The organism is Saccharibacillus sp. CPCC 101409, from assembly GCF_030518235.1.
Lineage (GTDB): Bacteria > Bacillota > Bacilli > Paenibacillales > Paenibacillaceae > Saccharibacillus.
The window spans coordinates 1-54,804 of the sequence record NZ_JAULSA010000022.1 but is presented as its reverse complement, the minus strand read 5'-3'; the positions used below and the strand labels follow the sequence as shown (position 1 = coordinate 54,804).

51 protein-coding genes are annotated in these 54,804 nt (G+C 59.0%); 19 read left to right on the top strand and 32 right to left on the bottom strand.

Features of this window, described 5'->3' with window-relative positions; all coding sequences use genetic code 11:
• Positions 1-97: 97 nt before the first annotated feature.
• From QWJ34_RS25005 to QWJ34_RS24990, 4 genes are all read right to left on the bottom strand, one after another.
• A complete protein-coding gene (locus tag QWJ34_RS25005) occupies positions 98-649 on the bottom strand; it encodes a helix-turn-helix domain-containing protein (RefSeq protein ID WP_302731822.1) in 552 nt (183 codons plus the stop codon).
• 168 nt (positions 650-817) lie between these two features.
• Positions 818-1,567: a type I methionyl aminopeptidase gene (map, locus tag QWJ34_RS25000; protein WP_302731821.1), complete on the bottom strand. Its 750-nt coding sequence runs from the start codon at positions 1,565-1,567 to the stop codon at positions 818-820.
• 297 nt (positions 1,568-1,864) lie between these two features.
• Positions 1,865-2,788: an arabinan endo-1,5-alpha-L-arabinosidase AbnA gene (abnA, locus tag QWJ34_RS24995; RefSeq protein ID WP_483314302.1), complete on the bottom strand. Its 924-nt coding sequence runs from the start codon at positions 2,786-2,788 to the stop codon at positions 1,865-1,867.
• Positions 2,789-3,091: 303 nt separating this feature from the next.
• Complete coding sequence (locus QWJ34_RS24990; protein WP_302731820.1) at positions 3,092-5,242, bottom strand: elongation factor G; 2,151 nt, start codon at positions 5,240-5,242, stop codon at positions 3,092-3,094.
• Between the two features lie 98 nt (positions 5,243-5,340).
• Between QWJ34_RS24990 and QWJ34_RS24985 the strand changes: the two genes are divergently transcribed.
• Entirely contained in the window at positions 5,341-6,066 is a 726-nt protein-coding gene (locus QWJ34_RS24985; protein WP_302731819.1) for a hypothetical protein, read from the top strand.
• Positions 6,067-6,088: 22 nt separating this feature from the next.
• Here the strand turns inward: QWJ34_RS24985 and melA are convergent, their stop codons facing one another.
• Positions 6,089-7,600 carry an alpha-glucosidase/alpha-galactosidase gene (gene melA / locus QWJ34_RS24980; protein ID WP_302731818.1) on the bottom strand — a complete coding sequence of 504 codons (1,512 nt, stop codon included), beginning with the start codon at positions 7,598-7,600 and terminating at the stop codon, positions 6,089-6,091.
• Positions 7,601-7,723: 123 nt separating this feature from the next.
• Positions 7,724-8,659 carry an AraC family transcriptional regulator gene (locus tag QWJ34_RS24975; RefSeq protein WP_302731817.1) on the bottom strand — a complete coding sequence of 312 codons (936 nt, stop codon included), beginning with the start codon at positions 8,657-8,659 and terminating at the stop codon, positions 7,724-7,726.
• Between the two features lie 248 nt (positions 8,660-8,907).
• Between QWJ34_RS24975 and QWJ34_RS24970 the strand changes: the two genes are divergently transcribed.
• Positions 8,908-9,363 carry a GNAT family N-acetyltransferase gene (locus tag QWJ34_RS24970; protein WP_302731816.1) on the top strand — a complete coding sequence of 152 codons (456 nt, stop codon included), beginning with the start codon at positions 8,908-8,910 and terminating at the stop codon, positions 9,361-9,363.
• Positions 9,364-9,404: 41 nt separating this feature from the next.
• Positions 9,405-10,034: a hypothetical protein gene (locus QWJ34_RS24965; protein ID WP_302731815.1), complete on the top strand. Its 630-nt coding sequence runs from the start codon at positions 9,405-9,407 to the stop codon at positions 10,032-10,034.
• A 30-nt stretch (positions 10,035-10,064) separates the two neighbouring features.
• On the opposite strand, the gene QWJ34_RS24960 is transcribed toward QWJ34_RS24965, so the two are convergent.
• Positions 10,065-10,643: a hypothetical protein gene (locus tag QWJ34_RS24960; protein ID WP_302731814.1), complete on the bottom strand. Its 579-nt coding sequence runs from the start codon at positions 10,641-10,643 to the stop codon at positions 10,065-10,067.
• Between the two features lie 206 nt (positions 10,644-10,849).
• Positions 10,850-11,746, bottom strand: coding sequence for an SDR family oxidoreductase (locus QWJ34_RS24955; protein ID WP_302731813.1), 897 nt, complete (start codon positions 11,744-11,746; stop codon positions 10,850-10,852).
• A gap of 290 nt (positions 11,747-12,036) precedes the next feature.
• Here QWJ34_RS24955 and QWJ34_RS24950 point away from each other — a divergent pair, with 290 nt between their 5' ends.
• The gene (locus tag QWJ34_RS24950) at positions 12,037-12,552 is read left to right on the top strand and encodes a pyridoxamine 5'-phosphate oxidase family protein (protein WP_302731812.1); all 516 of its coding nucleotides are present in this window, start codon (positions 12,037-12,039) and stop codon (positions 12,550-12,552) included.
• Positions 12,553-13,185: 633 nt separating this feature from the next.
• Here the strand turns inward: QWJ34_RS24950 and QWJ34_RS24945 are convergent.
• From QWJ34_RS24945 to QWJ34_RS24935, 3 genes are all read right to left on the bottom strand, one after another.
• Positions 13,186-14,886: a putative bifunctional diguanylate cyclase/phosphodiesterase gene (locus QWJ34_RS24945; protein WP_302731811.1), complete on the bottom strand. Its 1,701-nt coding sequence runs from the start codon at positions 14,884-14,886 to the stop codon at positions 13,186-13,188.
• A gap of 229 nt (positions 14,887-15,115) precedes the next feature.
• Complete coding sequence (locus QWJ34_RS24940; protein WP_302731810.1) at positions 15,116-15,673, bottom strand: GNAT family N-acetyltransferase; 558 nt, start codon at positions 15,671-15,673, stop codon at positions 15,116-15,118.
• 224 nt (positions 15,674-15,897) lie between these two features.
• On the bottom strand, positions 15,898-16,785 hold the full coding sequence (locus QWJ34_RS24935) for a fructose bisphosphate aldolase (RefSeq protein WP_302731809.1): 888 nt from the start codon (positions 16,783-16,785) through the stop codon (positions 15,898-15,900).
• Between the two features lie 185 nt (positions 16,786-16,970).
• Here QWJ34_RS24935 and QWJ34_RS24930 point away from each other — a divergent pair, with 185 nt between their 5' ends.
• Positions 16,971-17,951, top strand: a complete 981-nt coding sequence (locus QWJ34_RS24930) for a DUF4003 family protein (RefSeq protein WP_302731808.1) — start codon at positions 16,971-16,973, stop codon at positions 17,949-17,951.
• Between the two features lie 369 nt (positions 17,952-18,320).
• Here QWJ34_RS24930 and QWJ34_RS24925 read toward each other — a convergent pair whose 3' ends face one another.
• The gene (locus tag QWJ34_RS24925; protein WP_302731807.1) at positions 18,321-19,154 is read right to left on the bottom strand and encodes a hypothetical protein; all 834 of its coding nucleotides are present in this window, start codon (positions 19,152-19,154) and stop codon (positions 18,321-18,323) included.
• On the bottom strand, positions 19,132-20,760 hold the full coding sequence (locus QWJ34_RS24920) for a glycosyltransferase family protein (RefSeq protein ID WP_302731806.1): 1,629 nt from the start codon (positions 20,758-20,760) through the stop codon (positions 19,132-19,134). Before QWJ34_RS24920 ends, QWJ34_RS24925 begins: the two co-directional genes overlap by 23 nt.
• Before the next feature lie 259 nt (positions 20,761-21,019).
• Here QWJ34_RS24920 and QWJ34_RS24915 point away from each other — a divergent pair, with 259 nt between their 5' ends.
• A complete protein-coding gene (locus QWJ34_RS24915) occupies positions 21,020-22,609 on the top strand; it encodes a flavocytochrome c (RefSeq protein ID WP_302731805.1) in 1,590 nt (529 codons plus the stop codon).
• A 126-nt stretch (positions 22,610-22,735) separates the two neighbouring features.
• On the opposite strand, the gene QWJ34_RS24910 is transcribed toward QWJ34_RS24915, so the two are convergent.
• The 8 genes from QWJ34_RS24910 to QWJ34_RS24875 all read right to left on the bottom strand — a co-directional run bounded on the left by QWJ34_RS24910 (position 22,736) and on the right by QWJ34_RS24875 (position 32,509).
• Positions 22,736-24,127: a hypothetical protein gene (locus QWJ34_RS24910; RefSeq protein ID WP_302731804.1), complete on the bottom strand. Its 1,392-nt coding sequence runs from the start codon at positions 24,125-24,127 to the stop codon at positions 22,736-22,738.
• A 150-nt stretch (positions 24,128-24,277) separates the two neighbouring features.
• Positions 24,278-25,522, bottom strand: coding sequence for an amidohydrolase family protein (locus QWJ34_RS24905; RefSeq protein WP_302731803.1), 1,245 nt, complete (start codon positions 25,520-25,522; stop codon positions 24,278-24,280).
• Positions 25,519-26,580, bottom strand: coding sequence for an aminotransferase class V-fold PLP-dependent enzyme (locus tag QWJ34_RS24900; protein WP_302731802.1), 1,062 nt, complete (start codon positions 26,578-26,580; stop codon positions 25,519-25,521). Before QWJ34_RS24900 ends, QWJ34_RS24905 begins: the two co-directional genes overlap by 4 nt.
• 699 nt (positions 26,581-27,279) lie before the next feature.
• The gene (locus QWJ34_RS24895; RefSeq protein ID WP_302731801.1) at positions 27,280-28,044 is read right to left on the bottom strand and encodes an ABC transporter ATP-binding protein; all 765 of its coding nucleotides are present in this window, start codon (positions 28,042-28,044) and stop codon (positions 27,280-27,282) included.
• Positions 28,022-28,975, bottom strand: coding sequence for an ABC transporter ATP-binding protein (locus QWJ34_RS24890; protein ID WP_302731800.1), 954 nt, complete (start codon positions 28,973-28,975; stop codon positions 28,022-28,024). Before QWJ34_RS24890 ends, QWJ34_RS24895 begins: the two co-directional genes overlap by 23 nt.
• Positions 28,972-29,868 carry an ABC transporter permease gene (locus QWJ34_RS24885; RefSeq protein WP_302731799.1) on the bottom strand — a complete coding sequence of 299 codons (897 nt, stop codon included), beginning with the start codon at positions 29,866-29,868 and terminating at the stop codon, positions 28,972-28,974. Before QWJ34_RS24885 ends, QWJ34_RS24890 begins: the two co-directional genes overlap by 4 nt.
• Before the next feature lie 2 nt (positions 29,869-29,870).
• Positions 29,871-30,815, bottom strand: coding sequence for an ABC transporter permease (locus tag QWJ34_RS24880; RefSeq protein WP_302731798.1), 945 nt, complete (start codon positions 30,813-30,815; stop codon positions 29,871-29,873).
• A gap of 44 nt (positions 30,816-30,859) precedes the next feature.
• Positions 30,860-32,509, bottom strand: a complete 1,650-nt coding sequence (locus tag QWJ34_RS24875) for an ABC transporter substrate-binding protein (protein WP_302731797.1) — start codon at positions 32,507-32,509, stop codon at positions 30,860-30,862.
• A 309-nt stretch (positions 32,510-32,818) separates the two neighbouring features.
• Between QWJ34_RS24875 and QWJ34_RS24870 the strand changes: the two genes are divergently transcribed.
• On the top strand, positions 32,819-33,475 hold the full coding sequence (locus QWJ34_RS24870) for a hypothetical protein (protein ID WP_302731796.1): 657 nt from the start codon (positions 32,819-32,821) through the stop codon (positions 33,473-33,475).
• Here the strand turns inward: QWJ34_RS24870 and QWJ34_RS24865 are convergent.
• Positions 33,465-34,229 (bottom strand): SDR family NAD(P)-dependent oxidoreductase, encoded by a 765-nt coding sequence (locus tag QWJ34_RS24865; protein ID WP_302731795.1) that lies wholly within the window; start codon positions 34,227-34,229, stop codon positions 33,465-33,467. The genes QWJ34_RS24870 and QWJ34_RS24865 overlap by 11 nt on opposite strands.
• A 259-nt stretch (positions 34,230-34,488) precedes the next feature.
• On the opposite strand from QWJ34_RS24865, the gene QWJ34_RS24860 reads away from it, so the two are divergent.
• Together QWJ34_RS24860 and QWJ34_RS24855 are read left to right on the top strand one after the other, a co-directional pair.
• Positions 34,489-36,021 (top strand): hypothetical protein, encoded by a 1,533-nt coding sequence (locus QWJ34_RS24860; protein WP_302731794.1) that lies wholly within the window; start codon positions 34,489-34,491, stop codon positions 36,019-36,021.
• Positions 36,005-37,450, top strand: coding sequence for a sensor histidine kinase (locus QWJ34_RS24855; RefSeq protein WP_302731793.1), 1,446 nt, complete (start codon positions 36,005-36,007; stop codon positions 37,448-37,450). The genes QWJ34_RS24860 and QWJ34_RS24855 overlap by 17 nt, the downstream gene beginning before the upstream one ends.
• 122 nt (positions 37,451-37,572) lie before the next feature.
• Here QWJ34_RS24855 and QWJ34_RS24850 read toward each other — a convergent pair whose 3' ends face one another.
• Positions 37,573-39,120: a WD40 repeat domain-containing protein gene (locus tag QWJ34_RS24850; RefSeq protein WP_302731792.1), complete on the bottom strand. Its 1,548-nt coding sequence runs from the start codon at positions 39,118-39,120 to the stop codon at positions 37,573-37,575.
• A 27-nt stretch (positions 39,121-39,147) separates the two neighbouring features.
• Entirely contained in the window at positions 39,148-39,855 is a 708-nt protein-coding gene (locus QWJ34_RS24845; protein ID WP_302731791.1) for a DNA alkylation repair protein, read from the bottom strand.
• A 222-nt stretch (positions 39,856-40,077) separates the two neighbouring features.
• On the opposite strand from QWJ34_RS24845, the gene QWJ34_RS24840 reads away from it, so the two are divergent.
• The 6 genes from QWJ34_RS24840 to QWJ34_RS27145 all read left to right on the top strand — a co-directional run bounded on the left by QWJ34_RS24840 (position 40,078) and on the right by QWJ34_RS27145 (position 43,222).
• Positions 40,078-40,695, top strand: coding sequence for a copper amine oxidase N-terminal domain-containing protein (locus QWJ34_RS24840; protein WP_302731790.1), 618 nt, complete (start codon positions 40,078-40,080; stop codon positions 40,693-40,695).
• Positions 40,696-40,885: 190 nt separating this feature from the next.
• Positions 40,886-41,302, top strand: a complete 417-nt coding sequence (locus QWJ34_RS24835) for a MerR family transcriptional regulator (protein WP_302731789.1) — start codon at positions 40,886-40,888, stop codon at positions 41,300-41,302.
• Positions 41,302-41,808: a hypothetical protein gene (locus tag QWJ34_RS24830; protein WP_302731788.1), complete on the top strand. Its 507-nt coding sequence runs from the start codon at positions 41,302-41,304 to the stop codon at positions 41,806-41,808. The genes QWJ34_RS24835 and QWJ34_RS24830 overlap by 1 nt, the downstream gene beginning before the upstream one ends.
• 43 nt (positions 41,809-41,851) lie before the next feature.
• Positions 41,852-42,088, top strand: coding sequence for a hypothetical protein (locus QWJ34_RS24825; protein ID WP_302731787.1), 237 nt, complete (start codon positions 41,852-41,854; stop codon positions 42,086-42,088).
• The gene (locus tag QWJ34_RS24820) at positions 42,081-42,968 is read left to right on the top strand and encodes a prenyltransferase/squalene oxidase repeat-containing protein (RefSeq protein ID WP_302731786.1); all 888 of its coding nucleotides are present in this window, start codon (positions 42,081-42,083) and stop codon (positions 42,966-42,968) included. The genes QWJ34_RS24825 and QWJ34_RS24820 overlap by 8 nt, the downstream gene beginning before the upstream one ends.
• Positions 42,969-43,138: 170 nt before the next feature.
• On the top strand, positions 43,139-43,222 hold the full coding sequence (locus tag QWJ34_RS27145) for a putative holin-like toxin (RefSeq protein WP_368047151.1): 84 nt from the start codon (positions 43,139-43,141) through the stop codon (positions 43,220-43,222).
• Between the two features lie 211 nt (positions 43,223-43,433).
• Here the strand turns inward: QWJ34_RS27145 and QWJ34_RS24815 are convergent, their stop codons facing one another.
• Positions 43,434-44,906 carry a DEAD/DEAH box helicase gene (locus tag QWJ34_RS24815; RefSeq protein WP_302731785.1) on the bottom strand — a complete coding sequence of 491 codons (1,473 nt, stop codon included), beginning with the start codon at positions 44,904-44,906 and terminating at the stop codon, positions 43,434-43,436.
• 216 nt (positions 44,907-45,122) lie between these two features.
• Here QWJ34_RS24815 and QWJ34_RS27140 point away from each other — a divergent pair, with 216 nt between their 5' ends.
• Positions 45,123-45,215 (top strand): putative holin-like toxin, encoded by a 93-nt coding sequence (locus QWJ34_RS27140; RefSeq protein ID WP_368047141.1) that lies wholly within the window; start codon positions 45,123-45,125, stop codon positions 45,213-45,215.
• Positions 45,216-45,389: 174 nt separating this feature from the next.
• Here the strand turns inward: QWJ34_RS27140 and QWJ34_RS24810 are convergent, their stop codons facing one another.
• Together QWJ34_RS24810 and QWJ34_RS24805 are read right to left on the bottom strand one after the other, a co-directional pair.
• On the bottom strand, positions 45,390-46,394 hold the full coding sequence (locus tag QWJ34_RS24810; protein ID WP_302731784.1) for a tRNA dihydrouridine synthase: 1,005 nt from the start codon (positions 46,392-46,394) through the stop codon (positions 45,390-45,392).
• Between the two features lie 74 nt (positions 46,395-46,468).
• Positions 46,469-47,044, bottom strand: a complete 576-nt coding sequence (locus QWJ34_RS24805; RefSeq protein WP_302731783.1) for a TetR/AcrR family transcriptional regulator — start codon at positions 47,042-47,044, stop codon at positions 46,469-46,471.
• Between the two features lie 200 nt (positions 47,045-47,244).
• Here QWJ34_RS24805 and QWJ34_RS24800 point away from each other — a divergent pair, with 200 nt between their 5' ends.
• Positions 47,245-47,946: an NAD(P)-dependent oxidoreductase gene (locus QWJ34_RS24800; protein ID WP_302731782.1), complete on the top strand. Its 702-nt coding sequence runs from the start codon at positions 47,245-47,247 to the stop codon at positions 47,944-47,946.
• A 37-nt stretch (positions 47,947-47,983) separates the two neighbouring features.
• Positions 47,984-48,907 (top strand): oxidoreductase, encoded by a 924-nt coding sequence (locus QWJ34_RS24795; RefSeq protein WP_302731781.1) that lies wholly within the window; start codon positions 47,984-47,986, stop codon positions 48,905-48,907.
• A 122-nt stretch (positions 48,908-49,029) separates the two neighbouring features.
• On the opposite strand, the gene rlmD is transcribed toward QWJ34_RS24795, so the two are convergent.
• The 3 genes from rlmD to QWJ34_RS24780 all read right to left on the bottom strand — a co-directional run bounded on the left by rlmD (position 49,030) and on the right by QWJ34_RS24780 (position 52,565).
• The gene (gene rlmD / locus QWJ34_RS24790; RefSeq protein WP_302731823.1) at positions 49,030-50,547 is read right to left on the bottom strand and encodes a 23S rRNA (uracil(1939)-C(5))-methyltransferase RlmD; all 1,518 of its coding nucleotides are present in this window, start codon (positions 50,545-50,547) and stop codon (positions 49,030-49,032) included.
• A 728-nt stretch (positions 50,548-51,275) separates the two neighbouring features.
• Positions 51,276-51,554 carry a DUF7660 family protein gene (locus QWJ34_RS24785; RefSeq protein ID WP_302731780.1) on the bottom strand — a complete coding sequence of 93 codons (279 nt, stop codon included), beginning with the start codon at positions 51,552-51,554 and terminating at the stop codon, positions 51,276-51,278.
• A 252-nt stretch (positions 51,555-51,806) separates the two neighbouring features.
• Entirely contained in the window at positions 51,807-52,565 is a 759-nt protein-coding gene (locus QWJ34_RS24780; protein ID WP_302731779.1) for an SDR family oxidoreductase, read from the bottom strand.
• Positions 52,566-52,773: 208 nt separating this feature from the next.
• Between QWJ34_RS24780 and QWJ34_RS24775 the strand changes: the two genes are divergently transcribed.
• Positions 52,774-53,433, top strand: coding sequence for a TetR/AcrR family transcriptional regulator (locus QWJ34_RS24775; RefSeq protein ID WP_302731778.1), 660 nt, complete (start codon positions 52,774-52,776; stop codon positions 53,431-53,433).
• A 103-nt stretch (positions 53,434-53,536) separates the two neighbouring features.
• Here QWJ34_RS24775 and QWJ34_RS24770 read toward each other — a convergent pair whose 3' ends face one another.
• Both QWJ34_RS24770 and QWJ34_RS24765 read right to left on the bottom strand, forming a co-directional pair.
• Positions 53,537-54,223: a hypothetical protein gene (locus tag QWJ34_RS24770; protein WP_302731777.1), complete on the bottom strand. Its 687-nt coding sequence runs from the start codon at positions 54,221-54,223 to the stop codon at positions 53,537-53,539.
• A gap of 272 nt (positions 54,224-54,495) precedes the next feature.
• Positions 54,496-54,804, bottom strand: a 309-nt coding sequence (locus tag QWJ34_RS24765; RefSeq protein WP_302731776.1) for an S-layer homology domain-containing protein, incomplete at its 5' end; no start/stop codon positions are given.

Here is a 54,804-nt window from a genome sequence, read left to right as displayed (position 1 = left end):
AATCCGGCCATGAGCCCTTTTGTATTCAATTCGAGGTGTTGCACTTCATTTTACAATCCGTCATAACGAATAATATTAGTATCCAGAAGATAGCGAGTCATTTCGGCTTATTCATCTTCTTTCTATCTTTCTCTGCTTGCTCGACAGCCTCCAGAAATTCTTTGTTTTCCGTAAAAGCTCCTGCTCCCTGTTCAAGAATAGACCACTTATCTTGTTTATTTCGTGTCCATCGACCGTAAAGCTCACTGTCCATAAACTTCTGTTTATGAATCATCCAACTTCGCTTCTTGCCTCTGACGGCCTCGATTTTCCCCTCTTCGCATGCTCTTCTTACCATTTGCTGAGACACGTTGCTTAGCAGAGCTATTTCCTTTACGGAAAGATACGGATCGCCCTCATTAAAAGGCACAAAAACTTCTTTGGAGTCTTGATTGGATATGATTTCTTCGACGATAGTCTTAACGTTGAGAGCTCCTATTTCGTCCAGGAATTTAAGAAGCGAATTGGCCTTTGCGGTATCCAAAGTCTCTTGCGCGTGTATAAAGGCTTCAAAAGTATTAATGAATAGGCGTACGTCCGGCTCCATCGTTTGATAGGAACGATGCACAAGCTGAAGTTCGCGAGTGACTTCTTCTTTGAATGCAGGCATTTGTACTCCCTCCTTCCTCTTAAAGTATACTATATATTTCCCGTGATAAGAACAAACGAAACTTAAGAAACACATTCAAAACATTAGAAAGATAAAAAAGCCGAATACAGAAGCAGTTTCTGCATTCGACTATTTTTTTGGCGTTTAATGTTTTGACTTCAAGCAATTTCAATCCTGCGCCGTCAAGATTCGCGGACCGTCCTTCGTGATCGCCAGCGTGTGCTCGTACTGCGCGGAGCGTTTGCCGTCCGCGGTGCGGGCAGTCCAGCCGTTGTCGTCGCGCTTGCTCTGCCAGACGCCGACGTTGACCATCGGCTCGATGGTGATGACCATGCCTTCTTTGAGCCGCTGGCCTTTGCCGGGTTCGCCGTAGTGCAGGATCTGCGGTTTCTCGTGGATGGTCGGCCCGATGCCGTGGCCGGTAAATTCGCGCACCACCGAGAAGCCTTCGCTTTCGACGTAGCTCTGGATGGCGTGCCCGATATCGCCCAGACGGCTGCCCGGCTGCGCGGCTTCGATGCCCAGTTCCAGCGCGCGATGCGTCACTTCCATCAGGCGCTTGTCTTCGTCCGAGATGTCGCCGACCGCATACGTCCAGGCCGAATCGGCCAGCGCGCCGTTCAGGTTGACCACCATGTCGATCGTGACGATATCGCCGCTCTTGAGCGGCTGGCGGCGCGGGAAGCCGTGGCAGATCTCGTCGTTGATCGACGCGCAGGTGGCGTATTCGTAACCGTTGAAGCCTTTTTGCTCCGGCGTCGCGCCGTGCTGCTTCAGAAACTTTTCGGCAAACCGGTCGATCTCCATTGTGGTGACGCCCGGTTTAATCATGTTCGCAATTTCCTTGTGACAGGCCGCCAGCACATCCCCGGCCGCGTCCATCAGCTGGATTTCGCGTTCGCTTTTGAGTGTAATCATGGATTGGTCGCTCGATTCCTTGTAAATTTAGGGCGTGTCTCAAAACTCGCTGACGTGCATCTTGAACTGCCTTTTCGCCCTCTCCTACGTCACTTTCCCTTGATGTGCCCCGGCACACCTTCGGAAAAGTTCCTTGTTGAGAACGAAAATTCAGCCCAATCTGCTCCCGTCGGAGTTTCAAGACACGCCCTAGTCTTCTACAAGGATAACGCGCTTTGCTGCGGCTTGCAATGTCCGGCGGGCGGATCGCAATCGGTCAGGCCGCGCCTTATTTAACTTTTTATCGAAAATGAACCCTCAATACGTCGGCCATCCGCTCGAATCCCAATTCAGGTCGCTGATGAGCAGCTTCGGATTCCCGTTGTCGTCGGCGTCGTAGGCGTGGCGCACGATCACGTTGGTGCCGTACACGTCCTGGCCGCCCGGCCCTTTCCAGCGCGCGTTGCCGGAATCGAGAATGGTACCGCCGTTGTTGGTCAGGCTGACGCCGTTCTTGTCCACATAAGGGCCGGTGATGCTTTGTGAACGCCCGTAAATGATCTTGTATGTGCTGTTCACTCCGCTGCAGCAGTTGTCGATGGAAGCGAACAGATAATAGTAACCGTTTCGGTAAGTAATGGACGGCGCTTCGATCGCTCCGCTGTTGACCGTGCGCTGGGCGATCGAATACAGGCTGCCCGTAGGTTTCATCGTATTCTTGTCCAGCTTGGTCAGCTTGATCCCGGTCCAGAACGAGCCGAACGCCAGCCACGGATTGCCGCTTGCGTCGATTACCAGTTCGGGGTCGATCGCGTTGTAGTTCTGCGTGCCGTTGGTCGACAGGACAACGCCTTCGTCTTTCCAGCTTCCCGCGCCGACGCTGCCGGCCGAAGCCAGACCGATCGCCGAAACGTTTTTGCCGAAAGTGGAAATGGAATAGTAGAGCCACACTTTGCCGTTATACGATTTGACGTCGGGCGCCCATACGTCGAGCGGCGTCTGGTTCGGCACGTACGTTTTCCACCAGGACGGCGCGCTCAGGAATATCTGCGGCACCCGGTAAAAGTTCGTCCCGTTGTCCGAGCGCAGCACCTGGATGCCCTGCCCCGTCGAAAAAACGTACCAGCTGCTGCCTTCTTTGATGATCGACGGATCGTGCACCCCGACGTCTCCGGTCAGTCCCCAGTGCGCCGCATAGCTGCGGGCATCGCTAAAAGTCGACGCCATCACGATTAAAGCCATCAGCAGAATCGCAAGTTTACGCTTCATCTTTCTCCCATCCCTTTCTGTGATTATGATTGTCCAGCCATTCGGATAACGCTTTCATTTCGAAGTAAACCTTTAGATTTCGTTTCTTCCCTCCTTCGCAAAGTACATCTTTTAAAGTTAACTTTAATGTAAATTATTAACTCAAACCTTTGCAAAAAGGATTCTAGATTCTTCAGGAGCAAATGTCAACAATATATGCAATAAAATGTAATTTAAATGTGAACAAAAAAAGCTTCACCCCGCTTGGGCCGAAGCTTAATGTTCCTTATCGAACGTTCACAGCAGATGCATCGCCGCCTCCGCTTCGTCCCACGGCATGGAGTACCCCGCTCCTTTGGCGCAAAAAATCGACGAAGACGTATACAGCGGATCGGCGTTCTTGTCGTAGCCGCGCCGGGCGATGACTTCTTCAGCGTTGTGGCACGGACGGTAGCCGCCGTAGCTCAAGCCCAGCATGCCTTTGCCCCGGGTGAAGGAAGCCAGCTCGGTCGCATAGTTCATAAACGTCGCCGCCGGTACGATGCCGGTCAGCAGCAGATGCGTCTCGCCGGTCTCCGGCGGATCGAAGATTCCGTACGCCTGCTGCACATCGGCCATGATGCGGCCCATATGCGCAAGCTCCGCCCGGATGCGGAAACGGTAGCACGGCTCCAGCAGCACATTGTCCGCCTGCTCCAGCCCCTGCCGCAGCGCGCGGAACGCCGCTTCGCGGAAGTCTCCGCCGTGCGTATGCTTGTTGTGCGCGCGTCCGGTCAGCAGCGTGACCCGCACATCGGTCAGCGGCGATCCGGTCAGCAGCCCGTGATGCTCGCGCTCCCCCACATGCTGGCCGATCAGGTTGCGATAGCCGAGCGCCAGATCGTCCGGGTGGCAGGCGTCGGCAAACACCACGCCGCTGCCGCGTTCGCCCGGCTCGATGCGCAGATGCACCTCGGCGTAATGCTTGAGCGGCTCGAAATGTCCGTAACCCGTCACCGGCGCGGAGACGGTTTCCCGGTACAGAATCTCCGGCTCGCCGAAAACGACGTCCAATCCGAAGCGCCCCTGCAGCACGCTGTGCAGCACTTCAAGCTGGATCGCGCCCATGACGCGGATCTGGAGCTCCTGAAGCTCTTCTTCCCAGAGCACACCGAGCGCCGGGTCTTCCGCTTCCAGCATGCGGAAGACGCGCAGCACGTCCCGGACCGGCCGGTCTTGCGGAAAGTCCACGCCCGCCGTCAGCGTCGGCGCCATCTCGAACGGCACGCGTTCATGCAGCAGTTCGCCGAGCCCGCCGCCGGCCTGCGCTTCGGTCAGGCCGGTCACGGCGAACAGCTCGCCGGCGTATACCCGGTCGGCCCGGGTGTAGCGGTCGCCGCTGTAGACGCGGATGCCGGTGACTTTCTCTTCGAGCACGCGCAGCGGAGACTGCGGCTCGGCCGAAGCGTCCGCGTCCGGCGTTGCGGCGCCGCTTCCGGGCGGCCGGACAGAGCCGGCGGCCGCCCGATCCGGCGAAGCGGCTTCGCTCGCCGGCGGCGGTTCAATCGCTCCCGAACTGCCGCCGGCATTCGCGCCGTCCGCCGCCGCGTAGCGAACGAATTCGCGCACGCCGAGCGAGCCGCGCAGCGCTTTGATATACGTCAGCCTCGTGCCGGCTTCGTCGTGCCCGATCTTGTACACCCGGCCGGCGAACGGCTCGGCGGCCGCTTCTTCCGCCGGCGCGTAGTCCGTCGCCGTCAGCCGATCGAACTTCGCCAGAAAGTCCGTCACGCCGACGTCCAGCAGCGCCGAGCCGTGCAGGCACGGATAGATCCGGCAGTCCCGGATCGCGGCGATCAGGGCGTCGGTCCACCGCTCCGGGGTCAGCCGGTCTTCGAGATGATCTTCCAGCAGCGCTTCGTCGCGCTCGGCCAGAAAGTCTTTGAGCGAGTCGGCCATCCGGACAGGCTCGACGCCGTTCCCTTCGCCAACCTCGACCGTATCCGTCAATTCCACCGCATTCCCGGTCAGTAGACCGCGGATTTCGCCCAGCACCCGCTCGGCGTCCGCTCCGGCCCGGTCCGTTTTATTGATAAAAAAGAACGCCGGAATGCGGTAGCGCCGCAGCAGCTGCCACACCGTCTCGGTATGCCCTTCGACGCCTTCGACCGCGCTGAGCAGAACGACCGCGTAGTCCATCGTGCGCAGCGCGCGCTCCATCTCGGCCGAGAAGTCAGCGTGCCCCGGCGTGTCGAGCAGATAGTATGTCGAATCGCGATAGCGCATCACCGCCTGGCCCGCGAACACCGTAATGCCGCGCGCCCGCTCGATCTCGTGGCTGTCCATAAACGCGTCCTTGTGATCCACCCTTCCGCGGCTGCGGATACTGTTCGTATGATAAAGCAGCTGCTCGGCGAACGTCGTTTTGCCCGCGTCCACATGAGCCAGCATGCCGATCGTTTTGTTCATGGGAAGGCTCCTTTTATCGAAATCGTCTTCCCTATAACCGTACTAAGGAAACAAAAGGCGGGTCAAGTGCGTTTATAGAGAAAAAGGAGGGGGACTCCATGAATGGACGACTTTTCAATCGCTCTATCGTGATTCGTATCGGATCGCTGTGCGTTCTGCTGACCGTTCTGCTCTCAAGCACCGCCTGTTCGACTTTGCAGCACCGTTCCACGATTATCGACTGGATCGATTTTGTGAAGATCGGAGACGACACCTATACCGGTCTATGGGACGGCGTGCTGCGCGATTCGGATACGGTAACGGACGAGGCGGTCGGAACGGTCAAGAAAAAGCTCGAAGGCAGGGTGAACAGCCCGAATTACCGAAGCCGGTCCGGCGACGCCGCTTTTCTGGAAAAAGGCACGAAGCTGTATCGGGTGGAGGGATTCGAACCGGAGGAAGCGGTGGCTGTTCGTTCGGACGAACAGATCGGCGGCTATAAATTGTACGTCAGAGACGGATTTAAGGAACTTCCTTCCTCGCAGTTCGGTCCGATTACGGAAACGAAGCTCGCCTCGGCGGCGATCTATCGCATTGGCGAAACGCAGCCGCTGCGCGAACTGTCTGGCGACGAGCTGGAACGTTTCGTGAAACTGCTGCGAAGCGGCACGGACGCGTCCGATTATGCCTGGAACAGTCCGAACGATCCGCAGTATTACAGCGTCGTATTCGATACCGGCGAACCGATTCTTTACACGCTCCCGATTTGGGACGACGGGAAAAAGGTCATTTTTCAGGAAACCCGGGAATTGGAAGCGGAGGTCCGGGAGCTGCTGGCGCCTTGATCGGCCCGGCAGCCCGGCTTATTCAAGCCTGTCCAGTTTTCTCCCGGTCCTTCCCTTTATCCGACTCGCCTGCGTTCTTGTTCGCCGCTTCGCGGTCCTGTTTCATTTCGTCCACCGTTTTGACTTTCAGCCGCGCCGCGCCCTCGTTGCCTTCGCGCGTTGGGATCAAGTCCTCTGAAGCCAGCCGCTGTTTCGCTTCCGCGATCGCGCCGCCGTACTGCGGCAGCCATTTCTCTCCGGCCACCAGCATTTCGTCGACCATCTGCCAGATTTCCTTTGGATTGCAGACAGCGCCGACGAGCGGGTCCATCATAAACGCCTGCCGCAGCAGCTTGTCGTCGCCGCTCACCGCCGCTTCCACCGCCAGGCGCTGCACGGAAATGCTCACATTGCAGACGGCGGCCGCCCCGAGCGGGAGTTCGCCGACGACGGGCATCGAGATGCCGCTGCGGTCCACGTAACCCGGCGCTTCGATAATGGCGTCGTCCGGCAGATTGGAGATAATGCCGTTATTGACCGTGTTGAAATGCCCCCGGTACACCCGCCCCGTCTCCAATCCTTCGACGATATACGAACCGTGTTCTTCGCCGCGGTGCTCCGCATCGTATACGAACGCCGGGTCTTTGAGCCAGTTCGGAAAATCGGTCTCGAACCAGCTGCGCCCTTCCGTGCACACCCGCAGATAGCCGCCCGTTTCCCCGTTGATCCAGCTGCCGAGATCGATCCAGTCGTTGATTTCATCCTGGCGTTTGCGGTACCACGGCACATATTCGCTCAGATGGCCGTTCGATTCCGTGCTGTAATAGCCGAAGCGCCGGAGCATATCGATGCGCACTTTCTCGGTCCGGCTGTATTCGGGATGGCGCTCGAACGCTTCCAGCAGCCCTTCCGTCAGATCGCGCCCTTCGTGCTTCGCGGAGATGTACCAGGTCTGGTGATTGATACCCGCGCAGATGATATCGACGTCGTTCTTCTCCAGGCCGTACACTTCCGCGATCTGACGATGCCCGTGCTGCACGCCGTGACACAGCCCGATGGTCCGCACGCCGCCGTACTTGTTGCACGCCCAGGTCAGCATCGCCATCGGATTGGAGTAGTTGAGCAGCAGGACGTCCGGAGCCGCCTGCTCACGAATATCGCGGCAGATCTCCAGCATCTCGGCGACTCCCCGCTGTCCGTACATGATGCCGCCCGCGCACAGCGTATCGCCGACGCACTGGTCCACGCCGTACTTGAGAGGGATGTCCACATCCGCCCCGAATGCTTCGAGCCCGCCGACGCGAATTGTGCAAAATACGTACTTCGCGCCTTCCAGCGCCTGCCTGCGGTCCGTCGTCGGAGCGATCGAAATCTTGAGCCCGTTCTCGTCGATGTCCCGCTGGCACAGCTCCGTGACCATATCCAGATTCCGCCGGTCGATATCCATAAACGCAACTTCGATATCTGCAAATTCCGGCACGCTGAGCAGATCCCGCAGCAGCCCGCGCGTGAATCCGATACTCCCCGCCCCGATAAAAGCCACTTTGAACGACATATGTTTTTCCCCTTCCGTTTGTTGGAGTTTGAGCCTTTCGTTAATCGTTAACGGTCAGGTTCATCTTAGCAGGGAGAAGGAGGTAAGCGTTATCAATATTGTGACCCGTTAAAGCCGGAAGTGTCAAAAATACTCACTTTCCGCTTTGGACGAGCCGGCGCGGGAATCGCGTTCGGCCTGTTCCCGGTACTGCGTCGGCGTGCAGCCTCCGTATTTGCGGAACAGCAGGTGAAAATACTGCCGGCTGGCGATGCCCACATAATCGGCGATATCGGCGATAGGGACGGCGCTTGCGGACAGCAGCATTTTGGCTTTGTCCATGCGCAGGCCGTTCAGGTAGTCGGTCAGCGTGCGCCCCGTATGCTGCTTGAACAGGCGGTGCAGATAGCCGGGATGCAGATTGACGGCGGCGGCGATCTCGCGGACCTGAATGCCGCGGTCGTAGTTCTGGTGCAGATATTCGATCGTGCGGCGGATATACTGGTGCGCGTGCTGACGGCTCGATTGAAGCTGCTCCCGTCTCAGCCGGGCCAGCCGCAGCAGCAGTTCGGCAAACAGCAGGCGCGCCATCACGCCTTCGCCGCCCGCGCGGTCCAGCTCCAGCACCAGCGATTTGAGCGTATGCGGCACTTCTTCGGGATCGGGCAGCACCGCGCTGGCAAAAGGATTCCGCAGCAGCTCGGCCAGCGCCGGTTCTTCCCGGGCCAGCGCGCCGACGCTGAGAGCCGCAAGGTCGCCCTCGGCCGCCGGCGCAAACGCGAACTCCACATTCAGCATCCGGCACGATACGCCTTCCTCGACGATCAGGCGGTGCGGCACATTCGCGTCCAGCAGGATCAGCTCGCCTTTTTTCAAAGCAAAGCGCTCTTCCCGCGCCTCCTCCGCCTTCACGTCCACGATGCAGCTCCCCGTCATCAGGTACATGATCTCCGTGGAGTCGTGGCTATGGTAATCCATGCGGTAAGAGCTCCACTGCTTGTAATAATAGGCGTGAAAACGGGGCCCGAATCTTCCTTCCGGCAGCGACGGTTGAAACAGGCTTCCTCCGAGTTCCGGCACGGCGGTTCCTCCTTAAAGTTCGTTGGGTTTACCGTATATCGGGGCGGCGGTTCGGTCAAGCGCGGCGGGAGGTGTACAGCGGCTGCTCGGATTGAAACGTAATCTTTTATACCATCTTTTTAAAAATCACGTTATCAACGACGAACTTTTTTGCAGCGGTGTCAGGTTACCTCTTTCTTTCCTTGAAACGATTCGATTATGATAAAAGAAAAGCGGTCACCGACAGAAGACGAAGGAGCGAATATCCCATGGAAATTAAAGTTGACGATCTCAGAGGCCCGGAAGTCGCCGCGCTGTTGCAAGATCATCTGCACAGTATGACGCTGCACTCGCCGCCGGAGAGCGTCCACGCGCTGGACCTGGACAAGCTGCGCAGGCCGGAAATCACATTCTGGAGCGCCTGGGAGAACGGCGAGCTGCTCGGCTGCGGCGCGATCAAGGAACTGGACCCGGGTCACGGCGAACTGAAATCGATGAAGACGGACACCCGGCATCTGCGCAAAGGCGTCGCGGAGAAACTGCTGGTGCATATTATCGAAGAAGCGCGCGGGCGCGGGTACCAGCGGATCAGCCTGGAAACGGGTTCGATGGACGCTTTTCTGCCTGCGAGAAAGCTGTACGAGAAGCACGGGTTTGCGGAATGCGGACCGTTCGGGGATTATGCGCTTGATCCGTATAGTGCGTTTATGACGAAGGAGCTGTAAATTTAATTTTCAACCAAACAGCCGAAAGGAAAAGATAGCCAATGCGAATTACCTGCTACGAAGAAGACGGTCTGGGAATGGGCTATATTTACCTGATGCCGCATTCTTACAAAAACGGCGCAGACGATCCGGATAACGAGATCGGAGAGCGGGTGGCGGCCGAGCGGATGGTTATTCCTTATATCGACGATACGGCTGCCGGTACGGACGCTGCGGCCGGATTGGATCGTATGATTGTCGCCGAGCCCACGCTGCTTAATGACTACGGAATCGGATACGATACCGACTTCGGGAACGATCTGGATGCAAACGGCTATATGATCGGAATCGAACTTCGCCTCGACCCCGACCGCTTTGTAAAGCTGATCGAAGAAAAAGCTTTTCGGGTTATTCGTACAACCTGGCACGGACGAGCGTTTAATCTGGTCGCACTCGGTCTGCCGGAGGACGTGTTCGACGAGCGAAACGTCCTCTACAAAATGACGGAGGCCGAAGATGTCTTCGTAATCGTACGGCTGATGACGCCCGCGGAATTTGGAGTCGTTTACGAACCTGCGCCGGCCCCCTCTTACCGTCTGGCCGAATTCCGCGGACTGCTGTCCGCCCGCGACGATCTGTATCCGCCGGCGTATTTGCTGGAACCGGAGTTCATTCTGAGAACACGGTTCTAAACGATCCGGCTTGAAGCGGGATTGTCCCTGCTATTCCAAATAAATCGCCATCTTCTGATCGATAATCCCGATTTGTTTGGAGCTGCCGTCTTTTTCGAGCATGGAGGAGACGATCCTCACTTTTCCCGCTTCGTCCCTGTCGTTTTGAAGCGCTTCGACCACGTCCGTAAGCAGTTTCTTATTCTCCGTATCGTAATAATAATTCACGGCGAGTTGATCCTGGTTCGGCACTTTCAGATATTGATCGCCGTAAAGCCCGATCAGCTCGTCCCGGCTCATCCCGACTTTCGCGCCTCTGGCTGTCTGGTAAACGCCGATCGACTCTTCTCTCAGGTCGATCCCGACAACCCGGTCTTCGCGATAGAACAGCGCGAGTCCGTCCGCGTAGCCGCTGCTGGTATCATACGTTTCCTGCGCTTCGCCCGCCGTCTTCTCCGCTTCCTCGCGGCTCGTCCCGTAGCAAATTCGCGACTTCGCGTCCTCCGTTTTTACCACGCACATATCCCGGTCGGTCAACACATTCGGCTCGAATTCCAGCTCGCCGCTGCCGCAGCCTGCGGTAAACGCTATCGCGATCCCCGCCAATACGCCTATCATTTTTCTGATCAAGCGATCTCCCCCATCTCTGCTTGTATGGATGCTTTGCATCGTCGTCGACTTTTTCTTTTGTACGTATGTATAGCAAATATCGATGCGGATTTATATAAAAAAGTTAACAAACCAAAAACCGAAAGACTCCGGCCGGTTAACCGGTTCGGAATCTTTCGGCAAATTGCGGTTAAAAATTTCGCAGCTTCGCAGCCGGTTTATACGGCTTACGGCGAAACCATACCGCCGTTGGCGTTCAGCGTCTCGCCGCTGACGTAGCTGGATTCCTGGCTCGCCAGGAACACGTAAGCCGGAGCCATTTCTACCGGTTGTCCGGGACGGCCGAGCGGCGTCTGTTCGCCGAATTCCGGCAGTTTCTCCGGCGGCTGTCCGCCCGCTACTTGCAGCGGCGTCCAGACCGGACCCGGCGCGACCACGTTCACGCGGATGCCTTTCGGGCCGACCTGCTGCGCCAGCGCTTTGCTGAACGTGTTGATCGCGGCTTTGGTCGTCGCGTAATCCAGCAGGATCTCCGACGGGCTGTACGCCTGGATCGACGACGTATTGATGATCGAGCTGCCCGGCTTCATGTGCTTGATCGCTTCTTTGCACAGCCAGAACATCGCGTACACGTTCGTTTTGAACGTTTCGTCGAACTGCTCCGTCGTGATCTCGTCGATGCTTTCGCGGAACTGCTGCTTGCCCGCCACGATCGCGAGCACGTCGAGGCCGCCCAGTTCTTTGACCGCCGTTTCGATCAGGTTCACGCAGTAGCTCTCGTCTTTCACGTCGCCCGGAACGGCTACCGCTTTGCGGCCTTCCGCTTCGATCAGCTTGACCACTTCCTGCGCGTCCGACTCTTCTTCCGGCAGGTACGACAGCACGACGTCGGCGCCTTCTCTGGCGTAGGCGATCGCCGCCGCGCGGCCGATACCGCTGTCCGCTCCGGTCACGACGGCTTTGCGGCCGGTTAGACGCCCCGTGCCGCGGTATGATTGCTCGCCCGAGTCGGGGATCGGATTCATCTCGGACTGGATGCCCGGTCCTTTCTGCTCCTGTTCGAATTCCGGTCCGGCTTTGGTAAACTGGGTTGTCGGGTCCTGAAAAGTGTACTGATCGGTCATGATGTATTCCTCCTCGTGTCGAATGTACGATCTCGTGTCGAATGTACGATTTTTCCTGCCTGGTTTCGATGTTCCGCAGTTGAATTCTCTTTGTGTATGTAACCTTCGCGCTTACGGTTTAAACGAGCGCTTTTCGGGTAGGAATCGAAAATTTTATTTGTTGTTTTTTTATTAAACAAACAGCGTTTATCTGGCGGAGTTCACGTTTATAGGGTTAGCAAAGGACTTCTCGATTGTATTTATTTGCGCTTAATTCCGGAACTCTATTATCCCGCAAAGGAGCGAATATCATGCCGAAAGAAACGACGGCCAACAAGGAAGCCATCGAGACCGTCCGCGGTCTGATCGACGATATCGAAACGGCGATGCTGACGACGATTTCGGACAGCGGGCTGGTCTCCCGGCCCATGAGAACGCAGCATATCGAATTCGACGGCGATCTGTGGTTTTTGACCAAAAAAGATACGAGCAAATATACCGAGATTCTCGAAGACCCCCGCGTCAATGTCGCTTATGCGGGCAAGTCGTATGTGTCCATCAGCGGCACCGCGGAATTCGTCGAAGACGACGCCCGCAAAAAAGTGCTGTGGAACAAGGTGTACGAGAAGATTCTCGATACGCCTTACGACGATCCCAATCTGGTGCTGATTCGCGTCAAGACGGAAACGGCCGAATACTGGGAAAGCGGCAGCGCGATCAAGATGGTCACCCATCTGCTCAAAAAAGCGGTCGGCAAAGGCTCGGACCCCAAGTCCGAACCCGGCATCAACGAAACGGTCGACCTGACGGAAACGCCGAAGAATTGAAGACGATCGGCTTTGCTTTATGCGGCTGAACGGATTCTGCAATCAGCCGGATACAACCTCCTGATCGTCTCCCCCGGCGCAAACCAAAAAGACCCCGCTCTCGCCTTTTGGGCGGGAGCGGGGTCTTAGGCCGTGTACGCAAACTCAGTTAAATCTGCTTCCTTCGGAGTTTGAAGATACGCCCTATAACGATTTGATGTAAACATAATGAGAAAAAGGCTGGAGAAATAAAGCAAGCGGCAGGACGAATTTAAAATAACTGCGTATAGCCCCTTATTCAGGCTTAATCTTACGTTTTCGAGAAAATAACTGCGCTCATACCACTATTTCGAGCTTTTTCGCTTCGATTCGGCCTTTGGCTCTCGAATAGCTGCACCTGCGTCGCTATTTGAAAAAATCGAAGGGTTTCGCCCCAAATAAGTGTACCTGTGCCGCTATTTTCCGCTTGGAACCCTGCACGGCTTTCTCGACACCCTGAGCCCCCGCGCTCGCCTTCGGGCAGGAGCAGGGGCTTTTTCAAATTCTCTTCTATTTCGTGCGCTTTATTTCGTGCGCTTTATTTCGTTCGCTTTGTTTCACTCGTTCCAATCCCGTTCATTCTACTCCATCGCGCCGATCGTCCGATTCCGAAGCTCAGCAGCTCAGCATTCTTCTACGCAGTTCTTCGCTGCGAAGCAGTTCCGCAAGCGGCATCGGCCGGAAAAAGTAGTAGCCCTGCAGCAGATCGCAGCCGAGCGAGACGAGCAGCCGGCGCTGTTCTTCGTTCTCGATGCCTTCCGCGACTACCGACATGCCCAGCTCCCGTCCCATTTCCACTACGCCGCGAATCAGCGCGCGGCCGATCCGGTCGGTACGGGCACCGCGGCACAGCGCCCCGTCCAGCTTCAGCGTGGAGACCGCCAGATCGCGCAGCAGGCCGATTCCCGCAGACTGCTGGCTGCCGAGATCGTCCAGCGAGAAAGTCACGCCCCACTGCCGCAGCTGATCGACCTGCTGCACGATATGCCGGCTTTCGCAGCGCTGCAGCGTCTCATTGAGTTCGATCTCGATCTTCGACGGCGGACAGTTCGTTTCCATAAAGATCTCCGCCGCATAGTCGGCGAAGTGCGGATCACGCAGCGACTTGGCCGTGATATTCACATGGATTCGCCCGGCCGGCCGGATAAGTCCCGCCGCCAGGCAGGCTTCCCTCAACACCCACAGATCCACCTGCTCGATCAGGCCGGCCGCTTCGGCCATCTCGATCGCTTCGATCGGCGGGATCATGCCGCGCAGCGGATGGCGCCAGCGCAGCAGCGCTTCGTAGGAATCCGCCGCGCCGCTTTCCGCGCCGACGATCGGCTGGAAGTACAGCTCGAACTCGTTCTTGCGCAGCGCTTCCCGCACGTCGAGCTCCTGCTGCTGGTCTTCGATCTGGAAAATGCCGATTCCGTCTTTGCCGTCTTTCTTGATCCGGTACATGGCGGTATCCGCCCGCTCGATATACTGACGCAGCGAATCGGCCTGCAGACAGGCGCCGATCGAAAGCGTCAGCGATTCTTCCGGATCGGTCAGCGGCAGTTCCTCCTTCTGGAACGCTTCGACCAGCCGCTCCACCGCCTGCTGGACAAGCGCCTCGCTGTCGGTCGGCAGCACGACCACGAATTCGTCGCCGCCGTACCGGCACAGCAGCCAGTCGTCGTCGGCCGCTCTGCGGATCGCCCGGGCCAGCGATTGCAGCACCCGGTCTCCCATCGCGTGTCCGTAGCGGTCGTTCACTTCTTTGAAATTGTCCAGATCCATAAAAATAACCGACTTCGGCGAATCTTCCAGGTCGCGTTGGCAGAAGCTCTCCAGCGCGCTGTGGCGCAGAAATCCGGTCAAGTCGTCGTAATGCGTGGACTGTTCGAGATCGAGCAGCCCGGAGATAACCGAAGCGGTCTGTTCCAACTGCTCGATGTCTTCGCCGGTAAACACCCGTTCCCGGTCCAGGCCGCAGATGGTGCCGTACAGTTCGCCGCCCTGCAGCCGAATCGGCACGCCGACAAAGCTGGCTTTGCCGATATCGGCGGTTACGGGCAGATCGCGGGTCAGCGAAGAAAGCGTCGTATCTTCGATAATGATCGGGCCTTCGACGTCTCCGACGAGTCGGCAGTAGGTTATATGATAAGGAAGGACTGCGCCTTCCTCGATAAGCGTTTCCCCGGCGTTCCAGGCGCTCACGATGGTGTTGGTTCTTCCGTTGTTATGAGCCATAAAAAAAGTATTTGCGTCGATGACGGAGTGCAAGAGTGAGAACAGCGTTTTGGACATAGCTCGGATGAGTTCCTCACGCTGCTCCTTCATCGGTTTCATAATGAGCCTCCCTGGGTCTCAAGATACAATCCTTTTAGGTACTTATTCCTATTATATAACATAAGCTACCAACCATCGACTGAAACATTTTTTGGTTTCCAATTCCAGAACTGTACGCGAACGCAAAAAGCCCCGATCCGGGACGCGCAGAAAGACCCGAAGCTCCATAAAGAACTCCGGGTCTTGGTCGCTGTTTTTGCTTACATGCGGACATGCTTCCGTTTATCGCTTACCGGCCGGCTTCGTATTCTTCTTTCAAAATCGAATAGTAGGCGCTGTCCACCAGTTTGCCGTTCGATAAATGGTCTTTGCGCCGCGTTCCTTCATGCGTCATGCCGAGCCGAAGCATCATCCGGCCGGAATTGACGTTGCCCGTCTCGTGCGCCGCGTGCACCCGTTCCAGGCCCAGCACGTCGAAAGCCAGTCCGAGAATCAGCAGGCCCGCTTCGGTCATGTAGCCGTTTCCCCAGTAGTGCCGGCTCAGCGTGAAACCCAGATCGGCGCTGCGCGTCGAATCGTCCACCCGAAACTCGATCGAACCGATCAGTTTTTGTTCGCTTTTCAGCACCAGGGCGAACTTGCCGATCGGCTCGCGCAGATAATAATTGGCGATCAGCCGCTCGGTCTGCTCGAAATTCTTGGGTTCGGCAAAAATAAAGCGCGTCGTTTCTTCGTCGGACGTGTATTCGGTCATATCGGCGGCGTCGTCCAATCGGATCGGGCGCAGCAGAAGGCGTTCTCCTTCAAGGGTGCGGTGTTCGGCCAGCCTTACAGCAGTCGTTTTCATCGTTCACGCTCCGTTTCGTCGTGCTATTGCCTTGTCGCCGATGTCCCGTGCGGTTTATCGGGGCGGCGGTTCAAAAGCCCTTTCACTTAATCACGCTTCGACCGCTTTGTCCAGTGCCGATTAAGCATCGCGAACAGTCTTTGGGCGAAAACACGAACAAGCCGCTCCCGCTCCCCGCGCTGCGGAGAACGGAAGCGACGGTCGACTCGCGCCGCTGGTTCGGTTTACTTGATCGACGCCGCGTAAATCGCCTGGATCGAGCGCGACAGCGTCTCGTCGAATTCTTCGCCGGTCTGGCCGAAGCTTACGCCTTCCGCCAGCGCGCGGGAGAAGCTCGCGATCAGCCCCGGATTGCGCGTCAGGCGCTCGTTGGCTTCGCTCTGCGTATAGCCGCCGGACAGCGCCACGACGCGCACCACATGCGGATCGTCCATCAGGTCGCTGTAGAAGCCGTCCGCCGCCGGAATCGACAGCTTGAGCATAATGCGGACCGAATCGTCCAGCTGCGACAGCTGCCGCTTGATCTCATCCTTCAGGATGCGTTCCGATTCTTCCCGGTCGGAACTGCGGATATCGACTTCCGGTTCGATGATCGGAACCAGCCCCGCCGCGAAGATCCGCTTGCCCAGTTCGAACTGCTGCTCCACGGCCTGCTTGATGCCGCCTTCGTTCGCTTCGTGGATCACCGAGCGCATTTTCGTCCCGAAAATATGCTTGTCCGCCGCGCGTTCGAGCAGATCGTCCAGGTCCGGCATCGGCTTCATCAGCTGCACGCCGTTTTCCTGTTCGGCCAGGCCTTTGTCCACTTTCAGAAAAGGAACGATGCCTTTCTCTTCCCACAGATAGTCCGCCGTCGACTTCCCGTCGATCTCGCGGTCCATCGTATTCTCGAACAAGATCGCCCCCAGAATATATTTCGAGTCGAACGCCGGGCTCTTGATGATCCGCGTCCGCATCGTATGCACCGCCAGGAACATTTCGTCGTCGTTCGAATACGTATCTTCCTTGACTCCGTAATGCAGCAGCGCCGTCGGCGTACTTCCCCCGCTCTGATCGAGCGCCGCCACAAACCCTTTTCCCGTCCGCATCCGTTCAAGCTGTTTGTCGTTCATCTGTCGCCCTGCCCCTTCCTTGATTGGATTTCCATTTATTATTACCCTTGTCCGCCGCGCCAAACCCGGGCTTTGAAACGTTTGCTCGGCGGCCGCGTATTGTATATGGTAAAATCAAACAAGAAAGCGATCTAATATGAAACAGGTTCCAGAGAACCGCCAATCGGAGAAAGAGAGGCTCGACTATGAATGAACAAACGATCGCTCGCGCAGCGCTGCTGGCCGAGAACGCACTGGAGATCAAACGCGAATTCAAATGGAAAAATGCAATGACCGGCCGTCTGGCCGCTCTGCTGTACGCGGCTCAGGACCGGCCGGCGGACATCGAAGCCATTCGGGCGCAGTACGAGCAAATCAAGCAAAACACAAGCGGTTTCTCGCCTTTCCGCAGCACGATGGCGCTATCGATCTCGGCTTTCCTGTCGATGTCGGACGACCCCGCCGCGCTGCTGTCCGATATGCTGGAGGTATACGAGCTGCTCAAAGAAGACGGATTCAAAACTTCCGACTTTCTCGCAATGGCCGCCTACCTGATCGCCGCCGCCGGACCGGAAATGCGGATTACCGCCCTGGATCGGACCAAAGCCTTCTACCATGCGATGAAAAAAGAGCACCGCTTCCTTACGGGGCGCGACGATTACATCTTCGCGGCCATGCTCGGCCTGTCCGACCTGGACGTCGAAACCGGCGTGACGCAGATGGAACGTGCTTATGCCGCCCTGCGCGGCGAGCTGCGCGCCGGAAACGGTCTCCAGTCGCTGACCCAGGTGATGACGCTGGCCGGCGGCGGGGAAGCCGTGGACCGCGTGCTGGGCATGCGCGAAGCGTTCCGCGCCCGCGGCATCCGTCTCGACCAGCAGTATCTGCTGCCGGTTCTCGGCGTGCTGGCGCTGCTGCCGATCGAAGCGCCGGCGGTCGCGGAAGAAGTATCGAAGATGTTCGATTTCCTGCGCGAGCAGCAGGGCTTCGGCCGCTGGTCGGCGACCAAGCAGGAAGTGATGATGCTGGCCGCCGCTCTCGTGTCGCAGGAGCATGCCGACGAAGTCGGCCGCGGCGAGCTGCCGGCCGCTCCTTCGACCAGCCTGGCGAACGTCATGCTGGCGCAGCATGCGGCATTGGCGGCCGCGGCAGCGGCTGCGGCCAGCGCCGCCGCGGCTTCCAGCTAAAGAGGCTGGCGGATCGCAAGATCCGCAGCCTCAGGCTGTCGAGAAAGCCGGGTATTGTTCCAAACGGAAAATAGCGGCACAGGTACACTTATTTTGAGCGAAACCCTTCGATTTCTTCAAATAGCGACGCAGGTGCAGCTATTCGGGAGCCAAAGGCCGAATCAAAGCGGAAAAGATCGAAATAGATGTATGAGTGCAGTTATTTGCTCGAAAACGTAAGAATAAGCCGGAATAACGGCTTATACGCAGCTATTTGGATTCTTCTTGCCGCTGGCTTTATTTCTCCAGCCCTTTCCCGACCTTTCCTTCCAATCGAACCCGCCTAAATTAGGTTTACATCCAATCGTTTCTCGACAATCCGGCTGCGGATCACAAGATCCGCAGTCTTTTTACCTGCTCTGTGTTTTCCTGGTACCAAACCATGACGATGTCGCCGGCTTTCAGATCGGCGGCGGTCAAAGCAGGCGACGAGTTCGTGTCGGGGCTCTCGCCGGTTTCGGACGAGGGTTCTACGTCGTCGCCGGTACCCGGCGTTTGCGTCTCGCCGGTTCCGGACGAGGTTCCCACGTCGTCGCCATTATCTGGCGTTCGCGTCTCGCCGGTTTCGGACGAGGGTCCCACGTCGCCGCCGGTACCCGGCGTTTGCGTCTCGCCGGTATCGGACGAGATCTCCGCGTCGGAGCCGAGGCTCAGCGTAACCGTCTCGCCGGTGGCGGTCCAGCCCGTCGCGTCGGCCGAAGCGCCGCCGGGCGAGCGTTCGGCGCGGTCGCCCGCGTCGGAAGCCTGTTCGACAAGCTCCAGCGTGACGGCGCCTTCGTCGGCGCTGACGACGCGGCCGATCAGGTCCGCGTCCATCGCTTCGCGCATGGCGCTTCCGCCGTCCGCGGAAGCGTCGCCGCCGCGGCCTCCGAAGTTTCGGCCGCCGGTTCCGCCGAAACCGCCGTCTCCGCCGGCCGGACCGTCCGCTCCGCCGCGGTCCGAATTCCTTCCCGGCCCGGCGTTCATGCCGCCGAAGCCGCCTCCGTTCGCGCCGCCGCCCATGCCGGCTCCGAGACCGGCCGAACCGCTGCCGGCGCTCGGGATATTCTGCGCGGCGATCGCGCTGCACGAAGCGAGGAGCAGAGACGCGCCGAACACTCCCGCCGCGAGCGCGGTTTTCCTTTTGCCGAATACGGTTCGCTTAGATTCCGCTCTTCTGCGCATGATGCAATTCCTCCTTCTCCGTCTCCGGCAGCAGCCGGCGGCCCAGGCTCGTCTTCGCAAGCAGGACAAGCCCGTCGCGGAACCCCAGGTAAGACAGCACGATCAGCAGCGGATAGACCGGGTACAGGTATCTCGATTTGATTTCCCACAGGATATAGAAACCGATAAAACCGAGCAGGATCAGCACAGGGAACACCTCGCCGTACCTTTTGGCCTGGATGCCCAGGAACAGTCTCAGCCCGATGCACGCGTACATGAGAATATTCATCGTGTACAGTACCCACAGCAGCCCGCCGCGCGCGGCGGAATCGCCTTCGAACAAGTCGGTGGCCCACGTCGTATAGCTGTAGCTGCCGGAGATCGTCGAACCGCCGAACCCGCCCTCCGAAGAGCTGCCGTTGCCGATACCGTACCGGTCGATCTGATACGTGCCTTCCGTCCAGATCCACACGATCTTTTTGACATACATCCCCAGCAGCTCGCCCGGCGAAGCGTCCGACAGCTTCTCGCGGATCGACTGCTTGTACAGCTCCGTGCTCGCCGCTTTGTCGTAATCCGCTTCGCGCTGGTAGATCCGGTAGCTCTGCATATTGTCCCAGAAGCCGATCCGGTCCAGGTTGATGCCCATGTTCAGCCACATATAGACGGGCGCGGAATTGGCGGTGACGGACGATTCGACTTTGCCGGATGCCTGAAGCGCCGCGTTCTGCGTCCAGGAAGGAACGTTGAACAGGGCGGCGAGCAGAGCGATCGACAGCAGACTTTTGCGCACCCCGATCCGGCGTATGCCGAGCAGAATCGTAATCGCCGCCGCGATCAGCACGATCACGCCGACGCCGCGGAAATAGTTGCCCAGCGCCAGCAGCACAGCGGCGAACGCGATAAACTTGAACGACTTCGTCCGCATAAAGCGCAGAATGAAATAGATCGCCGATGTCAGCAGCCCCGTGCCCACCACGTCGTTGTAGATCAGGTTGGACATCAGCAGCGCAGGCGCGTAAGTCGCGGCGAACAGCAGCGGACCGTAGTCGTTTCCTTTTGCCGCATTCCCCGCTTGATAACCGCGCAGTTCGCCGTAGATCAGATGCACCATCAGCGTCGTAAGCACCGCGAACAGGATATTGAAGATCTTGATGACCAGGTAATTGTCGGGAAAGATCGCCAGCAGGCTTTTCAGATACAGCACGACCGAGAAATTGAACGGAAACATATGCAGGTACCCGCCGGGCTCGAACGTCGAATAATCGCCCCGGTACAGCATATCGAGCGCCAGCGACAGCACGGTCTGCGAGTCGTCCGTGGGCAGGCGCGGAAACAGGAAGATCAGCGCGATCTGGATCGCGAACGAACCGGCCAGCACCGACGGAATCACGATTCGCGCACGATAGCGGTTCAGCCTTCGGCACAGCCGGTGCAGCATCAGGGCCGCGAACGCCAGTACGACAAGCAGCCCGATAAACAGCAGCGGCTTCTGCGTACTCAGCATCGGATTGTCGTTATAAGCGGCATAGTTGTATTCGGCGCGAACGAAGAACGAAGACACGACGAACAGGCCGATAAAAAAAGTAAGAATCAGATACAAAATCTTTTTGACGGCTTCCGGCATGATGCAGCTCCTTTACGGCAAAATAACCCCTGTTCGAAAAAGGAGTCCTCCCGAAGCGTATTATAAGCGCCCACCCTGAAAATTAGCTGAAAAAGCGCAAAAGGAATTACACGCGATTTTCACTTTAAATAGTTTAAAAAGTCCGATTGGCTCCAATTTCGATTATTCATGTGAAAAACTTCACAATTTGATTCAATTCGCAATGCTAGACTAATCCCGAAGAAAGTCGAAAAAACACGCACTAACAGGGGGTTACACAATGAAACGCAACAAAACATGGATCGTGCTGCTGATGCTCGCGCTGTCGGCCGTGCTGGTGATCGCAGGCTGCGGGAACGCAAGCACGTCCAAAACGGCAAACACGGAAAGCGCGGCGGAACAAACGGAAACGGCCGCAGGCACGGACAAAGACGCCCAGGCAAGCACCGATACGGACAAAGAAGAAACCGAAGCGACTTCGGGCGCCTCGGAGATCAGCTACACGCCGCTCGACCAGCTTCAGGACCAGTACGACATTATCGTGATCGGCGGCGGCGGCGCGGGCATGACGGCGGCGCTCGAAGCCAAAGCGGCGGGCATGAACCCGGTCATTTTCGAGAAAATGCCGACAGCCGGAGGCAACACGCTCAAATCGTCTTCGGGCATGAACGCTTCGGAAACGAAATTCCAGAAAGAACAGGGCATCGAAGACAGCAACGACAAGTTCTACGAAGAAACGCTCAAAGGCGGACACGACACCAACGATAAAGAAATGCTGCGCTACTTCGTCGACAATTCGGCGGGCGCGATCGACTGGCTGGACGCTCACGGCATCACGCTCGACAACCTGACCATTACCGGCGGCATGAGCGAGAAACGCACGCACCGTCCGACGGACGGATCGGCGGTCGGCCAGTACCTGGTCGCCGGCCTGGTGAAAAATGTGCAGGAGCAGGAGATTCCGCTGTTCGTGAACGCCAATGTTAAAGAAATTACGCAGGAGAACGATACGGTCAGCGGTGTAAAAGTTACTTTTAACGGCACCGACGACAAGAATATCTCCGCCAAAGCGGTGATCGTGGCGACCGGCGGCTTCGGCGCGAACAAAGAAATGATCAAGGAAGTTCGTCCGGACCTCGACGGCTACGTAACGACCAACCAGGAAGGCAGCACCGGCGACGGCATCAAAATGATCGAAGCGCTCGGCGGCACGACGGTCGATATGGATCAGATCCAAGTCCACCCGACCGTCCAGCAGGAAAATTCGTACCTGATCGGCGAAGCGGTGCGCGGCGAAGGCGCGATCCTGGTCAACGCCGACGGACAGCGGTTCGTCAACGAAATGGACACCCGCGACAACGTAACGGCGGCGATCACCAAGCTGGACGGCCGCGCCGCTTACCTCATTTTCGATTCCGGCGTGAAATCGCGCGCCAAAGCGGTCGAGCAGTACGAGAAAATGGGCTTTGTGAAAACGGGCGACTCCATCGAAGCGCTCGCCGACGAAATGAATCTTCCGGCCGAGCAGCTGCAAACGACGCTGGGTGCGTGGAACGAAGCCGTGAAGAATAAAAAGGACGCCGATTTCAACCGCGAAACCGGCATGGACAACGATCTGTCGGCCGGTCCGTACTACGCGATCAAGATCGGCCCGGGAATCCACTACACGATGGGCGGCGTCAAGATCAACACCGACACCGAAGTCGTAACCAAAGACGGCAAAGCCATTCCGGGACTGTTCGCCGCGGGCGAAGTCACCGGCGGGCTGCACGGCCAGAACCGCATCGGCGGCAACTCCGTGGCCGAGATCGTCATCTTCGGCCGCGAAGCCGGCGTGAAAGCGTCGGAGTTCGCCAAAGCGAATCAGTAAGCGGCATCGTGCGGCAGGTAATCGGTAAGCGATGAACGTTAAAAGACTGGATAAACAAAACCCCGGCTCCCTCTCACGGGAGACCGGGGTTTTTGCTGCTGTTCGGCCGCTTAATCGAAGCACAGATTATCGTATGCGGCTTAATTCATCCATCATCGCCGGACGGCTCGCATAACGTTCGGTCAGCAGGCCGACCAGTTCATCCCGGCTTTCACGTCCCGCCGTTTTCGCATACCGCTCGATCATCCGGCAGACGACCCAGTACTTTTTGCGATTGGAAGCTTCCGACGCCTTTTGTACAATATGATTTTTGAAGATCGTATGGACTTCATCCCGGTAAGCGCTTAGCAGAACGCCGATATAATCTTCGATACGCTCGGGATTGGCCTGAACGTACTCCAGTTGGGCCGGAAGATCCCGATGATCCTCGATGAGCCGTTCATACAGATCTCCCATGCGCCAGCTGTCCATTTCTTTCAGTTTGCTTTTAACGTGTTCGTACAGCTCCGCTTTATCCGTTTCGCCCCATTCTTCCAACTCGGCATAATACTCGTACTCGCCGTCAAGCAGCAGTTCTTCGGCCAACTGCAAACAGTCGGCTTTGCGATTGAGTTTTTTGTAAGCGGCATAGCGGGCTTTTTTCCACTGCGTCACCAATCCCGGCAGCTTTCGATCCAGGCGTTCGCCTTCTTCGGCCAGCCGCAGCGCCTCCTTGGCGTCTCCCTCCTGCATTTTCCGATCGATCTGAGCCTGTCGAAAAGAAGGGAGTTCCAGCCGGGATTCCAGAAAACGCTGCGCCTCCTCTGCTTCTCCGTATTCCTCGATCAGCTTCAGCAGCATGCCGTTTAAAGACTCCACTTCATAACCGCTGTAATCGCGTCCTTCCTGTTTGACCCGGGCGATCGATTTTTCGATCTCGGCTATCAGCCGCTTTCTCGGACCTTTCAAGCCCGCGAAGTCTTCACAGCACCGCAAAACGACCAGACGCCAATCGCTCCATTCTTCGAATATATCGCTTCGGCTCAATTCAAGCAGCCGTTCGAATAACCGCTCACGCATATCGCTTTCTTCAAGCTCGGCGTTCTTCGTAATCCAGCCTATTTTCGACAGGGCTTCGTCAACCACGTAACCGATATCCCCATTGGAATCGTCCGCGTAATCGAACGACCGTATCGCTTCTTCCAGAACGGTGATCGCAAGCTCAAGCTCAAGAAAAAGATCTTCGTCCTCGGTATTGGCGTCCAGAATCGCTGCGACTTCTTCCGCAAACTGCCGAGTATCGCGCACAGTAATAAAACCGTGTCGATCTCCACAGCGTTTGGCAATCGCCTTGATCAGCTTGCGGTATTCTTCGGACTGCCGCTTAGGATTCTTTTGGCCGCGACTCTTCTTGCTATCCTGCATCAGCAGGCGCTGCGCCAGCACTTCGTCCCGTTCCGCCGCCTGCAGGACGATCCCGATCAGCTCCTGCTTGTCCAAAGCGGAAACCGCTTGTTGAAGCTTCTTTTGCTGCGTCATTTTGTTTGGTCCTCCTCTTCTTCAATCCGCGCTCCCCGTTTAAGCACAGTTCGTTTTGGCTTTATGATACACGTTTAGACCCGGACGAAGCAAAAAGGAAGCGGCTGATTCGCCGCTTCCTTACGCTCTGTCGAGCCGTCACTTTCTTCTCTAAGCCAATTCGGACTCGTCCGTGCCGGTAATCACCGCCGCGATGCTGCCGCGCAGCTCCGCTTCGCTGCGCGCCGCATACGGGTCCGAGCCGAAGATTACGGCGTCGGACAGATAGCCTTCAGCGATAGAGCCCAGCTCGCCGGATCGGCCGAGAATGCGGGCCGCGTCCGAGGTGGCCGCGATCCAGGCTTCTTCGCGATTCAGGCCGTAGTCCAGAAGCGTATACAGCTCCTGCAAATTGCGTCCGTGCAGATGCGGCGTGGCATAATCCGTGCCGAAGCCGATACGCACACCGGCGCGCTTGGCGTAAGCGACCGCGTTCGCATGGGCTTCCACCGCCCGGGCGGCCCGGTCGCGGATCACGGGCGGCAGGCCCAGCACACCCTGCGGATCGGCGGCGATCCGGTAGATCGAGGCCGTCGGCACAAACGCGACATTCGCTTCGGCCAGGCGAGCCGCCTGATCGGCGGTCAGGAACATGCCGTGTTCGATCGACTGCACGCCCGCGCGGGCGGACCAGTCGATGGCGGCGCCGCCCCAGGCGTGGACGAATACTTTGCGTCCGTTCTCGTGCGCATAGCGAACCAGGAAAGCGAATTCGTCTTCGGTGAAGACGGGATCGGTTACGCTCTCCGTCGGCGCGCCGAGCCCGCCCGTCGCCATGATCTTGATCCAGTTGGCGCCGGAAGCGAATACTTCGTCCGCTTTGCGCTTCAGATAATCGGCGCCCCGCGCGTCGGCCGCGCCGAACATATGGCTGCCGTTGTCGATCCGCAGCGGCTGACGATACTCCCGGACCAGATGCGCCGCCGCGGCCGGCGTCAAACCGCCCGCGTCCCGCACGGTCGTGACGCCGGTGCGCAGCGTCGCTTCGAAAGCCCGCGCCTGCATCGCTTCGACTTCGGCCGGGTCGCGCTTGTCCTGATCGGCATGGTCGAAATCCGTCCATGCCATATGCGTATGCAGGTCGATCAGACCGGGCGTTATCCACAGCTCGGAGCCGTCCACGATCTCCGCGGCCGGATCGGAAGATCCGGCCGACTCGGCTTCTTCACCCTGCGCGGCTGCTCCGGCCTGCGTGGCTGCTCCGGCCTGTGCAGCCGCCCCGGCCGCGGCGGCTGCATCCGCTTCCCGAACCGACACGAATCGGCCGCTCCGGATCTCCACATCGAACCGCTTATCCGGGATACCCGCGATCGCGATCCCTTTGAAGCTTTTGCGTTCCGGCTTTGCGAGGATCATCGCGCGGCCTCCCATACGCTTCGCACGGCGGCAAGCGCCGCCGCTTCGTCCGTTTCCAGCAGTCCGGCCAGCGTCCGGACCGCTTTCTCCACGCTTTCCTGCGAAGCATTCGCGCCGAAATGATTGATGCGCAGCAGCCGTCCGCGCAGCTCGCCGTCTCCGGGCGCCACGATGCCGACAGGCTGCCCGATCCGCAGCCGGTCTTCCCCGCCGATCCGTACGGTCGTCGTCAAGGTGGAACGCCGCGACGCGTCCCGCTGCCAGCCTTCAAGCCCCAGGGCTTGCAGTCCGGCAGCCGCCGATTCCGCCGCAAGCTCGTGCCGGCGAATCACCCGATCCAATCCTTCCGCTTCCGTATCGGCCAGCGCCGCGATCAAAGCGCGGGCTTCGAGCGTCGGAATGCTCGGCGGCACGCGGAATGCTTGACCTTCGCCCGGAGGGCGCAGGTCGAGCAGCGACAGAATCGAATTGCGCGGCGCGCGCGCATTCGATTCGATATACGCCCAGCCGCGCGGCGAGACCGATACGGCGCTGACGCCGTTGGGTCCGCCGAGCGCTTTCTGCGCGCCGATCGCGACCAGGTCCGCGCCCCATGCGTCGATCGGCAGCTCCTCGCCGCCGACCGCCGATACGGAATCGATCACGCTGATCAGCTCGTGCCGGCGAGCCAGTTCCAGTATGGATTTTGCCGGATTGGAACCGCCCGTTACGACCTCGGCGTGCACAAACGAGATCGCCTGCGGCTGCGAGCTTGCAATCGCCGCTTCCACTGCTTCGGCGGTCACCACTTCGTCGAACGGGACGCGCAGCTCGACGACCTCGGCGCCTCCGCGCTCCAGCCATTCGCCGAACAGCGTTCCGTAAGGACCCGTCACAATATTCAAGAAGCGTCTGCCCGGCGCGGCAATCCCCGCCGCAATCGCTTCGATTCCGATAATTGCTTCGCCCGGTATAATCACCGGCGCATGCTGCGTTTGCAGCAGCTCCCCGAGCAGCTTCGTCAGCGTATCGTATTCGGCGCGCGTCAGCGGCACAAAGCCGGATTGTACAGTGTTCATGGGTTTCCTCCGTTCTTCTATTGTTCTGTCGTTCTATCGTTCTATCGTTCTATCGTTCTATCGTTCTATCGTTCTGTCGTGCGGCGAGTATTCCATCGTGCTGCGAGATGCGAGAAACCGGACCGGCGCTGCATCGATTTCGCTGCTTTCTCGTTCCATACTCCAAAATGCTGACCTAACGATCACATTTTTGTCCAAATCGATGCGGCTTGATAAAAATGCTGACCAAATGTGCGAATTTTTCCTCGTTCGCTGCATTTTAGTCGTCCAATGTTGAAAAATGCTGACTAAATGCTCACTTTTCTTGATTTCCGGCTCGGTTCGGGCCAAAAAATGATCAAAAAGTCAACATTTCCACCTTAGCCAAGCCCAACCAGCAGTTCAGGCGCTTGGCGATCCAGCTTTTTAACCCTGGTTTTGTCCTGCCGTATTTTGCTTTGTATTGCTTTGTATTGCTTTGTATTGCTTTGTATTGCTTTGTCCTGCTCTGGCCTACTTTGCTTTATCCTAGCCTGTTTTGTTCTATTCTATTCCGTTCTATATCTGTTCTGTTTTTTTCTGTCTTATCGTAGCTTGCTTTGACTTGTCCTGCCTTTTCCTGCCTTGCCTTGCTTTGCACTCTCTCGCCCTGCTTGGCTTGACTCGGCTAGGTCTTACTTGACCCTGCTCGCCTGCGCTTCGCTCCCGTCAGCTCCGCGCTCAATTCGGCGCGGCCGCCGGCATCCTCGGCACGGCGGCCAGCAGTTCGCGGCCGTAAGCCGTATCCGGTCCGGCGAAGAACTCGCCGTTCGGCTTCGTTTCGACCAGCACGCCCTGCCGCATCACGGCGACCGTATCGCTGACCGCGTGAATCACGCCCAGATCGTGCGAGATAAACAGCACGGTCAGGTTCAGTTGGGCTTTGATATTCCCCAGCAGGTCGAGCACGCTGCGCTGCACCGATACGTCGAGCGCGCTGGTCGGCTCGTCGGCGATCAGCAGCTCCGGCTCCACGCTGAGCGCGCGGGCGATGGCGATCCGCTGCCGCTGGCCGCCGGAGAATTCGCGCGGATACCGGTCCAGCGCGCCTCCGTCCAGCCGCACCAGCTCCAGCAGTTCGCGGCAGCGCCGTTCGGTCGACGCCCGGTCCGTCGTGACGCGATGGAACCTCAGCGCTTCGGACAGGATGCGCCGCACGGAATGCCGCGGATTCAGCGAAGCGTCCGGGTTCTGGAACACCATCTGGATCTGTTTGCGCTGGGCGCGCGTTCGGCGCGCCGCAAGCGGCTGTCCGCCGAGCGCAAGCACGCCTGCGTCCGGGACGATCAGCCCGGCGACGGTGCGGGCCAACGTCGACTTGCCCGAGCCGGATTCGCCGACCAGGCCGAGCGTCGAGCCCGCGGGCACTTCCAGGCTCACCCCGCCGAGCGCCGTAAAGCCGCCGTAGCGCACCGTCAGGTTCTCAATCGATAAATTGGTGCTCATCTCGCGCCTCCTTTTCCCGATCGGAAGACGCGCCGCCGGACTCGCCGGCCGAAGCCGGAAGCGGCAGCACGGCGTCGACCAGCATCTGCGTATACGGATTGCGCGGCCGGGTCAGCACATCTTCCGCCGGCCCTTCTTCCACGATCCGCCCCCGCTGCATCACCGCGATGCGCGAGCACATCTCCGCGGCTACCGCCAGATTGTGCGTAACGAATACGAGCGCAAAGCCCAGCTCTGCTTGAAGCCGGCTCAGCAGATCCACGATCTGCCGCTGGACCGTGACGTCGAGCGCCGTGGTCGGCTCGTCGCACAGCAGCACGTCCGGCCGGCACGCCAGCGCCAGCGCGATCACGATCCGCTGGCACTGTCCGCCAGAAAGCTGATGCGGATAGCGGTCTTCTTGGCCGAGCGAATCCGGCAGGCCGAGCTGATCCAGCAGATGCAGCGCTTCGGCGCGCGCGGCTTTGCGGTTCTTTTTCTGCCGGTAGCGCACGACTTCCGCCACCTGCTTGACGACGGGGCACAGCGGATCGAGCGCGCTCCTGGGGTCCTGGAACACCATCGCGGCGCGGCCCGACTGCCGGATCTCGCCGCCCGCGCGGCGCACGCCGGGAGGCAGCAGGCCGAGCACCGCGCGCAGCGTCAGCGACTTGCCCGAACCGGATTCGCCGACCAGGCCGAGACTTTCGCCGCGGCCCAGCGAGAAGCGAACGCCGTCGACCAGCGGCGCGCCGGAATCGGCGGCCTCCAGCGACAGATTGTCGACCTCCAGAATCGGCGCGGCGCGGCCCGAGTCCGCCGCTTGCCGCCCGGCGGGATCGCCCGCGGCCGCCCCGCGGTATTCGCCGACACGTTCGCCGCGCTTCCGTTCGTCCGCCTCTTGTCCGCGTTCGTGTTCTTTTTTCCAAAAATCCGTCCGCCGCTTGTTCATGACGTTCTCCTCCACAGATCGGCCAGCCCGTCGCCCAGCAGCGACAGCGCAATGCCCATATACACGACGGCGAAGCCGGGAACCGCGGACAGCCACCAGGCGGTCGTCATAAACGACTGCCCGTCGGCGATCATCGTGCCCCAGTCCGGCGTCGGCGGCGCGATCCCGATGCCGAGATAGCCCAGCGTCACGATCGCGACCAGCACGCCGACCATATCGGTCATCAGCACAACGATCGCCTGCGGCAGGATGTTCGGCAGCAGATGGCCCAGCAGAATCCGGTAGCCCGGCAGCCCGAGCGTCTGCGCCGACGCCACCCATTCCCGCTGCCGGAGCGAAGCCGTCAAGCCCCGGCTGACGCGCGCGAACACGATCCAACCGACCAGAATAAAGGTGATATAGATGCCCTGCGCGCCCGCTCCGCTGGCAAACGCGACGATAATCACGATCAGGTAAAACGGAAACGCGATAAACGTATCCGTCAGCAGCGACACGACCGTGTTGATCCAGCCGCCGTAATAGCCCGCCAGCATGCCGAGCAGAATCCCCGTGCAAAAAGGAACGATCTCCGCCAGCACCATGATCGCAAGATCGGTGCGCGCGGCGTAAATCAAACGGGTGAGCAGATCGCGTCCGAGCTGGTCCGTGCCCAGCCAGTGGCTGCCCGACGGCGCCTGGAGAAACGAAGCCAGGTCCTGCGTCGTCGGATCGTACGGGCTGAGCCACGGAATCAACAGCGCCAGCGCGGCGATCAGCAGCAGCATCAAGCTTCCCGCCACCAATGACGGAATGCGCGCGGCCCGGCGGAAACCGGAGCGCCCGCCCGCGATCGGACCGGCGGTCCAGGCGGCGTTGTCCGCCCCGCCCGCCGGCTCCGGCGTTACGGAATTCATATTCATGGTTTCTCCTTCGTTCTCGGGTCCAGCCAGCGCGCCGAGATCTCGATCAGCAGGCCGATCACGACGACGGCGACCGCGCAGTAGAGCGCGATGCCCTGGATCACCGGGAAGTCCCTTTTCGAAATGGATGTAAACAGCAGGCTGCCGATGCCCCGGATGCCGAAGACCTGCTCCACCACCAGCGTTCCGCCGATCAGGTACGACAGATTGACGCCGAACAGCATCAGGGTCGGAAGCGCGGCGTTCCTCAGCACGTGCTTGAACAGAATCACGGAACCCGGAATGCCGGACGCGCGCAGCGTCACCACGAAGTCCGATTCCAGCACTTCGAGCATCTGCGCCCGCAGCGAACGGACAAGCGTCGGAATCTGCGAAAAAGCGACCGTTACCGCCGGCAGCGCCAGGCTGTACAGCATGCCGGTCCAGCCTTTGCCTACCCCGCCGACGGGAAACCAGTGCAGGCGGACGCCGAACAGCAGAATCAGCAGCAGGCCGACCCAGAACACCGGCATGCCCAGCGTGATCGCGGGGAAGATGCGGATCAGGTGATCCGGCAGCCTGTCCTTGTTGGTCGCCGCGATGCCCGCGAGCACGAGCGAGATAAGCACGGCCAGCACGCAGGACAGCGCAATCAGCAGCAGCGTAACGGGCGCGCGCTCGGCGATCAGCTGCCGCGACGAGACGCCCGAAACGATCGAACCGCCGGTATCGCCCTGCGTCAGCAGCGTGCGCGCGAAGCGGAGGAACTGCTCCCACAGCGACAGGTCCAGCCCCAGCGTATGCCGCATCGCCGCCAGCGCTTCGGGCGTGCCGTACTCGCCCAGAACCATCTTGGCCGGATCGCCCGGTACGATCCGGATCAGGAAGAACACGGCGACGGTCACGCACAGAATCACGATCAGCGCCCGCAGCAGCGCGCGGCCGATCCCTTTAAACGGCAAAGGAAGGCCCGCCGATCGGCGGACGCTTCCATTGTGGGTTGGGGTCATTGGGCGATCCGGACGTCTTCGAAGCGCACGCTGCCGTTCGGCAGCACGACGAGGCCTTCGGCCGACGAGCTTACGCCTTTCAGAATATCCGGGTAATATAAAGGAATGTAAGGCACGTCGTCGGCCAGGATTTGCAGCAGGTCGGTGTAGACCGTTTGACGCTCTTCGCCGTCCGCCGTTTGCTGGCCTTTATGCAGCAGCTCGGTGACTTTGTCGTTCGTGTAATGCGTCCAGTACGATTTGCTGAATCCGTCCGGGTCGGTCTGGAACGCGATAATCGAGTTCGCTTCCGGCGAATCCGCCTGGCCGCTGTTCAGCATGGCCGAGAAGTCGTAAGCGAAGAAGCGCTCGCGGAACGCGGCCAGTTCGACCGATTCGATCTTCAATTGGATGCCGATCGACTGCGCCGCCGCCTGGATGATCTGCGCTTCCTGCGCCCGGGTGTCGTTGCCCGACGCGACGAGCAGCGTGGACGAGAAGCCGTCCGGGAACTTGGACTGCGCCAGCTCCTTCTTCGCTTCCTCCAGATTGAAGTTCAGCGGCTTGATCGTATCGTTGGCGTTGTACGGAATGGTGGTCGGCAGCAGCGAGTTCGCCGTCTGCGCGTATCCGAACGTCAGCGCCTTCGTCAGTCCTTCGCGGTCGATCGCCAGCGCCAGCGCGCGGCGGACGTGCGTGTCGGAGAAATGCTCGTCCAGCGTATTGAAGAAGAGCTGTTCCGTCACCCAGCTTCCGTTCGTCAGCACGCCGGTGTCGGCGCCCTGCTTCAGCTCGTCCGCGTTCTGGAGCGCCAGCGATTCGATCGCGTCCACTTCGCCCGCTTTGAGCTGGTTGAGAGCCTGGCTGTCGTCTTCGACCAGCTTATAAACCAGCTTGTCGATATGCGGCTTGCCTTCCTGCCAGTAGTTCGTATTCTTCGCAAAAGTCAGGTCGCCCGCCGGGTCCCAGCTTTCGACGGTGAACGGCCCCGTGCCGACCGGCTTTTTGAAAAATTCTTCTTCCGTTTTGCCGCCGAAGTCGTCCGGGATGATCCCGTTCGAGAAATTGGACATTTCGGACAGGAACGGCGTGTACGGTTCTTCGAGCTTCACGACCAGCGTATGGTCGTCCTGCGCTTTGACCGAAGAGACTTTGGCCGAAATCTCCAGCGGACCGCCGACTTTGAGATGGCGCTCCAGCGAGAACACGGCGTCTTTTGCCGTAACGTCCGAGCCATCGGAGAACTTGAGGCCGCTTTTCAGCACAAACGTATACGTCAGGCCGTCTTCGCTGACGTTGTGCGATTCGGTCAGCCAGTCGACGATATTGCCTTCGCTGTCGAACGACAGCAGCGGCTCGAATACTTTGTCGATCGCAAACGCGTTGTTCGCGGTAATCTCGTTATGCAGATCGAACGATGTGACCGCCGCGGGACGCGCATAGGTAAACGTGCCTCCGTCCGCGGGCTGCGCGGTTTCTTCCGCGGCCGCGCCGCCGGACGCTTCCGTATCCGACGCGTCCGTTTTCTGCTCCGACGCCGGCTGCTTGCCGCTTTGCGCCGAAGAGCTGTCGCCCGCGCCCGAGCATCCGGCGATCACCGTCAGCACAAGTACGAGCAGAACCGCCAAGCCGAATCCTTTTCCAGTGAACGCTTTGAAGCGAGCCATCGTGAATCCCCCTTTTTCTCAAAAACTAATAATGTAGATGAATTTAGTATGGATTGATTATGGGCCAAACCGAACAGCCTGTCAAACAAAATTCGCTTGCCCAGGCAAATAAAAATTCTTTCATTATATATGTACAATCCAGCATATGGAATACGTATCGCAAGGCTGGAAATGTGACAAAGATTCTAGGCCGTTCCCGAAGATTCCGCTATGATTCGGTGCAGCGGAAACCCGACGTCCGGAACTGCCAGACATGCGGATCGCCGGCGATTCCCATCCTATTCCCAATCAAGAAAGGCGCTGAGTGTTATGAGATCCAGACCCCTATCCAGTATCGCCGTTTTCGGTGGAAGCGCGCTGATTCTGTCGGCTGTTTTGTTTTTTGCGCAGTACCTTTTTCTCGCTCCCGTGCCTCCCGCGCCGGCGGCCGCCGAATACGCGTCCTGGCTGTCTCAATGGCGGTTTCGCCTGTCGATGGCCGACGAAGTGCTGTTCTTCGCATCGGTCGGCCTGATTCCCGCCGCGTTCGGCCTGTACCGAGCGCTGATCAAGCATTCCCCCGTCTGCGCGCCGCTGGGCTGCGGCCTGCTTGGCGCCGCCGCGTCGGTGGAGCTGCTGCTGGTCGTCGTGCTCGGCAGGCTGGTCTATCCGGTATACGGCATCGAGCCGACGCCCGATACGGGAAGGCTGATGTACATCCTGTACGTCGGCGGCGAGCACACCGCTTTGCTGCTGTTCGGACTCGCGACGCTGTCGCTGAGCCTGGCGGCGCGCCGCAGCGGGATCGGCCGGCTTACGGTTTACTCGGGCTATGCGATCGCCGCGCTGGACTGGGTCGCTTCCTTCCCGTGGCTGCTCGGCGATCCGGTCTTGTTCGTGCTGCGGCTTGCATTTGCGGCCTGGCTCGCGCTGCTGGGCGCTAGGCTGATCGCCATCTCCCGCCGGAGCGGCCGCCTTAATCCATAATCGAGCCGCAGGTCAGGTTCAGGACGGCGCCGGTCATCGCCGCCGACCGGCCGGAAGCGGCGAACACCGCCGCGTCGGCAATCTGCGCCAGCGTCGGCAGGCGGTTCAGCGCGGTGCCGTCCGTCATGTATTTCCGCACGTCCGAACTCGGGCCGCCCCACGTTTCCGGAATCGCGTCGGAGCGCAAGCAAAGCACGCGCACGCCTTCCGGGCCGAGTTCGCCCGCCAGGCTGCGCGTCAGCGATTCGATCGCCGAGCAGGCGACGGAGAAACCGCCCATCCGGTGAAAGCGCCGATCGCGGCCCGGCAGCGTACCCGAAGAAGCCGACAGCGTCAGAATCACGCCCGAACCCCGCTTGGCCATATACCGTCCCGCGGCGGACGCGGTCAGAAAATGCGTCTTCACTCCCGCCAGGACGGGCGCCGTAAAGTCTTCTTCGCTCATCTCCAGCAGCGGCGTTCCCTGCAGATCGCCGCGAATCCAGATCGCGTTGAACGAGATATCGATCCGCCCGGTCTCCGCTTCGACCTGCGCGATATGTTCTTCGACCGCTTCCCGGTCCAGCGCGTCCACCCGCGCGGTTTCCGCTTTCCCGCCCAGCGCGCGAATCTCCGACGCCGCTTCTTCCAAAGTCTCCGGCGTGCGGCCCGCCAGATACACTTTCGCCCCTTCGACCGCAAAAGCGGTAGCGACCGCGCGGCCGATCGCCCCGCCCGCTCCGTAAACGATCGCGGTTTTTCCTTTGAGCATCATTTCTTTCTCCTCCTTTTTACGGCTCCGCCGCTTGTCTCGATCCGGAACCTTTTCAATACGGAATTTTTACCCGAAGCGGCGGCAGCTCTACCGTTCGCCCGGGAAAAAACGCGGAAATCGCGGCGTATTCGCCGTTTTGCGCGATCGGCGCAGCTTCGGGGTTCGAGCGCCGATAAAAAGAGTACGGTTTATGCGCAAAATCGATATAATAAGAAAGTAAACGCCGTCCCCTTGAAAACAAGCCCCGAAGGAGAAAGTCATGAAATCATTGAAAATCGCCGGTCTGCTGCTTACTTTGTCGATCGCCGGCGGATGCGGACGAATCGCTTCGCCGGGCGACCTGCTGCACGCGCCCAATCTCGCCAACGAAGAGCAGTCGCTGTACAACGCCGTCCAGCCTTTTTTGCCGGCCGGTTATCAGCTCACCACCCCCGACCAGTCCGACCAGGGCGGCGCGATCCGCGCGGCCGATCTCGACGGGGACGGCGAGAAAGAACTGATCGTCTCGTATAAGAAACCCGATACCGATTATCAGGTCAACGTCCTGATTTTGAATAAACAAAACGGCGCCTGGCACAAAGCCGACCAGATCACCGGCAGCGGAACGAACCTCGATTATCTCGCGATCAAACCGCTGACGGACACTTCTTCTTCCGAACTGCTGCTCGGTTACGGCGGAGGCGGATACGGACTGCCCAAAGAGCTGTACGTCTACTCGTTCTCCGGGCAAAAAGCCGAACAGATCTTTCACCGTTCGTACGACCAGATCGCGGTAGGCGATCTGATCGGCGGCGGATTGAGCCAGATCGCGCTCGTTCCCCCCGTCACGGACAACGACGATACCCGCTCGCAGATCCAGCTGATCGGCGCGGAAAAAAGCAAATTGTCCGAGCTTGCGGTGCGCCGTACCGACGGCTCCGTGCTGAATATGCAGATCCGGCAGGCGGCGTCCGATCGCAGCGGCCTGTTCGCACAGGTGCTGGGCACGACCCGCTCCGGCTACGCGATGCTGCTCGCCTGGTCGGACGGACGGCTGGCGAATATCCTGTCCCTGCCGCAGTCCGCTTACGATTCGCGTTCGTCCAGAGGGGAACTGAAACTCGGCGCGCCCGACTATTCTTCGGATCTGGCTTCGACCGAACAAAAGTGGTGGATCGATTATCCGGCGGACAACCGGGACGTCGACGGAGACGGAATCATGGAAGTGGCGCTGCCCAACCCGATGCCGGGCACGGAAAATTCGTCCGGCGCGCCGCAGCTGTGGAGCGATTCGTATTACCGGTGGGACGGAGCGCGCGGAATGAAATTCGTCGAAGACCGGTTCTGGCAGTGGGGCTACGACCTGCGCATCCCCGACCGCTGGCTGGGGAACTACAAAGTCGAGCTGTCCGCGGAAGACGAAGACGCCGCCAGCGAAATTCGCTTTGTCTACTCCGGAGAAGACGGCGGGCAGGCGGACGCGAACGGCGGGAACGAGGATGCCAAGAGCGAAGCCGGGAAAGCTCCCGTGCTGCTGACGCTGCGGCAGATGCCGGCGGAGCAGTGGAACCGGCTGCAAGCCGAGCTGCAAAGCGCCGGCAGCGATTACGTCGTGCTGAGCGGATCGGGCAAAGTCGTCCCCGGCCAGTCTTCGCAGGTCACGGCCGCCCTGCTGCCGGGCCAAGGCGGCGGACTCTCCGGCGAACAGGCGGAGCGCTACGACAAACTTCGGCCGACCAGGGCCGAAGTGCGGGCGATGGCCGACATGAGCAGCGACGAAGAGGAGGCGGAGAGCGATGTTGAAGGGCATTAGAGGCCGTCTGCTGCTCCAGATCGGCATGGTGCTGCTCACGATCGTGCTGCTGCTCGAAGCGATCTTCGCCACGGCCGTCTACACCTACTACTTCGACAGCGCCCGCCAGATCGTCCAGTCCCGCGCCGTGACGGCGGCCAAGCTGTCCAATCAATTCATGGAAGGCTATACGCTGCCCGAACGGGCGCGCTACATCCTGGAGAATCTCGTCCCGGGCGAAAGCAGCCGGGTCGAAGTGCTGGATCTCCAGGGCCGCACGGTCGTCGATTCGTACGGCTTCTCTTCTTCCCGCCCGATTCGCACGGCGGACGTGCGCGCCGCGCAGCAGGGCGGAATCGGCAGCTACGCCGGTTATTCGGACGCGTTCAAACAGCGCATCATGGCCGTGTCCAGTCCGCTCGTCAGCTACGGCGAAGTCATCGGCACGCTGCGGTTCTCCGTCTCGACCGAGCCTCTGTATCTGGAGGTCGCCAAGCTGATCGGCTGGTCGATCGGCATCGGCGCGGCGGTGCTGCTGCTCGGCTTCGCGCTCAGTCTGATTATCGCCCGCCGCATCGTCGGCCCGGTCAAGGAACTGACGGCCATCTCGCATAAGATGGCGACGGGCGACTTCACCGCGCGGGTCGTGCGCAAATACAACGACGAAGTCGGCACGCTCGCGGAATCGCTCAACCATATGAACGAAGAGCTGTCCAAAAGCGAAAAAATGAAAAACGACTTTATCTCCACCGTTTCCCACGAGCTGCGCACGCCGCTGACTTCGATCAAAGGCTGGGGCGAAACTCTGATCGTCGGCGGGCTGGAAGACGAGGAGACCGCAATGCTCGGGCTCGGCGTAATCTCGATCGAAACGGACCGGCTGATCGGACTGGTCGAAGATCTGCTGGACTTCTCCAAATACCAGGCCGGCGAGATCCGGATGCGGTCCGTTCCCGTCGATCTGAGCAGCCTGCTGCGGCAGCTCGATCTCCAGTACAGTCTCTCGGGCAACAAACGCGGCGTCAAACTGCGCACGCAGCTGCCCGCCGGACCGCTGCCGATGCACGCCGACCTGAACCGGCTCAAGCAGGTGTTCGTCAACCTGCTCGACAACGCGATCAAGTTCTCGGACCTGAGCGGCGAGATCCGCCTGATCGCGGCCTCCGAGAATCTGGAGGTGCACGTCTCGGTGCAGGACGACGGCGAAGGCATCCCGGCCGAAGACCTGGAGAAGATCGGCCTGCGCTTCTACAAAGGCAGCTCGAAGATGTCCGGCAGCGGCCTGGGCCTTGCAATCAGCAAGGAGATCGTCCGCCTGCACGGCGGCCGGATCAAGATCGAGAGCGAATACGGCGTCGGCACGACCGTGACCGTCACGCTGCCGCTGGCGGTGGAAGACCCGGCGGAGCAGCCGGACTCCCCGGGACAAAATACGGTGCTGGATATGTAAAAAAAAGACGAATCCGCGATCGCGGATTGGTCTTTTTGCTTGGGAAGCGCGGGTTCGTCCGGAGCCCGCGGCCGCCCGGGCCGCCGTTTCGAATCTCGATGACGGTTCCCGCACGCATCCGCTTACGACTCCGCGTACCACAAGCGGACATTCTTCTCCGCCCCGGTCACGTACATCCAGTCGCCGTGATAACAAATACTGCGAATGCCGCCTTTGAGCCCGCGAAAATGCCGGGCCTGCGCGTCCAATCCCAGCTCGATCAGCGTTCCGTTGGCCAGTCCCAGCGCGAGGTAACCGGACGGATGCCACGCGATCTCGTACACGGCGCTGACGAACATCCCGCCGACCGGCAGCCGGTACACATACCGGCCGGAGTCCGCATGCAGCAGCGAAAACGACTGCGGCGCTTCCCGGTCGTCCGCGAGTCCGCCGGCGGCCAGGTAGCGCCCGCACGGGCTCAGGCTCAGCGCATACAGATGGACTCCGCCGCCCGCCTTCGCCGTCCAAAGGAATTCGCCGCGCTCGCGGTCGAAGCAGCCGATCGTCTGTCCGCAGGCCGTATACAGCAGCCGGCCGTCCAAAGAGACTTGAAGCTGTTCGATCCGCGCCCCTTCGTACGCATCGAAATGCTCGGCAAACTGCGATTGAAGCAGCAGCGGTTTCCAGGTTCGGCTGTCGGGATCGGCTTCCACCAGATGATGAAGGCGGGGATCGAGCGCCGCCCGCAGCCACGGATGACCGGCGGCGGACTGTTCGGAGATCAGCAGCCGTTCGCCGTGGACGACGGCGGAAGCCGCTCCCATCTCGTAATCCCGCGTTGACGTATTGATCCTCGGCACCGCCGCGATCAGGCGCTCCGTGCCGGGTACCCAGGCAAACGGCGGAGACAGCGGGAGAGCCGTCCGGTCGATTACCCTCAGCGGCTCCGAACCGCAGCGCACGATATGGGCGGCGTGCCCCTGGACCAGTTCGCCCTGGGCCAGCAGCATCCGCCCGTCTTCACGCAGCGCGATCCGGCGGCCGACGCCTTCGATCTCCTCCGTACACTCCAGCTCCAGCTCCCGCCCCCGGCGAACCTGGATGCCCGGGATGCTCGATGCCAGCGAGCCCCCGCTGTATGCATGCAGCAGCCGATCGTCGTCCAGCGCGGCAAGCTGCGTATAGCCGGAACGGGGTTCGGACTTTGCGGTCGGCGAAGATTTCCAGCGATATGCCGCGGCGGAACTTCCCGCCATCCGGCCGATCGGCTGAACGGGGACCGCCGCTTTGTGCGCCGAGGTCCTCAGCGCCGGCAGCGCCCCGCTTCGCGAAGCGTCCGCCGCCAGATGCCTCTCTCCGTTCCCGTAGTCCAGCACGCGCCAGCCGAACGCCGCCGCCAGCGCCAGCCTGAGCTGCGTATACGTCCAGAGCGCTTCCGGCGTATGCGGTTTGTCTCCGCAGATCCGCGTATCCAGCGTATCGATCCAGGCTTCCTCGTCGCCTTTCGCGCTCCCGCCCGGATCGGCGCGCAGCGCGTCGATCGTCATCAGGCACTCTGCCTGCCCGTATACCCATCGACGCGGCGAACGCCGTTCCAGACCCGGTATTCCGCCTAGAAGCCGCGCGCACTCTTCCGGCGTTTTCTTGTTCGCGTCATTCGATTCTCTGCCGATCTTCGCATCCAGGTTCATCCGGCCGCTCACTCCGTTTCGAAAAATCTAACACCGCACATATTTCCGTTTGAAGCCGATCCGTCCTTTTTCCTCGTCTTTACGGATCGTTTCCGACGCGTTCAGGTATTTGACGTTCGCGCCGTCCGCATGCACTTCGACCGACCCGACCGCTTCGGCGGTTTGCGCGGCCCGGCCGTGCAGGGCGGCATAAGATACCGCGACGGTATAAATAAACTGGTTCATCGCATATTTGGCCCTCTCCGGCGCGGTATGGATACTTTGCTCGACCCGCTTGAGCAGCCCGTCCAGCTTGTCCGCCGAAAACTCGCTGTCTTTCCGGCTGCCGAGCAGCCAGCAGTAACAGTTCCACCCCGCCGACATCCGCAGTTCGTCTCCGCTGTCGATCCATTTGTCCGCCACCTGCTGGGCGATATCCGTTTCCGCCAGCGTAACGGCCACGATATAATCGGAGATCATGTAGAAGTAAGCGGCGTCGATCCAGCGTTCGAAGTCTTCTTCCGTCATCGCTTTGGGATCGGCAATGATTCCCGCAACGTACATCGCGTCGTAATTGCCGGTGCCGTACAGCTTTTCCGCCAGTTCCCGATCTTTTTTAATCGCTTTGACCATCGGCTTCATCGCCCCGGTCGCCACCCCGAACAGCGGCTCGCGCGCCCCGCTCGACACATACCTTTTCTTGATTGCTTCTTTGCCCAGGGATTCGAGTTCGCTCATGACTTCTTCCAGCTTCATGACGCAGCTCTCCTTTGTCCGCTTGATTTGTATTCATTTTACAATGGATGTTCCGGGATTTGAATTGGATGTTCGAAGAATATATCAAAGAACCGGGAATACGGTCTTTTTTCCGTTTCATCCCATCCAGGTGGGGTTAAATGTGGTTAATGAAAGGAGTGGGTCAATCCGATGAATGTTTATTCGTTCAGCCGATTATCCAGCCCCTGGATAGTCCGCACAATGCTCGCTGTTTTGCTGTTTCTCTCGCTGCCCCTGACGGCTCTCGCCGAAACGAAAAGCAGTTCCAAGATCGGCATCATTTACAACGACAAGCCTCTCCAGCTCGGCGCCGCGCCGTACAGCAAGAACGGCACGACGCTGGTTCCCATGCGGCCTTTGTTCGAATCGCTCGGCATTAAGATCACGTGGAACGAAGCGGCGCAGACGATTCGCGGCACCAAAGGATCGCTCGATTTCACGCTCAAGGTCGGCAGCAAACAGGCAACCGTGAACGGAAAGTCCGTGCAGCTGTCCGAAGCGGCCGTAACCCGCGGCGGCTACACGTTCGTCCCTCTGCGATTTATCGGGGAAGCCAGCGGCGCGCTCGTGCTGTGGAACCCTTACCTCCAGGAAGTCAGCATCTACGACGACGCCTTTTTGAAACAGTACAACCTCACCCAGAAACAAGTCCAGGACGACTTTGCCAAATACCTCAAAGAACTGGCCGACAATCGCAAAAAAGACGACCAGAAAACGACCAAACCCGACAAAAAAGATTCGGGCAGCGAGCAGATGTGCACAAGATGGCGGTACGATCCTATTCTCGGCAGCATCTTGGACTGGTATCCTTGTCCGTAAAGTTTTAAATCGCAGCGTTTCGCTTTCCTTAAAACAGGCCGTCCTCGCCGAGGCAGCGGTCTGTTTGCCTGTGCGCATCCCCGGCTTCAAAAGAACGAATTTTAATTTTGACAATTCGCAATCGTTACAGTAAACTGTATAACAAACACTAAAGTGTAACACTATCCTTTTCATCATACGGAGGTGTGCGGTGAACGGTTATACGGCAAGGCAAATAGCGGAACTGCTGCAAAAAGACGACCCGCGCATGAATCTGCGAACGATCCGTTATTATACACAGATCGGCATGGTGCCTCCTCTCGAACTTTCGGGCAACAAGCGGGTGTACGGCGAGCGGCATCTGCACTGGTTTCGCGCAATCCTCACCCTGTCGCGCACAGGCGAAACGCTGTCCGCGATTCAAGACAAGCTGCGGCACCTGACGCCGGAAGAGATCGAGAAGATCGGCAGCCAGCTTCCGCTCTACGAGTCCAGCCGCATTCTCGAGAACGAAACGCTGCGCATCACCGACGACGTCGCAATGACGATCAGTCCCCGAATCTCCGCCGAGACGAAGCAGAAAATGATCGAGTCGGTGTCGCGGCTGCTGGAAGAAGGCGATCGGTAATGCTCGAGCTGAGATGGGCCAAATCCAAAATGGAAAACGAAGAAGGACTGAACTATTTGTGGATTCGCTGGGACGCGGAAGACACGGCGCGAGACCGAAGCTGCGAACTGCGGATCGACCTGCCGGACGGCCTGTTCCGCTCGCCGAGCCGGAATCCTTTTGCCGGAAACTCGCATGGATATCTCAAGGCGGACGCCCCGGCACGGGACGCGGTGCTGGAAGTATTCACCCGGCACGCGATCTCCTGCGGCGAACGGATGGTTACGGTCAGCTTGATCTCCGAAACGCGCACGCTAAGCCGAAACATCCCGATCGAGTTCGTCGGCGAAGACGATATGGACGGCGCCGCAATCGACGAAGAGGCAGTCGAACGGGCCGAAGAATGGAGCCGGGCTTCCTCTCTCCCGCCCGAAGCGGACCGAAGCGTTTGCGTGCTGCCGCAGTTTCCGGAAGACCGGCCGAACCAATACGCGTATCTGGAAAAAGAATACCGGATCGACGGATAAGATTCGGGAGCGTTGTCAAAAACAAACTCAGGCGGTGAAAAGCATGGAAACGAAGCAGCGGGAACACAAACCTGTGGAGTATACGGTCGAGTATCAGGACGTTTACGGCGTGCTGTATTTTACCAACGTTTATGCTTCCGATACGACCGATGCCAAAAGTCAGGTGCTGCGGCAGATCGCCGACGCAAAGATCAGAGCCGTGACGATCGTTGAGCGCGAAGCGGACGGCTCGACGGCCCAGACCGAACCGGACGCGGCGGAGGAAACTCCGAATGGGTAATGCATCGAACGTACCGGCGGCGCTGGAAGCTTCCGTACGCCGGCTGGAGAACGGCTCGCCATTCGCTCAGGGCGAGGGCAGCCGCGACAAATGGACCGGCGCCTGGTGGCATATGGCGGCGCTGCGCGAGATGGGCAAAGTGCGGCGCATTCCCGAGCCGGCGATTCTGGAAGCGAAAAAGCTGCTGCAAACCCGCGTATGGCCGGTGTTTGTGATCGCGGAGCAGGACGCTCCCGCGCATGAATCCGATCTGGATAAATGGGACTGCTGCCACTGCGAGCTCGCGGTGTTCTATATGATCCTGCAGGATTACGGCTGCGATCTGGACCGCGAGCTGCCGTGGATTCGCGAATGGCTGCTGGATCATCAGCTGCCCGACGGCGGACTCAACTGCGACCCGGACGCGTACCTGCATTCGCATAAAAGCTCGATCGTCTCCACCCTCCCGCCGCTCGAAGCGATCCTGCGCTGTACGAAGCGGGAATTTACGCAGCGGGAAAAAGACTTCCTGGACGAAGGCGCACGGTATCTGATCGAGCATAAGCTGGTGTGTTCGAAGTCGAGCGGGCAGGTGATTAACGAAGATTGGCTGAAACCGTGCTTTCCGAGGTTTTTCGAATACGATATCCTGCGCGGGCTGTCGTTTGTGACCGAATGGTCGAGGAAACGAGGCAAGCCGCTGCCGGACGGATTCGTCGAAGAAGCGCTGGAACGGGCGAAGCCTTATATCGGCAAGGACGGCGTGCGGATCGGCAGACAGGTCTGGGACCCGGACGGCGAATGGGGCGGCGGGACGTTTGCGCTGCTGGAGGCGCTGGCCGGGGTTGGGGAAGTATCGGAGTTTCTTTCTTTGGAGAAGAAAGAAATAGACCGCCCTTAAAGCGGCCATTGCATTGGGAGTCGTATTAGTGTTAACTCGTCTCAAATAGACGGGATAGCGTAAAACAGTAATTGTTATACTCGTTTATACGCGTACATGTTATACTATTCAAGCAGTAGAAAGGCTTATATGGGCGGTCGGCTAATCTCCCGGAAGGGAGGTGATGCTTCGTGGAAATCTATCAAACGCTAATGTTGATGATCTCGTTTGCGACGTTGGTGATTCTGATTCTTTCTTTCCACAACAAGAAATAGACCGCCCTCTCCAAAGGTAGCGGTCTATTTATAGAGCAACCTTCCAAAGCCAACCGCCCTTAAAAGCGGCTATTGCATCGGGAGTCGTGTTAGCGCACGGCTCCTCTTTCTTTGCTTATTTATAGTTCGATTATAACAGTAGCAGTTGAAAAGTTCAATTTGGAGATTGGGTAGTTGGTTTCACTTAGCTTGAATAACCACGTCACCCCTGCTACGTTCTCGCTTTCTGCACCTTCAGCAGCTTCCCTTTCACCGTCGTCTCCTGCATCGCTTTCAGCACTTTCGCGCCTTTGCCGTTCAGGATGTCCACATAGGTCACGGTCTCCTGCACGCTGATGATCCCGATATCTTCGGCCGTGATGCCTTCGATTCGTGCGATCGTACCGACGAAGTCGACCGGACGCAGCTTTTTCTTTTTGCCGCCGTTAAAATACAGCTTCATAATGTCCGCGTTCAGTTCTTCGCCTTTGACCTTCTTCGCTGCCGGACGGTCGCGCAGCTTGCGGTCGAACGCGCTCTGCGCTTCGGATACCGCGTAAGCGGAAGGTTCTTCGGCGCGCGGAAGTTCGAAGCCGATATAGTTTTCGATCGCACCGAGGAATTTGTCTTCGAACGGCGTCGCGAACGTGATCGCAATCCCGCTTTGTCCCGCGCGTCCGGTCCGGCCTGTGCGGTGGACGTAGCTTTCTTTTTCCATCGGCAGATCGTAGTTGATGACATGCGTGATCCGGTCGATGTCGATGCCGCGCGCCGCCACGTCGGTCGCGACCAGGTAACGGAACTTCCCGCTGCGGAACTCGTTCATCACGCGGTTGCGGTCGTCCTGTTCCATGCCGCCGTGGATCTTGTTGACCGGGTAGCCGAAGCGTTCCAGATGAAGCGCCGCCGCGTCCACATTATCCTTCGTCCGGCAGAAAATCATGCAGCTGTCCGGATTCTCGACTACCGTGACTTTTTGCAGCAGTGCCGGTTTGGACTTTTCGCCGACTCTGTACAGTCTATGCTGAATCTGCGTCTGCCGCTTATCCGCCGCCGAACCGATCTCGATATCGACCGGGTCGTTCATATAGCGGTGGCAGAGGCGTTCAACGTCCTGCGGAAGCGTCGCGGAGAACAGCATCGTGACCCGTTTCTTCGGCAGCTCGCGGATAATCTTCTCCAACTGCTCGATAAAGCCCATGCTCAGCATCTCGTCGGCTTCGTCGATCACCAGGTATTGAATGCGCTCCAGGTCGATGGTGTCTTTCTCGATATGATCCATCACGCGTCCGGGCGTACCGACGATCACGTGATTGCGCTGCATCAGCTCGCGCTTCTGCCGGTCGAACGGCTGCTTGCCGTAGATTGCCGCCGCTTTGATGCGCTTGAAACGCCCGATGTTCATGATGTCTTCTTTGACCTGGTCGGCCAGCTCGCGCGTCGGGGTCAGGATCAGCGCCTGCGGGCGGCTTTCTTCCCAGTCTAGCAGTTGGCACAGCGGAATGCCGTAGGCGGCCGTTTTGCCGCTGCCGGTGCGCGATTTGACGGTCACGTCGCGGCCTGCGAGAGCCTGCGGGATGACCTGCTGCTGGACGGAAGTCGGGGATGTGTAACCTAAAGTGTCGAGCGCGCGGGCGATTTCGGGGCTGAGGTTGTAGTCGGAAAAAGAAGCTTGGGAAGCTTCGATCGGTTGATTCTCGTTCATGGTTGTTTGGACTCCTTCGGTCTCGCCTGGTGCTTGGTGCGGATATCGGATAAGCGTAACACAGATCGGGGGAAAAGAGGACGGGTGTTTTGCTGTTTATTGCATTGAAATAACGCAAACAAGTAATTAAAATATCTCTTATTTGCGCATACGTGATATACTAATCAAGCAATAGAAAGGCTTATATGGGCGGTCGGCTAATCTCCTGTAAAGGAGGTGAAGCCTGTGGAAACTTATCAAACGCTGATGTTGATGATCTCGTTCGCAACGTTAGTGATCTTGATTCTTTCGTTCCACAATAAGAAATAGACCGCCCTCACCAAAGGTAGCGGTCTATTAACGATAGATCTCACCTAAAGCCAACCGCCCTTAAAAGCGGCTATTGCATCAGGAGTCGTGTTGACGCACGGCTCCTTTTGCTTTGCGTTCTTTGTTCTTCGATTATAGCAGGGTAGCCCGTAAAATTCAATTTGGAAAGCAAGCTCAACCTTTGCTCTCCGTATGAATCTCCGCTGTTCGATCGTCTGCCCGGCTCGCGAACTCCGCCAACCCCGACCGCACTTCCTCCGTCGACTTCGCCTCCATCAACTTTACTCTCAGCTCGCTCGCTCCGCGGAAACCGCGAACGTAAATCTTGAAGAATCGGGACAGCGCTTTGAAAGGACGCCGTTCCAGCTCCGAGGAATACCGGTCGTGCAGATCCAGATGAAGCTTCAGCAGATTCAGCAGTTCCTCGCTTCCGTGCTCTTTCGGCTCTTTCTCGAACGCAAACGGATTGTGAAAAATACCGCGCCCGATCATAATCCCGTCCACGCCATACTTCTCCGCCAGCTCCAACCCTTTTTGCCGATCCGGGATATCGCCGTTGATGGTCAGCAGCGTCTGCGGCGATATCTCGTCGCGCAGCTGCTTGATCGCCGGAATCAGCTCCCAGTGCGCGTCGGCTTTGCTCATTTCTTCGCGCGTCCGCAGGTGAATCGACAGATTGGCGATATCCTGCTTCAAGACATGGGTCAGCCAATCCCGCCATTCGTCGATCTCGGTGAAGCCGAGCCGAGTCTTGACGCTGACCGGCAGACCGCCGGCTTTGGCCGCCTGAATAATCTCCGCCGCGAGCTCGGGACGAAGAATCAGGCCGCTTCCTTTCCCGTTCTCCGCCACATTGTCCACCGGGCAGCCCATGTTGAGATCGATGCCTTTGAAGCCCTGCTGCGCCATGCCGATACTCATTTGACGAAAATAGTCCGGTTTGTCTCCCCAGATATGGGCCACCATCGGCTGCTCGTCTTCGGTAAACGTCAACCGCCCGCGCACGCTTTGATGCCCTTCCGGATGACAGAAGCTTTCGGTATTGGCGAACTCCGTAAAAAAGACGTCCGGTCTGGCCGCCGCGCTCACCACATGGCGAAATACGACGTCCGTAACGTCTTCCATCGGGGCCAGTATGAAAAAAGGACGGGGTAAGTCCTGCCAAAAGTTTGATGTCATGTTTAAAACCTCTCTATCTGATATTCGTGTCGGGATATTCTATTTCAAGCCGGTCTATTTAAGACACGCCCTGGTCAAACAGGCGACAAAATCGCTTCGAGATTCCGGTCAAGCAGCGTTCCCAACCGCATCGCCATAAAGTCGGGAGAATAAGGCTTTCCATTCTTGAACCACCACTCCACGATCCCTACGATCGCCGCCCCCAGGAACTGGATATCGATATCGACACCGTCTGCCGCATCCCGGCCGCTTTGTTGGGAACTCCGCTTCCCTTTCTCCAACTCCCGAAGGAAAAATTCCAGGAACCGATTGCGAAAAAAGAGGCTCCCTTTACTGGCAAGCAGTGCGGAAAAGAATAACGAATGGCGCTCGAAATACTCGAACCACAATACTCCGGCTTCCCGATAATCGGCGGCGTCGTCCGTCGAATCGCAAATCTTCCGCAAATCGTCGATATGCTCTTCGATCAGTTTATCCAAAAGATCGAATTTGTCCAGATAATGCAGATAAATTGTTTTGCGGCTGACGTCCGCCCGCTCCGAGATGTCCTGGATCGTGATCTGATCGAATTCCTGTTCGTTCATTAATTCAATTACGGCCCGTTTGATCGCTTCCCGGGATTTACGTATTCGCCGATCCACTTTGACCACTTAAACGGCACCCGCCTTTCGCATCGTAAAGACACAATTTCAGGGGAGGTGTGTACTAATACACGAAACTCCCCTTTTTACAAATTGCATCCCTTTTATTTCCGTCTACAATTATACATAATCGTTTCTTAGTACACTAGTGTGTATTTATCGTTTCGAAACGAAGCTGTTAAAGATCCCTGTTGAAGGAGAATTCATGAATGAAAATTGCGGTTATCGGAGCGACCGGAGGAACCGGAAGTCAAGTGGTGAAGCAGGCGCTTGAGCAGGGACATGAGGTGATCGCCGTGGCGCGGCGGCCGGAAGCCGTCGTTCCCGCGCAGCGGCTCATCGTGCGGCGGGGAGATGTATTCGACGAATCGGATATAGTCAACGCCATCGCCGGCGCGGATGCGGTCATCAGCTGTATCGGTCCGCCGAGCGGCGTTTCGACGAACGGTGCGCAGGGCAAATTTTTCAATTTCAAGGCGGGTATGCGCGTAATGGCGGCCAACTACACACCGGGCACGATCATGTCGGAAGGCATGGCGAATATCCTGACCGCCAGCCGGCGCGGCGGAGTAAAACGGCTGGTGATGCAAAGCGGCATTAATTTGAGCGAGGGCACAGAACTATCCGCCTTTAATCGTCGGGCGGTCCGCATCATGCGCCGGATCTACCGGAAAGCCATCGAAGATAAAGCGATTGCCGAACAAGCTGTAAGGCAAAGTAATCTGGACTGGGTCATTGTTCGGGCGTCGCTCCTTCGATATGCCGACGGCACGCTGAACTACACGGCCGGTCCGGCCGCTCGCATCTCGCTGCTTCGGGCGCTGCCTTTTGCGGACTGCGCCGACTGCCTGGTGCGAGCGGCGGTGAGCGAGCCCGGCTGGACCGGGAAGATCGTGAACGTCGGACGATAAACCGTATAACGGACTTTTAGCGGAGAGGAGCACGATAATGCCGCACGAAAAATGGACCTACGATCAGATTCCCGACCAGAGCGGAAAAGTCGTCCTCATTACGGGAGCCAACTCCGGCCTGGGCTATCAGGAAGCGCTGATGCTGGCACAAAAAGGCGCGGAAGTGATTCTGGCAAGCCGTGACGCAAACAAAGTCGGAGCCGCGATCCAACAAATTGCCGAGCAGGTTCCCCGCGCAAAGTTGTCCGGGATAAAGCTCGATCTGGCCGACCTGGATTCGGTATCCGAATGCGCGGAAGAGGTGCGGCGGAAGTACGGGCGCCTTGATCTGCTAATCAACAATGCAGGCGTGATGATTCCTCCGTTCTCGCATACCAAGAAGGGCTTCGAGCTTCAATTCGGAACCAATCACCTGGGGCATTTCGCGCTGACGGGTCGGCTGCTTCCGCTTATTCTGCAAACCCCGGATTCGCGAATCGCGTCGATGACGAGTTTGGCGGGCGTGATGGGCTCGATCCATCTGAACGATCTTAATTACGAACGCAGACGTTACGTCAAAATGGCGGCTTACGGACAAAGCAAGCTCGCAAATCTTATGTTTATCCGCGAGTTGGCCGCCCGGTTGAAACAGTCCGGTTCGAGCACGACAGCGGCCGCCGCGCATCCCGGAGGCTCTCCCACCAATCTGCAAAAAAGCGGCGGATTTTTATTCCGGCGCGTGTTGACCCCGTTAACTTCTCAGCCGGCTTCGGAAGGCGCGCTGTCGATCCTGCGCGCAGCCTGCGATCCCATGGCCGCCAACGGTTCGTTCTGGGCGCCTTCCGGCCTGCTCGGCTTGACCGGTTCGCCGAAGGAAATCAAGATGCCGGCGAAAGCGGTTGATCCGGCTCTGTGCGGACAGCTGTGGGAGATCAGCGAGCGATTGACCGGCGTTGCTTATTCGCTGCCGCCTCAACGCTGAACCATCACGATGAAGCGAGAAAAAGTTCCGGCGGCGCTTACAAGGTTCCGGGAAATTTGCGTCACAAAAAGCCTGAACGGGCATCCCGCTCAGACTTCGTCGTTTCGTACTTTTAATGAAACTTATTTCTTCACCAGCACCGTCACGCACTCCACCTGGCTCGTCTGCGGGAACATATCCACCGGCTGTACCGATTGGATCTCGTAGCCGCCGTCCAGCAGCACTTTGCAGTCTTTCGCCAGGGTCGAAGGGTTGCAGGACACGTAGACGAATTTCTGCGGCTTCGCGCGCAGCACCGTCTCTAAGAACTTGCGATCCAGGCCAACGCGCGGAGGGTCGGCGACGATCACGTCCGGGGCCAGGCCGTCTTTGGCCCAGCGCGGCAGCAGGTCTTCGACTTCGCCGGCGAAGAATTGGGCGTTGTCTCGGCCGTTCAGGGCGGCGTTGCGCCGCGCGTCTTCGACGGCTTCGGGGATGACTTCGATGCCGCGGATCTCGGCGGCATACGGGGCCAGCCACAGGCCGATGGTGCCTGTGCCGCAGTAGGCGTCGACGACGGTCTCTTTGCCCGTGAGGGCGGCGGCGGTCCGGACGGTCTCGTACAGTTTGACCGTCTGCTCCGGATTGAGCTGGAAGAACGCCCGCGGCGACAGCTCAAAGTTCAGGTCGCCGAGCGATTCCTTCATCGCTTCGGAGCCCCAGAGGCTGATCGTGCGTTCGCCGAAGATCAGCGGGGTCTTGAGCGGGTTCACGTTGAGCGACAACCCGCTCATCTCCGGCAGTTCGAGCCGCAGGCGCTCGATCAGGTCGCCCTGGCGCGGCAGGTCGGCCGTCTCGGTCACCAGCGTGACCTGGAGTTCGCCGGACTGGAAGCCCGCGCGCACGACGATGGTGCGCACGCCTTTGCGCGGACCGCTGTCTTTGATATCGCTGCGCCCGCCCCGGCTGTCGCCTTTGGACAGCGGGATATTCAGTTCGCCGAGCACGGCTTTGACGCGGTCGATCGCGCGGTTGACCTGCGGGTGCTGGATCGGGCAGCCGCTGATGTCCACGATCTCGTGAGTGCCGATCTCGTACAGGCCGGCGATAATCTCGCTTTTCGATCCTTTGACGTCGCGGCGCTCGACTTGAAGCTGCGCTTTGTTGCGGTAATCCCACGGCCGGTCCATGCCGAGGGTCGGCTTGATCTTGAGATCGTTCAGCTTCGCGTAGCGGCTGAACGCTTCGCGCACGATGTCCAGCTTGGCACGCAGTTGTCCCTCGTACGAAATATGCTGGATCTGGCAGCCGCCGCAGATCCCGAATACGGGACAAGGCGGTTCCACCCGGTCGGGCGATTTCTTTTCCACTTCAAGCAGCCTGGCCTTCAGGAATTTCTCCTGCGTCTCCAGCACTTCCGCTTTGACCACTTCGTTCGTGATCGCGCCGTCGATAAAGACCGCTTTGCGCCGGTAGTAGCCGACGCCTTCGCCGTTGATGCCGATGCGCTTGATCGTCACGACGATGCCGTCGCCGACTTTGATCTGCTCGGCGTCCGCCGGAGCAGCCGGACTTTTCTCCGCCGCGCCGCCGCCCGGATACGGATTTTTGCCTACTGCCGCGGACGGCCGCTGCACATACCCGTCTTTCGTTTTGCCCATATCCGCGCCGACCGCATCCGGTTTACTGCCCGCGTAAGGTCGACCCGACGCCGAAACCGGCTTTCCGCGCTTGCCGCCCGTTTTGGGCTGCCCGGACGTTTGGCTCGCCGCGGCTGCGTTTGCACGCTCGCTTTGGCGCTTCTCGTAACGCTCGCTCGGGCTGAGGCGTTCCGCTTCGCCGACCGGTTTGGCCGGGCGCGGCTGCGCCGAAGAACGGCCGCGTCCCGCTGCAGAGCCGCGTTCGCCGCGTTCTTGGCGCGGAGCCGGGTTTGGCTTGCGCTTTTCCGCCGCCGAATCCGCGTTTGCGCTTTGTGCCGCCGCAGCCGTATCGACCGCGCTTCCGACACTTTTTTCTTTGCCCGGCAGCGCATTGCGCTTAACGCCCGGCTTTTTTTTGCCCGAAGGCCGATTTTTCTTTTTTTCCGCTTTTGCCGTTTGAAGTTTGCGCTCCTTGCGGCTGATTCCGGTAGACTTGTCTTTTTGCTCGCTCATGATCGTTAACTCTCCATCTATATTAAAATTGGATACTGCTCGCACTCGTTTATCCAACGTCCGTCCGCATTGTTTCCGTGTTCACTATACCATGAATAATGGAAGAAAAACGATACATTCCGGGATCCGCTCCCGCAGACGGCCAAAAACTCCGGCTCCGCGGGCGGGCACGCGCCTGAACGCGCCGTTCGCCGGGCGGAGCCGGAGCCTTGCAATCGTTATCGGCTCCGTGTATCTTACTCGTACCGTCCCGCCGCGAACAGCAGGAACGCCAATCTTTCCCATTCCACATCGCTCCGGCGCTTAATCTTCTCCGTTCCCGGAAAACGGCTCGCGGCTTCGCCCGGCTTTTCCACGCCGTCTTCGACCCACGAAGCGATCCCCTGCAAATAATCTTCCAGCGTCGGATTCGCCCAAGCCTCGCGGTTATGCTCCAGATCGTTCGTTAACCGGTGCACAAACGCGATAAACGCTTCTCGCCCGTCGATCTTTTCCAACTCTTCGTAAATATTCACACGCTCCACTCCTGTCTTTATCTGTATGGGTTCTTCGCCTGTCCGTTACCCGCACGCTCGATTTGGAGACATACCGTACACCGAAAGCGGGTTATCCAGCTTATGGGGAAAATGCGGAAGATTCGCAGTCTGGCCGCACATCGTACAATACGTAGAAAAAGCCCTCTCGGATTTAGGCCGAGAGAGCTATTTTAGAGCCATTTTAAAGAAAAATTGTAGATATTCAGCACCGGATTCGGTTCCGGGAAGCCATCAGTAAGCCGTCCAGCCCGCGTCCGCGGCAAGCGTTACGCCGTTCACGAAGCTGGCGTCGTCGGAACCGAGGAACAGCGCCACCTTGGCAATCTCGTCCGGTTCGCCGACGCGCGGATTGAGGTTCATGCCGGCCATCGCGCGCTGCGCGCCGAATTCGCTCGGCTGCGTCATGGACGCGGAGATATTGGTCGCCACGCCGCCCGGCGCGATCGCGTTGCAGCGGATGCCTTTGACCGCGTACTGGAAGCCGACGTTCTTCGTCAGGCCGACCACCGCGTGCTTGGACGCCGTGTAAGCCGCGCCCGCGCGCGAACCGTTGAGCCCGCCCGCCGAAGCGACGTTCACGATCACGCCCCGCCCTTTTTCCAGGAAGATCGGAAGGGCTTTGCGAATCGCGCGCATCGGGCCGGTTGTGTTGATCGCAAATACACGCTCCCACAGTTCGTCCGTCAGCTCGCCCGCGGGCACGAAGTTGTCCATGATGCCGGCGTTGTTGACAAGGATATCAAGCGTACCGTACTTCTGCACCGTTTGATCGACCAGCGCCTGAATGTCTTCTTCGGACGCCACGTTCGTTTTGATCGCAAACGCTTCGCCGCCCGCGTCCTTGATCTCCTGCGTCACTTTTTCCGCCGCTTCGAGATTGATGTCCGAGACCGCCACTTTCGCGCCTTCCGCCGCGTACAGGATCGCGATGCTGCGCCCCATGCCGGATGCCGCGCCTGTTACGATTGCCGTTTTGCCCTGAAGTTTCATCGTTGTATCCTCCCCGAAGTTGCCGCAGATTTGGTATGATGTTCGTGAACAATTGTTCATTATTTTACTTTAAATTCAGTATAAACAAACTTGAACAACTTTGACAGTGTGTAAAAGAAAGCGCTTTTGTGCGTTAACAAACATTCGGCATCCGATTTGTCGATTAGCCGGGGTTTGCAGCAGCAAGCAAGAGAAGGAGGGGAACGATTTGAGCGCCAACCCGCCGAACGAAGAAGCGCATACAGCGGCCGCCGGCGCGGAGGAAACGACCGACCGCCGCGTCCGCAAGTCCAAAGCCGCGCTCAAGGAAACGCTGATCCGCCTGATGCGGCAGCGCGAGTTCAAACACATCTCCATCACCGACCTGGTGCGCGGCGCGGACCTGAACCGCGGCACGTTTTACAAGCATTACCAGACCAAAGAAGAACTGCTGGCCGAAGCCGTCGACGACGCGATCAACGACCTGGTCGATTCGTTTCGCGCGCCTTACCGGAATGCGGAATCGTTCGCCGTCAGCGAACTGAGCGCTTCGGCCGTCACCATCTTCGAACATGTGCACCGCCACGCCGCTTTCTATACCCTGATCGTCGAATCGCAGGCGCTGCCGGGCTTTCCCGACCGCATCTGCGGCGTAATCAAAGGACTGACTCTGCACGACCTCAGCGGCGAACATTTCAATCCCCGGATCGACCGCGAGCTGTACGCCGGCTACCAGTCTTACGCGATCTGGGGCATGATTCTGGGATGGATTCGCGGCGGATTCGCCCATTCCCCCGTTTATATGGCCGAGCAGCTGCTGGAGTTTGTGCGCAGCGCCCCGGCGGATGTGGTGTTTCGCAGCGGCGGGAGCGGGGAACGGAAGCTTTGACTTCCCCTAAAAAAAGTTCGGTTGATCGGCCTGCCGCTTCCTGCTCCGATACGCCGAAAAACCGCGACCCCAGTTCCCCGGGTTTCGCGGTTTTTCGGCTGCTTCAGCGGGCTCCCGCTTTGCGTTTGCCGCGTGCGGCCGGAGCCGACGGGACGTAAGGCGAAGCGCTCTGGTCCATGCGCGTCAGCCAGATGTAGATCAGCAGGCCGAGAATCGGGATCAGCCCGAGCAGCGCGGTCGCCTGCGGCAGCGAGCGGCGGCGCGAGCCGGTATAGATCGCGTACACCGACAGCAGCGTGAGCAGGCCGAAGTCGATCGTCATTACGTTGACAAAACGCGACGCGCGGAATGCTTCGGCATACGCGTTCAGATCGCCCGCGAGCAGCCCGCAACCCATCGTCAGCAGCGTGAGCAGAAACAGGATGCCGTGCGTAACCGGCGATTCCGCGGTGCGGCGGATCCCTTCGGACAGCCGCAGCCCGTGGGCGCCGGCGTGGGTATGCGAAGTGAGAATATAGTACGGCAGCAGCGCGAACGCGCCGAGCGCAAACGACAGCAGCACAAACGGCCAGGCCGGAACTTTCCGGTCGTCGTGGCGCAGCAGCATGCAGGCGTAGGCGAGCGGAAACAATCCGAGCAGCGTGAACATGGCCAGCAGCGACGGCTCGTCCGCCTGCAGCGTGATCAGCGGCACAAACCAGGGGTCTTCCCCTCCGCCCGTTCCGGGCGCGAAGAACAGCGCGTATCCAACGAAGGCCAGCCAGACGATGAGCAGCAGCACGCGGGTCATGGCGGTCACACCTTTCCGTATGGTGGGATGGTTCGTGCGTTTGTCGCAGGGTGTTTACTCTTTATTAACCGGATTGGCGGCCTGTGGACAGCGAGCTTGGAAAAAGGTTGTGCGGGCGGGGCGCAGGATTCGGCGCGGCTTGCGCTGCGGCGGATGCTGCGCGATCGATACGGCGAAGGCATATCGACAAAGAGACGCCCCGGCCTTGGGGAGGCCGGGGCGTCTCTTGAAGTCTGCCCGAATCCATCTGTTCGTTGAAGCGGTCCGCGAGTTTAGCGGTTCATCGAAGCCGCGCGAATGGCGTCGTACGCCCAGTAGCTGCCGGCTACGTCTTTCCACTGCCCGCTGCCCGCTTCGCTGCGCGACGCGTCCAGTCCGATCAAGCGGTTAATCATCGACACCGCTTCGGCGCGGGTGATATCCCGGTTCGGCTTGAAGCTGCCGTCGGCATAGCCCGTAATCACGCCCGCCGCTTGCAGTCGGCCGGCCGCCTGAGCCGCCCAATGGCTGCCGCTCAGGTCGCTGAAGCTTGCCGCTGTCGTTGTCGATGCCGACGTTTGCGGCAGCAGCTTCGCCAGCAC

Coding starts and splice junctions, on each gene's coding strand:
- QWJ34_RS24900 (WP_302731802.1), bottom strand. CDS start 26,580: ATGAACACTGTACAATCCGGCTTTGTGCCGCTGACGCGCGCCGAATAC.
- QWJ34_RS24935 (WP_302731809.1), bottom strand. CDS start 16,785: ATGAACGACAAACAGCTTGAACGGATGCGGACGGGAAAAGGGTTTGTG.
- QWJ34_RS24915 (WP_302731805.1), top strand. CDS start 21,020: ATGAAACGCAACAAAACATGGATCGTGCTGCTGATGCTCGCGCTGTCG.
- map (WP_302731821.1), bottom strand. CDS start 1,567: ATGATTACACTCAAAAGCGAACGCGAAATCCAGCTGATGGACGCGGCC.
- QWJ34_RS24875 (WP_302731797.1), bottom strand. CDS start 32,509: ATGGCTCGCTTCAAAGCGTTCACTGGAAAAGGATTCGGCTTGGCGGTT.
- QWJ34_RS24950 (WP_302731812.1), top strand. CDS start 12,037: ATGCCGAAAGAAACGACGGCCAACAAGGAAGCCATCGAGACCGTCCGC.
- QWJ34_RS24985 (WP_302731819.1), top strand. CDS start 5,341: ATGAATGGACGACTTTTCAATCGCTCTATCGTGATTCGTATCGGATCG.
- QWJ34_RS24780 (WP_302731779.1), bottom strand. CDS start 52,565: ATGAAACTTCAGGGCAAAACGGCAATCGTAACAGGCGCGGCATCCGGC.
- QWJ34_RS24925 (WP_302731807.1), bottom strand. CDS start 19,154: ATGCGCAGAAGAGCGGAATCTAAGCGAACCGTATTCGGCAAAAGGAAA.
- QWJ34_RS24770 (WP_302731777.1), bottom strand. CDS start 54,223: ATGACCCGCGTGCTGCTGCTCATCGTCTGGCTGGCCTTCGTTGGATAC.
- QWJ34_RS24885 (WP_302731799.1), bottom strand. CDS start 29,868: ATGAATTCCGTAACGCCGGAGCCGGCGGGCGGGGCGGACAACGCCGCC.
- QWJ34_RS24965 (WP_302731815.1), top strand. CDS start 9,405: ATGCGAATTACCTGCTACGAAGAAGACGGTCTGGGAATGGGCTATATT.
- QWJ34_RS24860 (WP_302731794.1), top strand. CDS start 34,489: ATGAAATCATTGAAAATCGCCGGTCTGCTGCTTACTTTGTCGATCGCC.
- QWJ34_RS24810 (WP_302731784.1), bottom strand. CDS start 46,394: ATGACATCAAACTTTTGGCAGGACTTACCCCGTCCTTTTTTCATACTG.
- QWJ34_RS24970 (WP_302731816.1), top strand. CDS start 8,908: ATGGAAATTAAAGTTGACGATCTCAGAGGCCCGGAAGTCGCCGCGCTG.
- QWJ34_RS24865 (WP_302731795.1), bottom strand. CDS start 34,229: ATGATGCTCAAAGGAAAAACCGCGATCGTTTACGGAGCGGGCGGGGCG.
- QWJ34_RS24820 (WP_302731786.1), top strand. CDS start 42,081: ATGGGTAATGCATCGAACGTACCGGCGGCGCTGGAAGCTTCCGTACGC.
- QWJ34_RS24920 (WP_302731806.1), bottom strand. CDS start 20,760: ATGCCGGAAGCCGTCAAAAAGATTTTGTATCTGATTCTTACTTTTTTT.
- QWJ34_RS24830 (WP_302731788.1), top strand. CDS start 41,302: ATGCTCGAGCTGAGATGGGCCAAATCCAAAATGGAAAACGAAGAAGGA.
- QWJ34_RS24905 (WP_302731803.1), bottom strand. CDS start 25,522: ATGATCCTCGCAAAGCCGGAACGCAAAAGCTTCAAAGGGATCGCGATC.
- QWJ34_RS24940 (WP_302731810.1), bottom strand. CDS start 15,673: ATGAAAACGACTGCTGTAAGGCTGGCCGAACACCGCACCCTTGAAGGA.
- QWJ34_RS24945 (WP_302731811.1), bottom strand. CDS start 14,886: ATGAAACCGATGAAGGAGCAGCGTGAGGAACTCATCCGAGCTATGTCC.
- QWJ34_RS24990 (WP_302731820.1), bottom strand. CDS start 5,242: ATGAACAAAACGATCGGCATGCTGGCTCATGTGGACGCGGGCAAAACG.
- QWJ34_RS24910 (WP_302731804.1), bottom strand. CDS start 24,127: ATGACGCAGCAAAAGAAGCTTCAACAAGCGGTTTCCGCTTTGGACAAG.
- QWJ34_RS24815 (WP_302731785.1), bottom strand. CDS start 44,906: ATGAACGAGAATCAACCGATCGAAGCTTCCCAAGCTTCTTTTTCCGAC.
- QWJ34_RS24955 (WP_302731813.1), bottom strand. CDS start 11,746: ATGACCGATCAGTACACTTTTCAGGACCCGACAACCCAGTTTACCAAA.
- melA (WP_302731818.1), bottom strand. CDS start 7,600: ATGTCGTTCAAAGTGGCTTTTATCGGGGCGGGGAGTATCGGATTCACG.
- QWJ34_RS24895 (WP_302731801.1), bottom strand. CDS start 28,044: ATGAGCACCAATTTATCGATTGAGAACCTGACGGTGCGCTACGGCGGC.
- abnA (WP_483314302.1), bottom strand. CDS start 2,788: ATGGCTTTAATCGTGATGGCGTCGACTTTTAGCGATGCCCGCAGCTAT.
- QWJ34_RS24795 (WP_302731781.1), top strand. CDS start 47,984: ATGCCGCACGAAAAATGGACCTACGATCAGATTCCCGACCAGAGCGGA.
- QWJ34_RS24845 (WP_302731791.1), bottom strand. CDS start 39,855: ATGAAGCTGGAAGAAGTCATGAGCGAACTCGAATCCCTGGGCAAAGAA.
- QWJ34_RS24855 (WP_302731793.1), top strand. CDS start 36,005: ATGTTGAAGGGCATTAGAGGCCGTCTGCTGCTCCAGATCGGCATGGTG.
- QWJ34_RS24850 (WP_302731792.1), bottom strand. CDS start 39,120: ATGAACCTGGATGCGAAGATCGGCAGAGAATCGAATGACGCGAACAAG.
- QWJ34_RS24800 (WP_302731782.1), top strand. CDS start 47,245: ATGAAAATTGCGGTTATCGGAGCGACCGGAGGAACCGGAAGTCAAGTG.
- QWJ34_RS25005 (WP_302731822.1), bottom strand. CDS start 649: ATGCCTGCATTCAAAGAAGAAGTCACTCGCGAACTTCAGCTTGTGCAT.
- QWJ34_RS24930 (WP_302731808.1), top strand. CDS start 16,971: ATGAATGAACAAACGATCGCTCGCGCAGCGCTGCTGGCCGAGAACGCA.
- QWJ34_RS24840 (WP_302731790.1), top strand. CDS start 40,078: ATGCTCGCTGTTTTGCTGTTTCTCTCGCTGCCCCTGACGGCTCTCGCC.
- rlmD (WP_302731823.1), bottom strand. CDS start 50,547: ATGGGCAAAACGAAAGACGGGTATGTGCAGCGGCCGTCCGCGGCAGTA.
- QWJ34_RS24890 (WP_302731800.1), bottom strand. CDS start 28,975: ATGAACAAGCGGCGGACGGATTTTTGGAAAAAAGAACACGAACGCGGA.
- QWJ34_RS24825 (WP_302731787.1), top strand. CDS start 41,852: ATGGAAACGAAGCAGCGGGAACACAAACCTGTGGAGTATACGGTCGAG.
- QWJ34_RS24870 (WP_302731796.1), top strand. CDS start 32,819: ATGAGATCCAGACCCCTATCCAGTATCGCCGTTTTCGGTGGAAGCGCG.